Genomic DNA, 56185 nt, shown 5'->3' on the forward strand with positions numbered 1-56185 from the left:
TCTCGCTGCTCGCCAGTTCGGCCGCCATTGCCAAGCCGGGCAACGGGCACGGCAACGCCTACGGTCATGGCAACGGTAACGGCAACCAGAACGATCGGGGCAATCAGGCCAACGGCCGTCATCAGGGCTGGGCGCAGGATCGTGGCAACCAGCACCGCTGGAATCGCGGCGAGCGCATGGGCTACAACGACTGGAACAGTTCGCAGCGCATCGATTATCGCCGCTATCACCTCAAGGCGCCGCCGCGCGGTTACGAATGGCGCCGCCAGAACAACAACTTCATCCTGGGCGCCGTCGCCACCGGGCTGATCGCCTCAATCATCCTCAGCACCGGACGCTGAACGGACCTGCCGGGCGGCCTGTGATGGGCCGCCCGGCACGCCATGACGTCACTGCTAGCACGGCCCCAATCAGGCCGTAGCGAAAGCTTCTGCCGGCAGCGCCATGATCGCTTCGGCCCCGGCCTCGATCTCGCGCCGCAGTGCGCCGGCTTGCGGCAGGAACCGTTCGGCCCAGTGGCGCGCGCACGTTATCTTCGCTTCGTAGAACAGCGTTTCGTCGGTGCCGTCGGTGAGCGTACGCGCGGCCAAGCGGGCCATTTTCAGCCACATCAGCCCCACCGCAACGATCCCCGTCAGGTGCATGTAGGCATAAGCCCCCGCGCCGATATTTTCCGGGTTGGTCATGCCGTTCTGGAGGAACCACATCGTCGCGGCCTTGAGTTCGCCACAGGCCTTGGCGAGCCGTTCGGCAACGAGCGTTTCGGTCGCATCGCCGCCAGCCGCAGCGCATTCGGCATCCACGAGCGCGAACAGCGCCTGCACCGCGCGACCGCCATTCAGCGCCAGCTTGCGGCCGACCAGATCCATCGCCTGCACGCCGTTCGCGCCTTCATAGATCATCGCGATCCGCGCATCGCGCACGAACTGATCCATGCCGTTCTCGATGATATAACCGTGCCCGCCCCAGATCTGCTGCATGTCGGTCGCGGTCTTGTAGCCCAGATCGGTGCCATAGCCCTTGATCACCGGGGTCAGCAGGCTGATCAGGTCGTCGGCGGCTTCCCGCTCATGCTGGGTGCCCGCCTTGTGACTGAGATCGACCTGCAGCGCTCCCCACAGGCACAGCGCGCGCATCCCTTCGGTAAAGCTTTTGGCGTCCATCAGCATCCGCCGCACGTCGGGGTGCACGAACAGGTGGTCGGCCTTTTCCTGCGGCTCGGCCGGCCCGGTCATCGCGCGGCCCTGGCGCCGTTCCAGCGCATAGGCGACACCGTTCTGATAGGCGACTTCGGCTTGCGCCAGTCCCTGGATGCCCACGCCCAGCCGCGCCGCGTTCATCATGATGAACATCGCGGCGAGCCCCTTGTTCTCCTCGCCGACGAGGAAGCCGGTCGCGCCGTCGTAGTTCATCACGCACGTGGCGTTGCCGTGAATGCCCATCTTGTGTTCGATCGACCCGACCGACACCGCGTTGCGGGCGCCGAGCGAACCATCTGCGTTCACCATGATCTTGGGCACGATGAACAGCGAGATGCCCTTGCTCGATTCGGGCGCATCGGGAGTTTTTGCCAGCACGAGATGGATGATGTTCTCGGTCAGGTCGTGGTCGCCTGCCGAAATGAAGATCTTGGTCCCGGTGATGGCATAGGAGCCATCGACAGCGGGCACCGCGCGCGTGCGGATCAGGCCGAGGTCGGTGCCGCAGTGCGGCTCGGTCAGGTTCATCGTGCCGAGCCAGTCGCCTGCCACCAGCTTGGGCAGGTACGTGGTGTGCTGCTCGGGCGATCCCTTGGCAACGATCGCAGAAATCGCGCCATTGGCCAGCCCCGGATACATCGCGAACGCCTGGTTGGCCGAGGCGAGGAATTCCTCCATCACGAAGCCGATCACGTGCGGCAGGCCCTGTCCGCCAAATTCGATCGGCGCCGCCAGCGTGCCCCACGCGCCTTCGCGGTACTGGCGATAGGCATCCTTGAACCCGGTGGGCGTGGTCACCGTTCCATCGGCGTGCCGCGTGCAGCCTTCGGCATCGCCCACCTGGTTGAGCGGTGCGATCACCTCGGACGTGAACCGCCCCGCCTCGTCGATCACGGCGTCGGTCATGTCGGGCGTGGCGTTCTCGAAACCCGGCAGATTGCCATAGCTTTCGAGCGCGAGCAGCTCATTGACGACGAACCGCGCATCGCGCGTGGGTGCCTTGTAAACCGGCATGTAACTATCCTTGCTGACTGAGCGTTTCGCGGGTTTCGGCAGCCTCGCGCCGCACGAGCAGCTTGATGAAGCTGGTCAGTTCGGCGACGGTCGCCGCGATATCCGCCTGTTGCTGGTTGAGATGTTCGACCCGTTCGCGGCACTTTTCGATGGTGACGCGGCGCTGTTCCGCGCGCCCATCGCCCAGGTCGTACAGGTCGATCATGTCCTTGATTTCGCCAAGGCTGAAACCGACGTTCTTGGCGCGCTTGATCCACGCGAGCCGCGCCCGGTCGCGCTTGCTGTAATGCCGGTTCAGCCCGATCCGCGTCGGGGCGATCAGGCCCTCATCCTCGTAAAAGCGCAGCGCGCGGGCGGTGACCCCGAACTCGGCCGACAAGTCGGAGATGGTGTATTGCTCACGCTCCAGCGCATCGGGCCGGTCGAGATGCGCGCTGTGCGTCTGCTGTGCTGAGGTTGCTGGCATGCCGCGACCTTATGTTACCTTTACGTAAAGGTCAAACCTCGATCCGCGCCAACGTGCCATCGGATTCGAGCCTGCGGTAGAAGCAGCTTGCGGCCAGCGTGTGACAGGCAGGGCCCGCCGCATCGACGCGCAGCTCGATCGCATCCTGATCGCAATCCACCCGGATTTCGATGACGCGCAGGACATGGCCCGACGATTCGCCTTTCATCCACAACCGTCCGCGCGACCGCGAGTGAAAATGGGCGAACCCGGTTTCACGCGTTTTCGCCAGCGCTGCTGCGTCCATGTGCGCCAGCATCAGGATGCTCCCTGTAACATGATCGACCGCCACGGCGGTGATCAGCCCGGCGGCGTCATAGCGCGGCATGAACTGGCTGCCCTGCTCGCGCAGCAGGGTCTCGGCCGATGGTTCGGAAATGGTAATGGCCTTTCGTCAAAGCGATTTCGCACAGCAGGTTTGTTGCAGGATAACCACATGCGTCAGTCAAAATCCATCGTCGAGCCACAACACGCTTTCCTCGGGCCCGCGCATCGCAGAAAGAGTGCGCGTGGCTTGAGGGAGCCGCATCTGAACCGCCGCAAGGCGGCGCAACGGCGCCAACGTTCAGGGAAAAATGGGGACTGTGTCCGTTGTGCCGCCCTTGATCCTGTGGATCGGGCGGCGCCGGATCGGTTGGTTGAGGGACCGGCGGGACAGCCGCAAGGCCGTCCAAATCGCGTATAAACGCGAAACGCCCATCATTTCGTCACGAGGACGCCCGGGACCAACGTCTCGGGCGTTTTCGTGCGTGCGCCGTCGTCGCCCATCCGGTGGTCGGCCGGATGCTGCGCAGCATGGTCCAGCGACTCGTCCAGCACCCGCGCAAAGCAGGCGATCCGCACTGGGCCGGCCCCTGCTTTTTTCAGCGCGCGCAGGCAGGCGTCGGTGGTGGCGCCGCTCGTCATGACGTCATCGACCAGCAGCACCTGCGCACCCTTCAGCCGCTCGCGTCGGCCCGCGTTGACCGTGATCGCACCCGCCAGCGCAATGGCCCGGGCGCGGCGGTTGAGGCCGCCCAGCGACGGCGTGCGCTTGCGTCGCACCAGCGCATCGACCGCCAGCTCCTGCGCCAGCGCGGTCGCGATCTGCCGGGCGAGCAAAGCCGACTGGTTGAAGCCCCGCCGCCACAACCGCCAGCGATGGAGCGGCACGGGCACCACCAGCCAGTCACCCTCCAGCGGCGGGATCCGCGCCAGCATCAGCCGGGCGAGCAGCGGCGCCAGCCCGATGCGCCGACCATGCTTGAACGCCAGCACCAGTTGGCGCGACGCGTCGGTGTAGAGCGTGGCGGCCGCGATCCCGGCGTGGCGCGGCGGACTGGCAAGGCACGGCGCGCACACCAGCGCACCTTCTTCCGGTAAGCCGTCACCTTCTGGCCGGTGCCCCAGCGGCCGCTGGCACAGCGCGCACGATGGATCGCCGGGGATGGCAAGCCCGGCCCAGCACGCGGCGCAGAACCCGCCCTGGCGCGCCAGCGGATCGCCGCACAGCGGGCAGCGCGGCGGGAAGATCATGTCGACGATCGGTTCGAGGATGCCCACCCTGCCCATCGCCGCAGTGTTTGAGCGCCATTGGGGGCTTGGCAAGAGGCGCGCCGGGCGGCAGGCGGAACCGATGACCACGGCTCCGACGATATTTTCGCGAAACCGGCGCATTGCCGTGCGCCAGCGCCGCCGATCGCTCCAGATCGGTGCCGGTTGTCCGCAGTATCTGGCCGACGACATGGTCGAGGACACCATCGATCGACTCGGCTTCCTGCGCCACGCCCCGGCCAGTGCCTTGCTCATCGGTGACTGGACCGGAGCGCTGGCCGACGCGCTGGCCGCGCAAGGCTGCGCCGTCACCCGTGCCGACCCGACCGGCTCAGCCGGTGTTGCCGCGATCGACGAGGAACAGCCGCTGCCCGATCAGGGCCACCCGTTCATCGCCAGCTTCGGCACGCTCGACACCGTCAACGACCTGCCCGGCGCGCTGATCCACTTGCGCCAAGCGCTGGCGCCAGGCGGGCTGCTGATCGCCAGCTTTGTCGGTGCGGGCAGCCTGCCGACGCTGCGGGCGGCGATGTTCGCCGCCGATGGCGACCGGCCGGCGCCGCGCATTCACCCCATGGTCGACGTGCGCGCCGGCGGGCAACTGATGCAGCGCGCCGGGTTCGCCGACCCGGTCATCGACAGCCGCAGCCTGGCGGTGCGGTTCGGCTCGCTCGACGCGCTGGTCGCCGATCTCAGAGCGCAAGCCTTGGGCAACGTGCTCGCCCGCCCCGGCCCGCCGCTGGGCAAGGCCGCACTGGAGCGCGCCCGCGCGGCGTTGCTCGACCAGGCGGATACCGATGGCCGGGTTACCGAACGCTTCGAGATATTGACGCTAAGCGGCTGGCGACGATGATTTTTCAGGTCAAAGCTGGCTCGCGGCCAGGGCCGCCTGCGCCGCAGCCAACCTTGCGATCGGCACGCGATAGGGTGAGGCGCTGACGTAATCGAGCCCGGTCGCCTCGCAGAACGCGATGCTCGCCGGGTCGCCGCCGTGTTCGCCGCAAATGCCCAGCTTGAGCGCGGGGCGGGTCGCCCGGCCCCGCTCGGCCGCCATCGTCACCAGCTGGCCCACGCCGTCGATGTCGAGGCTGACGAACGGATCGCGCGGATAGATCCCCTGTTCGACATAGGGGCCCAGGAACCGCGCCGCATCGTCCCTCGAAACGCCCAGAGTAGTCTGCGTCAAATCATTGGTGCCGAACGAGAAGAACATCGCCTCCTCGGCAATTTCGCCCGCCATCAGTGCAGCGCGCGGCAGCTCGATCATCGTACCGACGAGGTATTCCAGCGTGCGGCCCTGTTCGGCGAACACCAGCGCAGCCTGCCGGTCGACCAGCGCCTTCAGGATCTCCAGCTCGCGCTTGGTCGCCACCAGCGGGATCATCACTTCGGGGATCGGCGCATCGCCCGATTTCTCGGCGACGTCGCACGCCGCCTCGAAGATCGCGCGCGCCTGCATCTCGTAGATTTCAGGGAAGGTGATGCCCAGCCGGCAGCCGCGATGGCCCAACATCGGGTTGAATTCGTGCAGTTCCCCCGCCCGGCGCTTGAGATGATCGACGCCCACCCCGGTCGCCTCGGCCAGATCGGCGAACTCGGCGTCGCTGTGCGGCAGGAACTCGTGCAGCGGCGGATCGAGCAGGCGGATGGTCACGGGAAGCCCGGCCATCACTTCGAAAATCGACTGAAAATCGGCGCGCTGCTCGGGCAGCAGCTTGGCCAGCGCGGTGCGGCGGCCGGTTTCATCGTCGGCCAGGATCATCTGGCGCACGGCGCTGATCCGCCCGGCGTCGAAGAACATGTGCTCGGTGCGGCACAGCCCCACGCCCTCGGCGCCGAACTGGCGCGCGACCTGGCAATCGAGCGGCGTTTCGGCGTTGGCGCGCACTTTCATCCGGCGGTGCTTGTCGGCCCATACCATCAAGGTGCCGAAATCGCCGACTAGTTCGGGCTCGACCATCGCCACTTCGCCCGCCATCACTTCGCCGCTCGCGCCGTCGAGCGTGATCAGTTCGCCTTCCTTCAGCGCGCGGTCGCCGATGCGCGCGGTGCGCGTGGTCATGTCGATCGACAACGCCGAAGCGCCCGAAACACATGGCCGGCCCATGCCACGCGCCACCACGGCGGCGTGGCTGGTCATGCCGCCGCGCGCGGTGAGGATGCCCTTGGCCGCGTGCATCCCGTGGATGTCCTCGGGGCTGGTCTCGACCCGGACGAGGATCACGCTTTCGCCCAGGCTGGCGCGGTGTTCGGCGGTATCGGCATCGAACACGATCGCGCCCGCCGCCGCACCGGGCGACGCCGGCAGCCCGCGCGTCAGCACGTCGCGCGGCGCGTTGGGGTCGAGCGTGGGGTGCAGCAACTGATCGAGCGCCATCGGATCGATCCGCGCGATCGCAGTCGCCTCATCGATCAGGCCTTCGTGGACCATGTCGACCGCCATCTTCAGCGCAGCCTTGGCGGTGCGCTTGCCCGACCGGGTCTGCAGCATCCACAGCTTGCCCTGCTCGACGGTGAATTCGATGTCCTGCATGTCGCGGTAATGGCGTTCGAGCAGGTCGAACACGGTCGCCAGTTCGCCATAGGCGCCGGGCATCGCCTCTTCCATCGACAGCGGCTTGGCCCCGGCGCGGGTGCGCGCGGCGGTGGTGAGGTACTGGGGGGTGCGGATGCCCGCGACCACGTCCTCGCCTTGCGCATTGACCAGCCATTCGCCGTAATAGGCGCGCTCGCCGGTCGCCGGATCGCGGGTGAAGGCGACGCCGGTGGCCGAGGTATCGCCCATGTTGCCGAACACCATCGCCTGCACGTTGACCGCGGTGCCCCAGTCTGCGGGGATGTCGTTCAACCGGCGGTAGACTTTGGCGCGGTCGCTTTCCCAGCTGTCGAACACCGCGGCGATCGCGCCCCACAGCTGTTCGTGCACGTCCTGCGGGAACGGCTTGCCCAACTGGTCCTCGACGATCGCCTTGTAGTCCTTGACCAGCGCCTGCCAATGTTCGGCATTCATCTCAATATCGGCGAAAAAGCCGTTGTCTTCCTTGATGATTTCCAGTGCATCCTCGAACCGGTGATGGTCGAGGCCGAGCACCACGTCGGAATACATCTGGATGAACCGGCGGTAGCTGTCCCACGCAAAGCGCGCGTCGCCCGATCCGCTGACAAGGCCTTCGACAGTCGCATCGTTGAGGCCGAGGTTGAGCACGGTGTCCATCATGCCGGGCATCGAGACACGCGCGCCCGAGCGGACCGAGACCAGCAGCGGGTTGGCGGGATCGCCGAAGCTGCGGCCGGTGGCGGCCTCGATATGCTTCAGCCCATCGGCGACGGCAGCGCGCAAAGCATCGTCGAACGTCTTGCCCGCGCCGTTGTAGGCGGTGCAGACTTCGGTGGTGATCGAAAAGCCCGGGGGCACCGGCAGGCCGATCCCGGCCATCTCGGCCAGGTTGGCACCCTTGCCGCCGACGATGGTCTTGTCACGCGACCGGGGGGCATCCTGGCGCAGCCCGCCACCGAAGTTGTAAACGCTCTGGTTCATCTAAGCGCGCGCTTTCCTGACGAAGTTGACAAAGTTTACACATTCACACGCCATGCCGGGGCGCTCCCCAGCGGTGCGGACTCACCCCTCGATGCGGGAAAAATCCGCGACGTTGTGCACTGCAGCACGAAACCGATCAAGCAGCGCAAGCCGCGCGGCGCGTTTTTCAGGCGCGGGATCGTTGATCATGACATGCTCGAAGAATGCATCGATCGGCTCCCGCAGCCCCGCCAGCGCGGCCATCGCCCCGGCAAAGTCCTCCGCCGCGATGGCCGAGGCCGCCGTGGGTGCGGCAGAATCGAGCGCGGCGATCAGCGCGGTTTCGGCCGGTTCGGGCGTGTAGGACAGCGAAATCTTGCCGCTCTCGCCAGCGCCTGACACGACGCCTTCCTTCTTGAGGATGTTGGCGGCGCGCTTGTATCCGGCGAGCAGGTTGGTGCCATCGGCGGTGCCGACGAACGCCTGCAACGCATGGACGCGGGCAAGCAGCCGGACGAGATCGTCCTCGCCACCGAGCGCAAATACGGCGTCGATCAGGTCGTGGCGAACCCCGGCTTCGCGTTGCTGGACTTTGAGGCGGTCGGCGAAGAAAGCCGAAATGCTTTCCTTGGCAGCGCTGAACGACTCCCATTTCTCTGGAGATTCATCGCTTTCTAAAAACGCCATTTCGTCGTCGCTGCCGTGATAAGGATCACGCGGCCTTCCATAGAAAACAAACCAGTCGCTGAGACGCCAGTTGCGCTCATCGTATTTGCTAAATGGCTGGGATGTAATGAGTTGATGGCCCTGCTCGTCACCATCGTACGTAAATACTCGGTTTTCTCGAGATGCCTGATCTAGCGAAAGACCAATCATCCCTGCGGCAGTCTCAGCAACGTCGAAACGTAGCTCGTTTGTCTGGATAAGACGAATTGCGCTCAGACAAGCGCGGCGCAATGCGAACGGGTCTTTCGAACCAGTAGGCTTCTCAGCGATCCCAAAAAACGTTCCTATCGTATCCAGCTTATCCGCCAGACTCACCGCCACCGTCACCGGCGCGGTGGGCACATCATCGCCCTGCCCGACCGGCTTGTAGTGATCGCGGATCGCGTCGGCGACTTCGTCCGGCAGACCTTCGGCGCGGGCGTAGTAGCCGCCCATCAGGCCCTGCAGCTCGGGAAATTCGCCGACCATTTCGGTCACCAGATCGGCCTTGCACAACCGCGCGGCCTGTTCGGCGAGATTGGCCAGTGCCGCACGATCCTCCACATCGACTTGCGATGGGGAGGTGGCAGCCGCGTCAGCGGATGACGGAGGGGCACTTGGTGGAGGCGCCGCTTGTGCGATCTGCCCCTCCACCACGCCTGCGGCGCGGTCCCCCTCCCCATCGCGAGACGATGGGGAGGATCGTGTGACGACGCCTTCTTCCACCAGCCAGCGTGCCAGTTTGGCGACGCGTTCGACTTTGTCGGCCACCGTGCCCAGCTTTTCGTGGAACACGATGTTGCCGAGCTTTTCGGCGTGCTGTGCCAGCGCCTTCTTGCGGTCCTGCTCCCAGAAGAAGCGGGCATCGCTCAATCGCGCGGCGAGCACCTTGCGGTTGCCCGCGACGATCATCGCGCCGCCGTCGTGCGCCTCGATATTGGCGGTGCAGACGAACGCGTTGGCGAGCTTTCCGGCGGCATCGCGGCAGATGAAGTATTTCTGGTTTGTCCGTGCGGTTAGCTGAATAACCTCAGGCGGGACCTCAAGAAATTCCGCGTCGAACCGGCCGAGCAGCGGGACCGGCCATTCGGTCAGCCCGGCGTTTTCGATCACCAGCCCTTCGTCCTCGACCAGCACCAGCCCGGCGGCTTCGGCGGCGGCCTTGGCGCGGGTGCGGACGATGGCTTCGCGTTCGGCATGATCGACGATGACGTGGCAGGCGCGCAGTTTTTCGGCATAGTCGCCCGCGCCGCCAATGGTGATCTCACCGGGGTGGTGGAAGCGGTGGCCCAGAGTTGTGGCGCCTGACACTAGCCCGGCTAACCCTTGCTGAATCTCAATCGCCCCCCGACCGTCTGCATAGACGTGTGCGACATTGAAATCGATCGTCAAAACATCGGTGCCAAGGATTGCTACAATACCGCTGAGCGGTCGAACCCAACGAAGAGAATCGGTCCTTAGGCTTTTCTCACCCCATCGCATCGATTTAGGCCAAGGGAATTGCCAAATGATAAGAGGCAGTCGCTCGGCCAGCACGTCAGCGGTCGCGCGGCCGGGCTTTTCGCTCACCGCGAACCACACGCCGTCGCGCTCGGTCAGCTGGTCCTGCGTCAGGCCGGTCTTGCGCAGGAACCCGGCCAGCGCCTGTTCGGGCGCGGAGGTCTTGGGGCCTTTGACTTCCTCGCTCACCGCTTCGGTCGCCAGCGGCAGGTCGCGGGCGATCAGCGCAAGGCGGCGCGGGGTGGACCATACGGTGATGGCGCCCGGCACAACGCCTGCGGCAGACAACTGCTCACGGAACAGCTTTTCAAGGTCGCGGCGGGCGCCGGCCTGCATCCGCGCGGGGATTTCCTCGCAGCGCAGTTCGAGGAGGAAGTCAGACATGGAATTCCTCCCCAGCCGGACCGGGCCGCTCATCCCTACCCAGCGTCCGCTCATCCTGAGCCTGTCGAAGGACGTCTCCATACCCGGCGTTGCGTACGTGCTTCGACAGGCTCAGCATGAGCGGACGTGGCGTTTGCCGCAGAGCGGGCATCACAGCGTCCACTCCGGAAACTTCGCTTCCCAGCGCGGGGTCTGGTTGTCGATCCACGCCTTGCACGCTCCTTTGGCCAGATCGCGCACGCGGCCCATGTAGCTGGCGCGTTCCTGCACCGAGATCACGCCGCGCGCCTGCAGCAGGTTGAACACGTGGCTGGCCTCGATCGCCTGTTCGTACGCCGGGATGGCCAGTCCGGCGTCGAGGCAGTTCTGGCATTCGGCGGTGGCTTTGCGAAAGCCGTCGAACAGCGTTTCAGTGTCGGCGATCTCGAAGTTCCATTTCGACATCTGCTTCTCGTTTTCGAGAAACACATCGCCGTATGTGACTCCGTGATTGTTGAACGCGAGGTCGTAAACGCTGTCGACGCCCTGGATATACATCGCGAGGCGTTCGAGCCCGTAGGTCAGTTCGCCCGCCACGGGCTTGCAATCGAAGCCGCCCATCTGCTGGAAATAAGTGAACTGGGTGACCTCCATCCCGTCGCACCACACTTCCCAGCCCAGCCCCCAGGCGCCGAGCGTGGGGCTTTCCCAGTCATCCTCGACAAAGCGGATGTCGTGCAGCAGCGGATCCACGCCGATCGCGGCAAGGCTGGCGAGGTACAGTTCCTGCAGGTTGGCGGGGCTGGGTTTGAGGATCACCTGATACTGGTAATAGTGCTGCAGCCGGTTGGGGTTTTCGCCATAGCGGCCGTCGGTCGGGCGGCGGCACGGCTGGACGAACGCGGCGTTCCACGGTTCCGGCCCCAGCGCGCGCAGCGTGGTGGCGGTGTGGAACGTGCCCGCACCCATGCGCATGTCGTACGGCTGCAGGATCAGGCAGCCCTGCTCGCTCCAGAAGGCATGCAGGCGCAGGATCATGTCCTGCAGGCTCAGCACGGGGACTTTACCCTGATGCTGGATGGCGGGGGCAGCGACGATCGACATGGCGCGCGCTTTGGCCGATGGCCCGCGCCAAATCAACTGCCATGCCTGCAATTGCAGCAGGGCAACGGTTCGTCAGGGCAAGGGTTCGTTCATCGCCGTTTATTAAGCGTTGGGGCGGTAAGGGCTGGAGGCATGATGACAACGCGAAACCGGGGCCGGCTGGCCGCACTGCTGCTGGGCCTGGCGCCGCTGCAGGCCCATGCCGACCCGCAGCACCTGCCCACGCCCCTCGCGCCCGCGCTGGTGCCCGAGGTGCCTGCTGCTGCGCCTGCCACCACACCGACGCCCCTTCCCACGCCCGTTCCGATGCACCCGGCGCTGTGGAAAGTGTCCGACGCCGACACCACGATCTACCTGTTCGGCACGATCCACGTGCTGCGGCCGGGGCTGGACTGGCTCAACGGCCCGCTGGCGAAAGCCGTGGATGCCTCGGACGAGCTGGTCACCGAGATCACCGATCCCACCGGCACCGGGACGCAGGCCGCGGTCCTGTCGCGCGCGATGCTGCCCGACAACACCAGCCTGCGGATGCTGATGCCGCCCGAAAAGCGCGGCCCGTATGAAGCGCTGATGACGCGCATCGGGTTGAAGCCCGAGGCGCTCGACCGGTTCAAGCCGTGGTACGCCTCGGTCGTGCTCAGTTCGCTGCCGCTGCTGCGCGCCGGCATGGATCCGCACAGCGGCGCCGAAGCCGCGCTCGACGCGCGCGTGACCGCCGCAAAGCATCCGCACACCGGGCTGGAGACGGTCGACTACCAGCTCGGCCTGTTCGATTCGCTGCCGCAGGATGCGCAACTGGCGCTGCTCGACAGCGTGGTCACCGACTACGACACCGTCGCGCCGCAGATCGACCTGCTGATCGGCGACTGGGGACGCGGCGATGCCGATGGCCTGGCCACCGCGATGAACGCCGACATGGACGATCCCCGGCTGGTCGAAACGCTGCTGAAAGGGCGCAATCGCAACTGGGCGAAGTGGATCGAAGCGCGGCTGGGCAGGCCGGGCACGGTGTTCGTGGCGGTCGGCGCGGGGCATCTGGCGGGATCGGGCAGCGTGCAGGACCAGCTTGCCAAGGCCGGGATCAAGGTTACGCGGGTGCAATGAGCGTGAATGGGGGCAGTTTCCGCAAGATCGGTGTCGCGCTGGCGTTCGCGCTGGGGCTGGCCGGCTGTCATGGTCACAAGAAGGCGGAAGCACCGCAGGCGCGCGTCGCGTTGTGGGAAATCACCGATGCCACCGGGCCGCGCGCGTGGCTGATGGGCACCGTCCACGCCCTGCCCGACAAGACCGTGTGGCTGCGCCCCGAGATCGCCAAAGGCCTTGGCGCTGCCGACCGGCTGGTGCTGGAAATCGGCGAGCCGCTCGACCAGCACGTCGCCGGGATCGCGCTGGCGCGGCTGGCCTATACGCCGGGCATGCCGCCGCCGTCCGAACGGATCGACCCGGCGCACAAGGCCGAACTGCTCGACGTGTACCGGCGGCTGGGTGTCAGCGATGACAACTTCACCAACGAGGAAAACTGGGCGGTCGCGCTCCAGCTGGCCGCGATCGCGGGCGAGAAGGACGGACAGGAACCCGGCAACGGCGTGGAGCCCGCGCTGCGCAAGCTGGCAGGCAAGAAGCCGGTGGTCGGGATGGAGACGATCGACAGCCAGTTCGGCATTTTCGACGCCCTGCCCCCGCGCCAGCAGCAGGTCCTGCTCGAACAGGTCGCGGTCGAGGCGGCGAGCAAGGACGACGAGGATCGCGACATGCTCAAGCTGTGGCTGAAGGGCGACGAGGACGGCATCGCGCGCGAATCGCAGCGCGGCTTCCTCGCCGATCCGGGTCTGCACGCGGCGCTGCTCTCGGGGCGCAACCATGACTGGGCGCGCCAGATCGACGCGATGCTGCGCAGCGGCGCGCGGCCGTTCGTGGCGGTGGGCGCCGCGCACGTCGCCGGGAACGACGGCCTGCCCGCGCTGCTCGCCGAACGCGGCTGGACGGTGCGGCGAATTCCGTGATGCGGGGCGCTCGCGTTGGCCGATGGCCAGGATGGACGCAGCAGAGCCAGTTTCGTCATCCTGAACTTGTTTCAGGATCCATCGTGCAGCGCGCCAGACGCTGGCAGGATAGCGCCACCTGGGCCCGAGTGCGGACACGCCATCGGCCAAGCCTCGCGGAGAAATCGATCCCGAAACACGTTCGGGATGACGTGAAATGGTAATGGGCGGGACATGAGGCCCAGCCGGGCACAGCCCTTGCGCGCTTGCCTTTCCCGCCCGATCCGCTAAGGGCCGCCGCTTCCCCCGTCATGGTCATCCCTGGAGGCGTTGCGGGCGAAATGTGTTTCACCAGCGAATTCGGAAAGTATCAGACATGAGCGATCAGCTTACCCTGACGGCCGAGACGCGTGATCGGGGCGGCAAGGGAGCCTCCCGTGCACTGCGTCGTGAAGGCCGTGTCCCCGCCGTCGTCTATGGCGGCAAGCAGGAACCCATCAGCATCCACGTCGAGGAAAAGGAACTGCGTCGCCAGCTGGGCACCGGTCACTTCACCAACTCGATCGTGATGGTCGAGATCGGCGGCAAGCCGATCCGCTGCCTGCCCAAGGACGTTGCGTTCCACCCGGTAAGCGAACGCCCGCTGCACGTCGATTTTCTGCGCGTTGCCGCCAACGCCAAGGTCGAAGTCTCGGTCCCCGTGCTCTTCGTCAACGAGGAAGGTTCGCCCGGTCTCAAGAAGGGCGGCGTACTCAACATCGTCCGTCACGAGCTGGAACTGATCTGCGAAGCCGACAAGATCCCCGATGACATCCAAATCGACGTCACCGGCACCGACATCGGCGATTCGATCCATATCTCGGCGGTCAAGCTGCCCGTGGGCAGCGAAAGCGCGATCACCGATCGCGACTTCACCATTGCGACCATCGTCGCTCCTTCCGCGCTGAAGAGCGAAGAAGGCGACGCCGCGACGGCCGAATAAATCCCGCATAGGGCCCTCTCCCCTCGAGGGGAGAGGGTAGGGAGAGGGGCCGAGCAAGGGCAGGCCGCGCGTGTGGCCCCCTCTCCCCTGAAGGGGCGAGGGAGACATGCCGATGCAGCTCTGGGTCGGCCTCGGCAATCCGGGCGCGCAATATGCGCTGAATCGCCACAACGTGGGGTTCATGGTCGCGGATACGTTGGCCGATGTGCACGGCTTCGGCCCGGTGCAGAAGAAATTCTCCGGCTGGACGCAGGACGGCCGCATCGCTGGCGAACGCGTAATCCTGCTCAAACCCGCCACCTTCATGAACGAAAGCGGCCGCAGCGTGGGCGAGGCGCTGCGCTTCTACAAGCTCGGCACTGATGCGCTGACCGTGTTCCACGACGAACTCGACCTCGCGCCGTTCAAGGTCAAGGTCAAGCAGGGCGGCGGCACCGCCGGCCACAACGGCCTGCGCTCGATCGACCAGCACATGGGCCCCGATTTCCGCCGCGTACGGCTCGGCATCGGCCATCCCGGCCACAAGGACCGCGTGACGGGCTACGTGCTGGGCAACTACGCCAAGGCGGAAATGGACGACCTGGCGGACATGCTGGGCGCGGTTTCGGCAGAGGCGGAATGGCTGGCCAAGGGTGATGACGCGCGGTTCATGAACGACGTGGCGATGCGGTTGGCGGATTGAGCCGATCGGCTGCGCGCCGCCTTTGACTAGCTCAGGCTGAGCGGGTGTTGTCGTTGTCGCCTGTTAAAACCCGGACACCACCCAACCCCGCTCAGCCTGAGCTTGTCGAAGGCCGGCCACCAACGCTAAACCCTTCTCGATGGCCTTCTTCGCTTATCTGCTGCGCTGCAGTGACGGCAGCTATTACGCCGGTCACACCGACGATCTGGAACTGCGCTTCGCCCAACACCAATGCGGTGCCTTAGGCGGATATACCGCAAAACGCAGGCCGGTCATGCTCGTGTGGACAGATAGCTTCACGACCCGAGACGATGCCTTTGCCGTTGAGCGAAAGCTTAAGGGCTGGAGCCGCGCCAAGAAGGACGCGCTGATCGCCGACAACTGGGAGCTGATCTCGCAGTTGGCGCGCGGGCGCACAGGCAGAAACGACGCAGGCACGGATGGCGGGCGGCCTTCGACAAGCTCAGGCTGAGCGGGTGTTGTGATTGCAGCTTTTCTCAACCGCCAATGTTCCCCAAACCCGCTCAGCCTGAGCGCGTCGAAGGCTGCGCACCACCCCTAGCTTTCCCCGCCCCATCCCCCTATGCGCGCCCGACCACCTCTCGGAGCATACAATGGGTTTCAAATGCGGGATCGTCGGGCTGCCCAATGTCGGCAAGTCCACGCTGTTCAATGCGCTGACCGAGACACAGTCGGCGCAGGCGGCGAACTATCCATTCTGCACGATCGAGCCCAATGTCGGCAACGTCGGCGTGCCCGATCTGCGGCTCGACGAGCTGGCGCGGATCGCGGGCAGCCAGAAGATCATCCCCACGCAGCTCGGCTTTGTCGATATCGCGGGCCTCGTGCGCGGGGCGTCGAAGGGCGAAGGCCTGGGCAACCAGTTCCTCGGCAACATTCGCGAGGTGGACGCGATCATCCACGTGCTGCGCTGCTTCGAGAACGACGACATCCAGCATGTCGAGAACAAGGTCGATCCGGTATCCGATGCCGACACTGTCGAAACCGAGCTGATGCTGTCGGACCTTGAAAGCCTGGAAAAGCGCGTGCCCGCCGCGCAGAAAAAGGCCGCGCAAGGCGACAAGGAGCAGAAGATCATTGCCTCCGTGCTGGGCCAGGCGCTCGACCTCCTGCGTGAGGGCAAGCCCGCACGGCTGACCAAGCCGAAGGACGAGGAAGAGGAGCGCGTGTTCAAACAGGCGCAGCTGCTCACCGCCAAGCCGGTGCTGTACGTCTGCAATGTCGAGGAAGACGCGGCCGCCAACGGCAACGCCTTTTCCGCGCGGGTGTTCGAAAAGGCCAAGGCCGAAGGCGCCAATGCGGTGATCGTGTCCGCCGCGATCGAAAGCGAGCTGGTCGGCATGGATCCCGACGAACGCATGGTGTTCCTCGAAGAAATGGGCCTGCACGAAACCGGCCTCGCCCGCATCATCCGCTCGGGCTACGATCTGCTGCATCTGCTGACGTTTTTCACCGTCGGCCCCAAGGAAGCGCGCGCGTGGACGGTGCATCTGGGCGCCAAGGCCCCCGACGCGGCGGGCGAGATCCATTCCGACATGCAGCGCGGCTTCATCCGCGCCGAGACAATCGCCTACGACGACTTCATTGCGCTGGGCGGCGAGAACGGCGCGAAAGACGCGGGCAAGTTGCGGCAGGAAGGCAAGGAATACGTGGTGCAGGACGGCGACGTGATGCACTTCAAGTTCAACGTCTGACAACAAGGCCTGGCGCATGCAGTATTTCGAGGATCTGGAACCGGGCACGGTGCAACGCTTCGGCGCGTATCACGTCACCCGTGAAGAGGTGGTCGAATTTGCCGGCCGGTTCGATCCGCAGCCGTTCCACTTGTCCGACGAAGCCGCCGCCACGACCCATTTCGGCCGCCTGTCCGCCAGCGGCTGGCACACCTGCGCGATGGTCATGAGCATGGTGGTCGAAAACCTCAAAGCCCACGATCAGGCCGGGCTGGGATCGCCGGGCGTCGATGAACTGCGCTGGCACAAGCCGGTCTATCCCGGCGACACGCTGCGCTGCGAAACGCAGCTGCTCGACAAGCGCCGCAGTGCTTCACGCCCGGACATGGGCAGCTTCCGCTCGACGATGCAGGTGTTCAACCAGGACGATCAGCTGGTGATGAGCTTCACCTCGATCGGCCTGATCCGGGTGCGTGGCGGCGCTGCCAGCTGAGCTAGACCGCCCGGCACTGCACCAGCCCCTTGGCCTGATACACCACCTGATCGTAGGGATCGGTGATCACCAGCTGGCCCGGAAACTGCGCATCGCTGCCCGCCTTGCCGCCGCCGCTGTCGACCCGCGTGAGGGTGAGCGCGTATTGCTTGCCGACATAGCGCGACCAGCTGTGCTCGGGCATGCGCGTGCTGCCGGGATCGGAGGCCAGGATCACCAACACGTCCTTGAGCTTGATCGCGGCGCGCTTGTCCTGCGTCATCGCCACCGCGCCCATCCCACCGCCGTCGGCCACGAACGCGCAGCCGGTGCCGTGGAGCTGGCCCTGCTCGATATCGGGATAGAGGATCGGCTGCGGCGCGAGCGGCTGCGGCGGCGGTTTGACATTGTTGGCGGCGTTGACCGCGGCGATGTCACGCGCATCGCGCGCCGCCTGCTGCGCCTTGTCATAGTCGCCGCCATGGCACGCGCCGGTGAGCAGCAGCAGGCCCAACGCCAACGCCCGCCGCAACCGGATCCGCTGCTGGTCGTCGCGCATCATTTTCTCCCGAACAGCTTTTCGATGTCGCCGTGCGCCAGTTTGACCCATGTCGGTCGCCCGTGGTTGCACTGGCCCGATCGCGGGGTGACTTCCATTTCGCGCAGCAGCGCGTTCATTTCGGCGACCGACAGCACGCGGCCCGCGCGGACCGAGCCGTGGCAGGCCATCGTCGCCAGCACGAGGTCAAGCCGTTCGCCCAAGAGCAGAGCATCGCCGTTGCGCGCCAGATCGTCGGCCACGTCGCGCAGCAGCGCCTGCGGATCGCCCTTGGCCAGCGCGGCGGGCATGGCGCGCACCAGCATCGCGACGGGTCCGAACCGTTCGAGCACCAGCCCGAACCCGGCCAGCGTGGTGGCGGCATCTTCCAGCCGGTCGCAATCGGGTTCTTCCAGTTCGACCACTTCGGGGATCAGCAGCGCCTGGCTGGCAGAGGTGCCCTCCCCCGCCCCGGCGGCGCGCAGGCGTTCGAGGACGAGGCGCTCGTGCGCGGCATGCTGGTCGACGATGATCAGGCCGTCTTCGGCTTCGGCGACGATGTAGGTGCTAGCCACCTGCCCGCGCGCCACGCCGAGCGGGTAAGTCGCCGAAGCCGGCTCATGCGCCGCCTCCGCGCGGGCCGTGGGCGGCGCCATGATCGCCTGTTCGTAGCCGCGCCACGCCCGGCCCGCTTCGCTGACCCCGGCGCTGCCTGCAGGGGACGCCGATGGCCAGCCCGCACCGCCGAAAATACTGGCCTGCGTTGGCGCAAGGTCGCGCGCGATCTCCGCGATCGGTTCCGCCTGCCACGCCGCCATCGCGGATTGCGAGGGCGCCTGCGCCGCACGCTGATCGCCGGTCGACAGCGCATGGCGCAAGCCGCTAACCACCATGCCGCGCACCAACGCCGGGTCGCGGAAGCGCACTTCGGTCTTGGCCGGGTGGACGTTGACGTCGACCTCGCTGCCCGGAAGATCGAGGAACAGCGCCAGCACTGCGTGGCGATCGCGCGCCAGCATGTCGGAATAGGCACCGCGCACCGCGCCGACGAGCAGGCGGTCCTTCACCGGGCGGCCGTTGACGAACAGGTACTGGTGATCGGCGACGCCGCGATTGTAGGTCGGCAGGCCCGCCACCCCGGTCAGCCGGATGTCGCCGCGCTGGAGATCGACCGCCACGTTGTTGCCCGCCAGTTCGCGCGCGATCAGCAGCGCCACCCGCGTTTCGAGCGCATCACCCGGCTGCACCGCCAGCGCGCGGCGGCCATCATGCTCGACGGTAAACCCGACGTCGGGCCGTGCCATTGCCAGCCGGCGCACGGTATCTATGCACGCTCCCCACTCCGCACGGGCGGAGCGCAGGAACTTGCGGCGCGCGGGCACGTGCGCGAACAGGTGTTCCACCCGCACGCGCGTTCCCGGCGGCAGCGCGGCGGGGCCGTCGGCGGTGACCGCGCCGTGATCGACCACCCTGCGCCAGCCTTCGGCGGCCCCCTGCGGCCGGCTCTCGATCGCAACGCGCGCGACGCTGGCGATCGACGGCAGTGCTTCACCCCGGAAGCCGAGCGTGGCGACGTTTTCCAGCGCGCCGTCCTCGCCCACCAGACTTTCGGGCAGCTTGGAGGTGGCGTGGCGTTGGAGCGCGAGCGCGATCTCTGCCGGCGCCATCCCGCAGCCGTCGTCGGTCACCTCGATCAGCGCCAGACCGCCTTCCGACAATCGCACGACGACGTTGCGCGCACCGGCATCGATCGCGTTTTCGACCAGTTCCTTCAGCGCGCTCGCCGGGCGTTCGACCACTTCGCCCGCGGCGATGCGGTTGACCAGGTTTTCGGGAAGGCGGCGGATGATCGGCATGCGATTCAACTGGTAGCGACGAACCAGCGTCTTTTCGAGGCGGCCGGAAAACAAAGCCGTCGATTGGCGGTAAAAAACATGGGTTTTGCCCGCAGCTTCCGCTAATAGGCCGCCTTCCCGGGCGCACCCGCGAGGGCGCAGCTGCGCGTCTCACGCGTGCTACGCCCTTGTAAAACATACGGATTACCTGATGGCATCGATCTTTTCCCGATTCTTCAAGTTCGGTTCCCAGAATATTGCGATCGATCTCGGCACGGCCAACACGCTGGTCTACGTGCAGGATCGCGGCATTGTGCTGAACGAACCCTCGGTCGTCGCCATCGAAACGATCAACGGCGTCAAGCGGGTCAAGGCCGTGGGCGACGACGCGAAGATGATGATGGGCAAGACCCCCGACAGCATCGAGGCGATCCGCCCCTTGCGCGACGGCGTGATCGCCGACATCGAAGTGGCCGAGGCGATGATCAAGCACTTCATCCAGAAGGTGCACGGCAAGAAAAGCCTGCTGCGCTATCCCGAGATCGTGATCTGCGTGCCGTCGGGCTCGACCTCGGTCGAACGCCGCGCCATCCGCGATGCCGCCTCCAACGCCGGCGCCAGCCAGGTGTACCTGATCCTCGAACCGATGGCCGCCGCGATCGGCGCCGACATGCCGGTGACCGAGCCGGTCGGATCGATGGTGGTCGACATCGGCGGCGGCACCACCGAAGTCGCGGTACTCAGCTTGCGCGGTCTGGCTTACACCACGTCGGTGCGCGTCGGCGGTGACAAGATGGACGAAGCGATCGTGTCGTACGTGCGCCGCCACCACAACCTGCTGATCGGTGAATCGACGGCGGAGCGGATCAAGAAGGACTTCGGCATCGCCCGCATTCCCGCCGACGGGATCGGCGAGACGATCCACATCAAGGGTCGCGATCTGGTCAACGGCGTGCCCAAGGAAATCACTATCACGCAGGCCAACATCGCCGAAGCGCTGTCCGAACCGATCGGCCAGATCGTGGAAGGCGTGCGCATCGCACTGGAAAACACCGCGCCCGAACTGGCAGCCGACATCGTCGACCAGGGCATCGTGCTCACCGGCGGCGGCGCGCTGATCCGCGGACTGGACGAACATCTGCGCGATGAAACCGGCCTGCCGGTCAGTGTTGCCGAAGACGCGCTGTCGTGCGTGGCGCTCGGCACCGGGCGGGCGATGGAAGATCCGATCTATCGCGGCGTGTTGATGACGGCGTAAGGCGGCGTTCATCGGACACCGGTTAGCCGCCCGACATTCCCGTCTGCCGGGTAATCGACCTGACGGAAGCGCGGGGCTGGAAGGGGTATAGGAACAATGGCGCGGTCGCAGGACCGGCGCCCGGGCTTTTCGCGCAGGGCGCAATACGGCATCTTCACCGGCTATGTGGTCGCCTTCGCGGGCGTGCTGGCCGGGCTCGCCGTGCTCGCCATATCGCTGTTCAATCCCGGAGCCTTTTCCTTTGCGCGCAACGCCGCGAACGAGGTTGCGCGTCCGCTCGGCCAGGCCGGTGCCTCGTCGCGCCAGGGCGGCCAGGGCCTGTTCTCGGCGATCGGGGCCTATTTCGACGCCGGCCGCCAGAACGCCCAGCTCCATCGCGAGGTCGACAAGGCGCGCGCCAATGCCGCGACGATGCACGCGCTGCAGGATGAAAACCGCCGGCTGAAAGCCCTGCTCGGGATCATCGATCCGCAGCAACGCCCGGTGGCGGCGGCGCGGCTGATCGGCTCGACCGCCAGCAGCACCCGGCGCTTCGCGATCCTTTCGGTCGGCTGGCGCAGCGGCGTGCGGAATGGCGAACCGGTGCGGTCCGAAACCGGCCTGATCGGGCGCGTGACCGAAACCGGACCCGACACTGCGCGAGTCCTGCTGGTGACCGATGCTGACAATGTCGTGCCGGTGCGCCGGGCGAGTGATGGGCTGGCCGCGTTCATCCAGGGCGGCGGCAACGGCCAGGTCACGATCCGCCTGCTCAATCTGGGCGTCAATCCGGTCAGGAAGGGCGACGTGTTCGTGACATCGGGCTCGGGCGGGCTCTATCCGCCCGGCATCCCGGTGGCGGTCGCGACCCAGCCGATGCGCGACGGCGCCATCGCGCAACTCGCCAGCGATCCGGCGGCGGCCGAATTCGTGATCGTCGATCCGGTGTTCCAGCAGGCCGCCACGCAGGCGATGGTCGAGGCGGACAAGCCCGTGCCCCCGGTGCAGGCACCGCCGCGGAAAAAGAAGAAGTGAGCCGCCTGCGCCTGCCCGCGCGCGCCGAGGACCGCTTTCGCAGCCGGATCAACCGCGCGCCCTCCCCGGTGCTGGCCGTTGCGGTGCCGTGGGCTTCGATCATGCTGCTGTCGATGATCAGCTTTTCGCCGATCGTCGCGTCCGCGCCGGTGCTGCCACCGCTGGCGTTCATGCTGCTGATCGCGTGGCGCATGTTGCGCCCCGGCCTGCTGCCGGTCTGGGCGGGGTTGCCGCTGGGCGCGTTCGACGATCTTTACAGCGGCCAGCCGTTCGGCAGTGGCATCGTGCTGTGGTCGCTGGCGATGCTGGCCATGGACGTGATCGACGTGCGGTTCCTGTGGCGCGGGTTCCTGCAGGACTGGCTGGCGGCCGCCGCGCTGTTTGCGGGTTATCTGCTGCTCGGCGCGCTGATTGCCGGCATGGCGACCGGCCACCCCGACCCGATCGGCACGCTGCCGCAAGTGGCGCTCAGCATCGTGCTGTTCCCCGCGATCAACGCCTTGGTCGCGCTGCTCGACCGGTTGCGGCTGCTGCCGCTGAAGACCGTGGGCGCATGAAGCGGATCGGGCTCCCGTTCGCCAGCGACAAGCGCAAGGTGCCCAAGCTGCCGACGACTTCGATCGCGCTCAACAACCGCTTCGACCGGCGCTCGTTCGTGCTGGGCGCGGCGCAGGGCGGTGTCGGCCTGCTGCTCGCGACCCGGCTCGGCTATCTCGCGGTTGCCGAAAACGCCAAGTACCGCGCCGCGTCCGAAAGCAACCGGGTCAACCTCACGCTGATCCCGCCGCGCCGGGGCTGGGTGATCGATCGCACGGGCGCGCCGCTGGCCGCCAACCGCGCCGATTTTCGCGTGGACATCATTCCCGATCGCCTGGTCGACCGCGACCGCACGCTGAAAACGCTGCAGGAACTGCTCGCGCTGCCCGACGACAAAGTCCGCGACATTTCCGACAAGCTCGACAAGGCGCGCGGGTTCCAGCCGGTCGAAGTCGCCGCCAGCATGGACTGGGATCACTTCGCGGCGGTCAGCGTGCGCTTGCCGGACTTGCCCGGGGTCATCCCCCAGCGCGGCTTTTCGCGCGATTATCCGACCGGAGCCGCGGTCGGCCACCTCGTCGGCTACGTCGGCCCGGCGTCGGCCGAGGATTACGAGCGCGAGCGCAACCCGCTGCTGATCACGCCGGGCTTCAAGATCGGCAAGGACGGGCTCGAAAAGCAGTTCGAAGCCCGCCTGCGCGGCATTCCCGGTGCCCGACGGGTCGAGGCGACTGCCAGCGGCCGCGTGGTCCGCGACCTCGGCACGCGCGAGGATGTGCCGGGCCAGCCGATCCAGCTGACCATCAACGGCGCGCTGCAGGATTATGCCGCGCGTCGCATCGGGCTGGAATCCGGGTCGGTGGTGGTGATGGATTGCGCCACCGGCGATGTCCTGGCCATGGCCTCGATGCCCAGCTTCGATCCCAACAGCTTTGCCGACGGCATCGGCCGCATCGAATGGAAGATGCTGTCCGAAGACGATCACGTGCCGTTGCGTAACAAAGTGCTGCGCGGCCTCTACCCGCCCGGATCGACCGTAAAGCCGATGGTCGCGCTGTCGTTTCTCGAAGGCGGGCTCGACCCGAAGGAGTCGGTCAATTGCGCCGGCGGGCTGCGCGTGGGCAACCGCGTGTTCCACTGCTGGAACCACCACGGCCACGGCTCGACCGACATGCTGAAAGGCATCTACCAGAGCTGCGACGTCTATTTCTACCACTTCGCCCAGCGCATGGGCATGGACGGCATCGCGGCGATGGCGCGGCGCCTGGGGTTGGGCCAGGAATTTCCACTCCCCGTCGCCGGCCAGTCGTATGGCACGGTCCCCGATCCGGCGTGGAAGAAGCGCAAGTATCATCAGGACTGGGCGATCTACGATACGGTGAACGCCACCATCGGCCAGGGCTATGTGCAGGTAAACCCGCTGCAGCAGGCGGTGATGGCCTCGCGGCTGGCCAGCGGCAACATCCTGATGCCGCGCCTGCTGCTCGATCGCCACGCGCCCGCGCCCAAGCCGCTGGGCATCGCGCAGGACCACCTCGACCTGATCCACGCCGCGATGAACGAAGTGGTCAACGGGCGCGGCACCGCCGGCAAGGCGCGCCTGCCCATCCCCGGCGTGCAGATGGCGGGCAAGACCGGCACCGCGCAAGTGGTCGGCCTCAACGTGGGCAACGGCAAGGGCGGCCAGTGGAAGCACCGCGACCATGGGCACTTCATCTGCTTTGCCCCGTTCGACAAGCCGCGCTATGCCTGCGCCGTGGCGATCGAGCATGGCGGCGGATCGGGCTCGGCCTATCCGGTCGCGCGTGACGTCATGACGTTCCTGTTCGACCAGGCCAAGGCGATGGAAGTGCTCGAAGGCTACGAAAAGCAGTGGGGCGGCAACGTGACCCAGCGCATGGCCGCCAAATATGCCTCCTACGAAGCACAGTTCGGCGCCACCGCGCCCAAGCCAGCGGACGATGCCCAACTGGCCGAAACCGTCGCTGCGGACAACACGCCCGCCACTGAACCCACCGCAGCGGTGACCGACGCCGCCCCCCCCGCGCCCGAGCCGGTCGCCGCGCCCCCGCCCACGCCCGATCCGTCGCCGACGCCAGCGCCCCCGGCTGCGGCCTCCGCCCCGGTGGCCGCCACCGTACCGCAGGTCCACTGACGCATGCAGCGCGCCTACATTCCCGCCGCGATCGCCGCGCAGCCGTGGAAGCTGATCCTGCCGCTGTTCGCGCTCGTGCTGTTCGGCGCGACCGTGCTCTATTCCGCCGCCGGAGGATCGCTGCGCCCCTGGGCGGGGATGCATGTCGCGCGGTTCATCATCTTCCTGGTCATGGCGATGCTGATCGCGCGGGCGCCGAAGGACTGGTTCCGCCGGGTCGCGCTGCCCGGCTATGCCGGGTTGTGCGTGCTGCTGGTGCTGGTCGAACTGCTCGGCGCGATCGGCGGTGGCAGCCGCCGCTGGCTCGACTTGGGATTCATGACGCTGCAGCCGTCCGAACTGATGAAGCCCGGCATCGTGCTGGTGCTTGCGTGGTTCTACGACCTGCTGCCGCCGGGTGAATCGCAAGGCTGGCGCGCGATCGTGCCGGCGGGCGTGATGCTGGGCATTCCGGCGGCGCTGGTGATGCTGCAGCCCGATCTCGGCACCGCGCTGGCGATCAGCTTCGGCGCGGTGGTGATGATGTTCCTGGCGGGACTGCCGTTGCGGCTGTTCATCGGCGCGGGCGCAGCGGGCGCGGTGATCGCACCGATCGCGTTCTTCACCCTGCTCCACGATTACCAGCGCAAGCGCGTGCTGGTGTTCATGGACCCCGAAAGCGATCCGCTCGGCTCGGGCTATCACATCACCCAGTCCAAGATCGCGATCGGATCGGGTGGGTTCTTCGGCAAGGGGTTCGGCAACGGATCGCAGAGCCACCTCGATTACCTGCCCGAATCGCACACCGATTTCGTGTTCGCCACGATGGCCGAGGAATGGGGCATGGTCGGCGGGTTGTTCGTGCTGCTGGTGTTCGGCCTGATCCTGCGCTGGGGCCTGCAGGTCTCGCGCCGCGCGCCCGACCGGTTCTCGATGCTGCTGGCGGCAGGCATGACCACCACGATCTTTTTCTACGTCTGCATCAATCTGATGATGGTCATGGGACTGGCCCCTGTGGTGGGCATCCCGCTGCCGTTCATGAGCCACGGCGGCTCCTCGATGATGACCAACATGATCTGCATCGGCACGATCATGGCGGTCGACCGGTGGGGCAAGCAGGGTGGCGGAAGTTTGTTGTAGGGCCCGCCAAAAGAGGGCTTGGCAGCCACGCAGCAATCGCTATAGGGGCGCTTCCGCGACGGAACGGACGCATAGCTCAGTTGGTAGAGCAGCTGACTCTTAATCAGCGGGTCCTTGGTTCGAGCCCAAGTGCGTCCACCATTTTTCACATTGAGATCTGCCGCTGGGCGACGAAGCTTGCCTTTCGGTAGCGGCTGATCGACGCGCGCTGCGAACCGGCCCAAATCCGAACCCGAACGCGGACACTTCGGGTCAAGCCTGGTCGATGACCCTGAACACGGCGCCAGCCCCTGCATCACGGACGAGGTCCACGCGGCCCCCATCCCAATGATAATCGAGATGCCGCCGCTGGATCGGCGCTGAGGCACAGTCCGGGTAGAACAGCGCCGCGCATTCGCCGCCTGCATGCCGGACACTGGGATAAACGACGCCGTTTGCGCCTGCTGCCCTGAGGCCGGCACCCAGCGGTTGGCTTGCCCGGTAACTGTCGCGATCGAGAGCGCTCCGGGCGGCGCCGGCGTGGCCCCGCAGGTCCTGCAAACCAGCCGCGACCGTGAGCACGATTTCGCGAAACTGCGAAGTCCACCCGGGTGCCTCCGCGGTGCGCGCCATGAACCGTGCATGGTGATGAATGGTCTCGAACAGCGCGGTCTCGAAGGTGTTCCCGGCATAGAGAACGCCATATGTTCCATCGGTGAACCGGCTGGGACGGTCGGTGCTGCAATGGGTAAACGGCGACATCAGGTAGGACGCCCCGTTGCCGCCCACCCGCCGATCGACCGGGACAAGATCGAGGTTACCGATCGTTGCCATGATGCGGGGGTTGGTTTTCTGCTCTCCGGCGATCAGCAGCGGCCAGTCAGCGGGATCGGCAATGTCCTCGAACAGATCGATCGGCGGAAAGACGCTGCGGATGATCCTGACAGCCCCTGTCCATTCGACATTTGCAACCGAAAGATCGGCCAGTGCCGTCACCAGCCACCGCGTGTCGCATCGAGGTACCGGCGCACGCGCATGATATCGGTGAGTTCACCCCCGAGCATGACATCGAGCGCGATTGCCCCGGCAAACGCGGCATTGGCGGCGCGGATCCAGTCGTAGCCGCGCGGCGCCTCGTGGAATATGATCCGCAGGGCCTTGTGAACGCCCATCAGGTTCGACAATCGCGCGCAGCCATCGCGGGATATGCGCCCGGCCCCTTCGGCCTTCCAGCGGCGGTAGGTGCGTACCGGCATGTCGAGCAGCACCGCCGCCTGATCATCGGTCACGCCCCATTTGCCGAACAAACCGAGCGCCGCACGAAACATCGCCGCGCCCTCGTCCTGGGTTATGGGGTCGGCGCGGAACGCCTGAGGGGCGGTATCGACGGGTTGCAGAGCCAGCATGGCAAACCTCCATATGGCATCAAATAGTCAATGTGCGGCCATTTGGCAACAGGCGATACGAACCCGTCCAACGCCTTGGGTCAGCGGGACGGCGATTGATGAAATGCAGGATGCGCTCGACGATGCCGACCGGACATCGGGCGTTGCGCGCAATCTGGGCGACCGGTCAGGCCGCGACGGCGATCTCGACCAGAGTCTCCCCGAATTCGACAAGCTGGTTGGCGGCGAAATGGATTGCAGCAATGTGACCCGCACGGTCGCTCAATATTTCGGTCTTGCGGCCCAGCACATCGATCGTGCCGATCAGGCCGCCGTGGTCCACCAAGTCCCCCACCGCCAATGATGCCAGGAACAGGCCAAGGTGTGGCGCTTTAACGCTCACCAGTGCGGGGGCCAATCCAGCCACGGCGGCGGCATGCGGCGCAGCCGTTGTTTGTCGCATCGGATTGTCCCCGCCCCCCGGACGCGCCATGAACACCGTCATGGCATCGCTCCGCACATACAGGTGCTTGAGCGGCGAATGGACAAACTGCATCAGCAGCGCGCGGATTTCGTGAACCGGATCGTCCATCGTCAGGTCTCCCCCGCGATCGGAGTTTTGGCGAACATATCCTGTTCGAGCCAGCGCGTGTGGATCTGGTTGGCCCTGAACCGGGGATCGCGCAGGATCTTGCGGTGCAGCGGGATGGTGGTCGGCACGCCTTCGACGACGAACTCGTCGAGCGCAGCGGCAAGCTTGTCGATCGCGGCGTCGCGCGTGGCGGCGTGGACGATCAACTTGCCGATCATGCTGTCGTAGAACGGCGGGATCACCGCGCCTTCGCTGATGTGCGAATCGAGCCGGATGCCCTCGCCTTCGGGCGGACGCCAGCGGGTGACCGTGCCCGGGACCGGCACGAAGTCGCGGGTGCTGTCCTCGGCGTTGATGCGACATTCCATGGCGTGGCCGGTCAGGACAACATCCGCCTGCCGCAACGACAAGCCCTGCCCGCCGGCAATGCGCAACTGTTCCTGCACAAGGTCGCGGCCGGTCACCATCTCGGTCACCGGGTGTTCGACCTGGATGCGGGCGTTGACCTCGATGAAGTAGACCTCCTGCCGCGCGACATCATAAAGGAACTCGGCCGTGCCGGCGTTGCGGTAGGACACGCTTTGGGCAAGGCTGACCGCCGCGCCGTGCAATTGCGTGCGCAGCGCCGCCGGCATCGCGACGCATGGCGCTTCCTCGATCACCTTCTGGTAGCGCCGCTGGACCGAGCAATCGCGTTCGCCGAAGTGGACGACTTCGCCCTGCCCGTCGCCCATCAGCTGGACTTCGACGTGGCGCGCCTCGGGAACGAACCGTTCCATGAACAATGTGCCGTCGTTGAAGGCAGCTTGCGCTTCGGCACTGGCGCGATGGAAACCGGCCTCGATTTCATCAGGACCGCGCACGATCACCATGCCGCGCCCGCCGCCACCGGCTGCGGCCTTGAGCAGAACCGGGTAGCCGAGCTGGTCCGCGATGCGCCGGGCATCGGCGGCGCTGGCTATCTCGCCGCTGCCGGGCACGAGCGGCACACCGGCTGCCGCCGCCATTTCGCGCGCGCGCAGCTTGTCGCCCAGCGCCTCGATCATGTCGGGCTTGGGGCCGACGAAGATGATGCCATGCTCCTCGCACAGCCGCGCCAGTTCCGCGCGTTCGGAAAGGAAGCCGTAGCCCGGATGCAGCGCGTCGCAGCCGCTCGCCTTGGCGGCCTGCACCACCAGCATGGCGTCGAGATAGCTTCTGGCCGCCGGTCCCGGACCGAGCACCAGCGCCCGGTCGGCCAGCCGCGCCGCCGCGCTCCCCCGATCGGCGTCCGACACGCCGATGACTGTCTCGAGGTCGAGCGCTTGCGCGGCACGCACCACGCGGAGCGCAATTTCGCCGCGATTGGCGATGAACAGGCGGGAAAGTGCCATGGTCAGACTGCCCCGCCGACGATCGGCGCGATGACGAACAGCGGCTGGTCGGCGGAGACCAGATCGCCGTCGCTGGCGAGCACTTGCACGACCTTGCCGGCGGTTCCGGCGCGGACGGCGGTGAACAGTTTCATCACCTCAACCAGACACAGTTCGCTATCGGCGGTGACATCGCCGCCCACCTCGACATACGGCGGCGAACCCGGCTTGGGCGAACGATAGAACGTGCCGAGATACGGCGCAGCGACCACGGTTGCGCCGTCCGGCCACGCCTGCGCCGCAGCAGCAACCGGCTCGGGTACCGGGGGTAGCGCGGCGGCAGCGGGGGTCGTGGGTGACGACAGCGCGACCTCGACTTGCGACCCGATACCCAGCCCTGCCGCCGTGGTGTCCTGCGAGAGATAGATTTCCAGATCGCCGGCACGCACCTGCAATTCGCGCAAGCCCGATCGCTCGAACTCGGCGATGAGCTGCTCCAGCTCGCCGAATTGGTCCGGTCCGGTCATCGCGCGTGGCATCCCGACCGACGGCATCGTCCAGATGTCGCCTGCGGTGCCTCGGTCCACGATGATCGCCAAGTCGGCATGTTACACTTCTTTCTTCCGTAAAGCAGGCTCGACGCCCCATGGAACATCTGCACCCGCCCGGTCATCAGCGCGCCAGATAGCCGCCATCGACCGGATAATAGCCACCCGTGGCGAACGAGGCGGCAGGCGAGGCCAGGAACGTCACCATCGCAGCAATTTCGTCGGGGCGGGCAATGCGGCCGAGCGGATGGCGCGCCCCCACTTCGGCGCGCTGTTCGGGGGTGCGATCGGCGAACATTGCGGTATCGACATAGCCCGGCCCCACCGCGTTGACGCGGATGCCATCGGCGGCGTGATCGAGCGCCGCCGCCTTGGTCAGCCCGACCACGCCGTGCTTGGCTGTGACGTAGGCGCTGCCGCATTCGACCGCGACCGAGCCCATCACCGACGCGATGTTGACGATCGATCTACCGTCGCTTTTGTCGCCACCACTGGCGATCATCGCGCGAATTTCCGCGCGCATCGAAAAGAACACGCCGTCGAGATTGACGCCGAGCACATGGCGCCAGCTTGCCGTGGCCAGATCGGCAACGTGCGAGCGATCCTTGTTGCCCACCCCGGCATTGTTGACCGCGATGTCGAGCCGCCCGAACCGCTCGACCGCAAACGCCACCATCGCGTCGCACTGGTCCTCGGCCGAAACATCGGCGGCAAAGGCTTCGGCGGAGGCGCCGATGTCGCGGGCGACGCGCAACGCGCCGTCGAGCATCAGGTCGGTCAGCACCACTTGCGCACCGGCGGCGGCGAGCGCGCGGGCGCAAGCCTCGCCGATCCCCGACGCCGCGCCGGTGACGAGCGCGACTTTGCCGGCGAAACCGCTCATGCCAGCTCGTCGAAGAATGTGCGCAACGCCGCGTTTACCTGGGCGGCATGACTGATGTTGACGGCATGGGGGCCGTCCTCGATCAGGGTGACGCCGCGCGGATCGGGGACTTCGCGCGCGACGCGCTCGGCCAGGGCATGCGACGTGCCGAAATCGGCCAGGCCGTGGATGGTGCACACCGGCACCGTGACCTCGTGCAGCCGGTCATATAGCGCGTCGATCGCGAACAGCGGGGCGACGGCGGTTTCTAGCTGATCGGGGGTGAACGTCTTCCAGTAGGCGTACCAATACGCCGGATCGATGCCCGGCCCGAGGATCAGGTCGGTGAGGAACGTCAGCTTGTCCGCGTCCGCGCCATCGGCCTTCCACCCGTCGATGAATGCGCGGAACGGTTCGGCGCCCTCCAGCGTGCCGGCCTGCGTCGCCAGCTGGACGATGCCGGTGAAACGTTCGGGCGCGAGGATCGCCGCGCGCATCCCCAGCAGCCCCCCCTGGCTCATGCCGACATGGATGCATTTGTGGATGCCCAGCGCATCCATCAAGGCGATCAGGTCGCGGCCTGAATCCCAGTAGGTGAACGGCGCGTTCCACCCGGTTCCACCGTGTGCGCGCTCATCCCAGGTTATGCAGCGGTAAGCACCCGCGAATTCCGCGACCTGGGCATCGAACATGGTGTGATCCATGAACAGTCCGTGGCTGAAGATGACTGGCGTGCCACCCCCGCCGCTGTCTTCATAGCTGACCGTCGGCCCGGTCGGCAGCGTGACGTGCGCCAAGGCCATCAAACCTTGCCCGCCTTATAGGCCGCCGCCATCGCCGCCTGCGCCGCCGCAGTGATTTCCGCCCCTTCATAGCCGGTGCCCATCACCGCATCGAAACTGCGGCGCAACGGTGCGCGGGTGCCGTTGAAATAAGGGATGACCTCTTCGGCGAACAGGCGCTGGCTGTTGAGTTGCGCGGGGTGCTGCGCCCAGTCCACGCCCATCAGCATGTAGGTGCCGAACCCGCCGGACTTGGCGATCAGCCGCTCGATCTGTGCGCGGGCCATCGCGGGCGTGCCGATCACCGCCGCGCCGCTCTCGTTCAGGATATCGACCGCGCGGTCGCTGTCGGACCAGTCCATCGCGTCCGCGGGATTGATGTGCGCGCGGTAGTCTTCCAGCATGCACATGCCGTACCGCACCTCGTCGCGCGCCTTTTCGAACGTTTCGGCGATGTGCATCGGCCCCATCAGCCGCCACGAAGATCGATCGAGCACGTGGCCGGCCTTCTTCGCTTCCGCTTGCGCAATGTCCCAATGTTCCAGCAGTTGCTCGATCCCGACGGGATGGGTGGCTGCAACCGAAAGCATGCCCATGCCGTATTTGCCCGCGATCAGCGGACCCGACGGCGAAATGACCGAAACCGTCGCCATGTCGAAATCCGAATAAGGCAGCAGTTGCAGCGAGGCGTCCTTCAGTTCGAACCAGTCGGTCTTTTGGGTGACGGTCTCGCCCTTGAACAGCGGGATCATGACGTCGAGCGCTTCGTGCAGGCGGCGGCGATTGTCCTTGGGGTGCTGCCCGATCATCGTGGCATCCTGCACCAGCTGCCCGGGCGCGACGCCGAACATCATCCGGCCACGCGTCATGTAATCGAGCTGGACGATGCGCTCGGCCACCTGGAACGGATGGTGATAGGGCACGGTGATCGCCCCGGTGCCCAGCTTGATGTGCTTGGTATGCTGGGCCGCCGCCGCGATGAACAGTTCCGGGCAGGCGATGGTTTCCACCCCGCCCGAATGGTGCTCACCGATCCAGGCTTCGTCATACCCCAGCCGGTCGAGGTTGATGACGGTCTGCATATCCTGTTCGAACGCGACGATCGGGTTGAGGTCCGGCTTGTGGTAAGGCCCCATGAAGATCCCGAACTTCATCGGATCGTTCGTGAATTTCATCAGACTCTCCCAAGCCATAAAAACCGATGCATTGTCGGAAAATGTGAGGATGAAATTCCTCACCCGCTTTGTCAAGCTGGCAGTGCGCGAAGATTTCCCGTCATCCGTTCACCTTCCTGTTGACATTGTAACGCTGTTTACTAACTTGCCGGAAAAATGCGCCAGGAGAGAGACTGCATGACCGCGATGACCGCCCAATGGTTGAATGACAACGCCGAGAAGCACATTCCCAACCCGGATATCCGCAAATGGAACCAGAGCTGGTATTTCAATTTCTACGACCGCAAAACCCGCACGGGCGGGTTCATCCGCGTGGGCGTGCTGGAAAACCTGGGTGAGACCAACGGCTTCACCGTGTTCTTCCGCGATGGCAAGCCGCTGTTCACCCGCGTCAACATGAACCTGCCGCTGACGATGGACCGCCCCGATCCCGGGATGACCGTGGCGGGCACCACGATCCAGGTGATCGAACCGATGCAGAAATGCCGGGTGAGCGTCGATACCGACGATTTCAAGGCCGATCTGGTGTGGGACCTGATCCACCCAATGGGTGACAGCATCGCGCTGTCCAACAACGGGCCCGACGACGCGATCGCGCGCGAACTGGCCTACATCCACCCCGAGGGGTTCTGCAACGTCAGCGGCACGATCACGCTGGGCAATGGCGAGACGATCGCCATCGCCGACAAGGGCTTTCGCGACATGAGCGCGGGCCCGCGCAACTGGGGCGGCGTGCACCATTACCGGCTCGCCTGGCCGATCTTCGACAACGGCATGGCCTGCGTTGCGGTCCACGGCATCACCGATCATGGCGACAGTTATCAGAAGATCCTCCACGACGGCACGCGCTGGCACACGATCATGTCGATGGATGAAACCGTGGTGTTTCAGGACGATGGCATGACGGTGAGGGACGTGCGCTGGAAGGTGACCGACGAGGATGGCCGGCTGTGGGATTTCACCGGCAAGCCGCTGTTCCGCTGGATGTTCCCGTTCGACACGTTCATCTTCACCGAACAGATGATGGAATTCACGCTGGCCGACGGCACCATCGGGTACGGCATGGTCGAATGCGGCTTCAACTTTCCCTGGAAAGGGAACGGAAACTAGCGCGGGAGATCGCGGCAATGAGCGACAACGCAAACCGCGTGTCCGCGATGCTGGCCAGCTGGCAGCGGCGCGATGTGGCAACGATCGTCGAATTCTTCACCGAAGACGCGATCTACACCAACGTGCCGATCGACCCGCCCAATGTCGGCCACCAGCAGATCGGGGAATTCCTGACGTGGTTTTTCGGCGCGGTCGGCGATCTGGAATTTACCGTGCTGCGCCAGATCGAAGGGCCCGACGGCACGGTGATGAACGAGCGGATCGACCGGCTCGACTTTGCCGGAAAGGTCGTCGAACTGCCGATCATGGGCGTGTTCGAATTTCGCGGCGACCGAATTTGCGCATGGCGCGACTATTTCGACATGGCGCTGCTCGATGCGCTGGGCACGGATGTTTCGGTGCCACGATAGCGGGCGCCACAACCAGTTTGATAACGACAACACGTTGCAGCAAGCAACGACGAGGGGAATGATCTGATGGCTGTTCTGGGAATTGCGGCACCCCGCAAATGGGACCGCGACAATATGGAACCCCGCGTGCGCGAAATTCTCGACCGCACGGTGCGCGATCGGCCCAACGGGCCTTACCGCGCCAAGACCGCCGATCAGGTCGCGACGATCCTGCAGAACTATTTCGCGGTGACCGAAGGACTGACGCAAGTCGCGATCAGCGATGTCGTGCGCATGGCGGGCGGCGCTTCGAAGGAGCAGTTTGCGTTCAGGCTGCGCCACGCCGGCGATGCCGAGGGAACCCGGCTGATCCTGCGCATGGATCCGCTGGAGGGCATCACCCAGACTTGCCGGGGGCGCGAATCGCAGTTGCACATGGCGATGAAAGGCGTGGTGCCCATCGCCGGCATCCGCAGTTTCGATGCCGATGGCGATGTGCTGGGCCAGCCTGGCATGATCATGGAGTTCGTGTCGGGCGTGACCCAGCCGACCGAGGTCGACAAAGTCGGCGTCACCGGCATCGGCTCGCGCTTCGATGACTGGGTGCCCAAGCTCGCGCCGCAGTTCATCGATGCCTACATCAAGGTCCACGGCTTCGATTTCAGCAAGGCCGACCTCTCGTACTTCAACGTGCCGCGCCCCGGCACGACCGACGCCGCGCTGTGGCAGGTCAACTGGTGGTCGCAGCTGGGCTGGAACGCGCTGCTCGAACCGGTGCCGATCATCACGCTGGCCGAACGCTGGCTGCGCGAAAACGCGCCGGTCTGCGAAAAACCGGTGATCGTCCACGGCGACTTGCGCATGGGCAACTTCATGTTCGAGGAGCCGAGCGGCCGGTTCACCGCGATCCTCGACTGGGAACTGGGCCACATCGGCGATTACCACGAGGATATCGCGTGGGTGATCCAGAAACTGTTCGGGGTGTGGCGCGAAGATGGCGTGTTCCTCGTCTGCGGCCTGATGCCGCGCGACGAATTTCTGGGCCTCTATCAGGCGCAATCGGGCAACGTGATCGACCCGGTAAAGCTGCGCTATTACGAGATCCTCAATGCCTACAAATGCGCGGTGATGGACCTTTCGCAGGCCATCCGCGCGGCAACCGAAAGCAACAACCATCAGGATCTGGTGCTGACCATGCTGGCCTCGGCCGGGGCGGTGTTCCTCGCCCAGATCGTCCTTTTGCTGCGCGAGGCCTGAACCATGCTGCCCAACATCGACGTCCGCCTCGCCAACTGCATCAAGGCGCTCGAGCAAGTGGTGATCCCCTCGCTCCCCCCCGGCGAACGCATGGCGCGCGAACAGGCCTTGCTGGTGATCGGGCACCTCAAGATGATCGGCGGCCAGTGGAAACACGCGCTGCGCTTCGAAACCGCCTCGCTCGATGCGATGGCCGATCTGGCGCGCGCGATTGCCGTCAGCGATCCCGGCTTCAACGGCGAACTGACGACGGCGCTGGCCGCGACCGAGACGATCGACCGGCGCGATATCGACGCGGTGGAAGCCGCCGTCGGCCGGGTGGGCACGGCGATCGACCACGCCATCCTCGGCGAAGAAGGCACGCAGCCGCTATCGCCCGCCGCGATCGACGCGATCCTGGCTTATGGCGAGCGACAGGCCTTCCGCGAACGCACGTGGTTCAAGCTGTGCGGCCTCGATCCCGATGCCGGGGAATTGCCGGCGATCGAAGCAGTGGTTTAGGGGCGCCACTACAGGCGGCGAAATCCCCCCATGCCCGCTCATCCTGAGCTTGTCGAAGGATGCACGCCAACGATTGGTCCGGGCGCTGGTTTTGCTTGAGGCCAGCCGAAACGCTGCGCAATATCACCGGCGTTGCCGGGGGTTGAGGCAATCTCGGTGTGCATCCTTCGACAAGCTCAGGATGAACGGGGCTTGGGAGTGGGCGAGGTTTGCATGCGGCCCATTGCAATCGTTCACTTGGACCCCGAAGGATCGTAGATGTCAAAATGGAGGGTCAGTCCATCACCACGACCGGAATCTCGCGCGTCGTCCTCGTCTGGTAAACCGCCTGTTCCGGCTGTTCGGCGGTGACCATGGCCCACCACGCCTCGCGCTCGGCCCCCGTGACCGTGCGCGCCACTGCGTCGCGGCCGTCGGCGCCGACCTGGATGTGGCACTTCGGCTCGTCGACCAGGTTGAGGTACCACACCGGATGCTCGATGGTGCCGCCGCGTGAGCCGACGATCGCGATCTGGTCGCCCAGCGTGTAATATTGCAGCGCGGTGGTCAGCGTGCGCCCGCTCTTGCGACCCTTGTAGGTCAGCAGCAGGCACTTCACCGGGCCGCCGGGGACGCCGATCACGATCGGGTCCCACATGTGCGCGGCAACCGGATCGGTCAGGTATTGCAGACGGTGCGCTTCCAGTTCGGCCGCCACGCCATCGGGCAAGGCCTGCAGTTCATCGGTCTTGGTCGCCGGATCGATGTATTTGACTGGCTCGCCTTCGCCCGTGCCGCTCATCCCGTGTCTCCGCTTTCGGTTGTGGGGCCTGATGCAGTCGCTTGCCCAAGCCTTCGCTATCACCTAGAACCCGACTGATATTCGGAAAACCGAGTCTGGTCCAGTGGTCTTTGCCGGCGCGGCCAGTGTTGTGGAGGATGCCCCATGCCCGTCAACCGTCTGCGTTTCGGTGCCTTCATCGCCCCGTTCCACCAGCTCGACGAAAATCCGTCGGTGATGCTCGAATGCGATCTCAAGCTGGTCCAGCTGATGGACGATCTGGGCTATGACGAAGCCTGGTTCGGTGAGCACCATTCGGGCGGCTGGGAAATCAGCGCCAGCCCCGAAGTGATGATCGCGGTGGCCGCCGAACGCACGCGCAACATCCGCCTCGGCACCGGCGTGTCCTCGTTGCCCTATCACCACCCGTTCATCCTGGCCGACCGCATCCGCCAGCTCGACCATCTGACGCGCGGGCGCACGATGCTGGGCGTCGGCCCCGGCTCGCTGCCGTCCGACGCCTATATGCAGGGCATCCCCACCGCCAAAGTGCGCGACCGGATGGAGGAGGCGGTGGAGGTTATCGTCCGGCTGCTCGATGGCGAGACGGTGACCAAGGAAACCGAGTGGTTCACGCTCAACAACGCGCGCCTGCAACTGCTGCCGTACAACGAACAGGGCGTCGAGATTTCGGTGGCCAACCAGGTTTCGCCCACCGGTGCGCGCACCGCCGGGCGGCTGGGGCTCAACCTGCTGTCGATCGGCGCGACCTCGGGCGGCGGGTTCAACGCGCTCGCCTCGGCCTGGCAGATTTGCGAGGATATGGCGCGCGACCACGGCCAGACGGTGGATCGCAGCGGCTGGCGGCTGGTCGGCCCGATGCACATCGCCGAAACCCGCGAAAAGGCACGCGAGGAAGTGAAGTGGGGTTTCTACCGCTGGATCGACTATTTCACCAACGTCGCCGCGCTGCCGCTCGCCCCGCCGCCGGGGGTCGATCCGCTCGACGCGATCATCGATTCAGGGTTCGCGGTGGTCGGCACGCCCGACGATGCCATCGCCCAGATCAAGCGGTTGCAGGAACAATCGGGCGGGTTCGGCTGCTTCCTCAACATGACGACATCGTGGGCGGACTGGGGCGCGACGCACAATTCGGTAGAGCTGATCGCGCGCCACGTGATGCCCGCAGTCAACCAGCTCAACGTCAACCGCTGCGCGTCAGAGGACTGGTTGCGCCACAACAGCAAGACCTTCCGCAGCGAATTGCAGGCCGCCGTCGGTGCGAAAGTGGCGCAGCACGCCGCCGAAAAGGGCACCGCCAACCTCCAGCAGGAACTGATCGCCGCGCTGGTGCCCGGAAAGCCCTGATCCGGCATGATTGCGATCGGCGCCTTCACGCTGAATGTCGCGGCCAGCGGTGTCGCCACGGTGGTGTTCTCGCGCCCGCCGGTCAACGCCGTGTCGCTTTCGGTTTATGAGGATATCGGGCGGCTGGTGAGCACGATCCATGCCGATGCCGCGATCCGCGTGGTGGTGCTGACCGCACCGGATCACGCGCGCGCATGGTGCGGCGGCGCCGATCTTAACGACTTCGTGGGCATGAACCCCGAACGGCGCAAGGACCGCTATCGCTTCATCAACGAACAGATGCCGGGCTTCTACCACCTCGACCGCCCGGTGATCGCGGCGATGAACGGCCACGCGGTGGGCATCGGCATGATCTGGGCCGGATTGTGCGACATGCGCGTCGCGGCGGAGGATGCCGCCCTCGCCTGCCCGGAAATTGACTTTGGCCTTGTCTGCGGCGGCGCCGGGCTGTTCGCCATGCTCAACCTGCCCGAGGCGAAGGTCCGCGAAATCCTGTACACGGGCCGCAAATTCACCGCGCGCGAACTCGAACCCACCGGCTTCTTCAACTATGTCATGCCCAAGGCCGAGGTTCTGCCCAAGGCTTTGGAACTGGCCGGACTGATCGCGGCCAAGAGCCTGCCGGCAGTGCGCGCGCGCAAGATCGCGTCAAACGCCTTGGAAGGCCGCAGCTGGATGCAGGCCTACCTCGATGCGCAGGCGCTGTCGGCCGAGCTGGCGGCCGGTCGCGATGGCGGCGAAGGCGTGCGCGCGTTTCTGGAGAACCGCCGGCCCGATCTGGCCGATCACTGAACGCAGAACACCGAAAGGAAACGGGCCATGGCCGGATACATGATCGCGCTGGTCAACAACCGCAACACCGACTGGCTGGCGGACTACATGGCGAACGTGCCCGCCATCATCGCCAGTTTCGGCGGCAGCTACCTCGGGGCATCAACCGCGCTGGAACAGGCCGAAGGCACGATGCCCCTGCCCGACCAAGCCGCGATCTTCCGCTTTCCCAGCGTGGCCGCGATCCGGCAGTTCCTCGCCTGCGACGCTTATGCGCCTTACGCGGCCGCGCGGCAGGCAGCGGCGGCGACCGAGATTTTGATGTTCGAGTCAGAGTAACGCGAATCTGCTCCCCCGCGAAGGCGGGGGCCTCGGGCCCGCAAGTGACACTCCGCCTGAGGCCCGCGCCTTCGCGGGGGCGCAACTGTTCGGGTCACACCGCCGTCCGTCCCCCATCGACCGCGTGGATCGCGCCGTGGACGTAGCGGGCATCGTCCGAGGCCAGGAACGCCACCATCGTCGCGACTTCTTCGGGCAGGCCATAGCGGCGCGCGGGGTTGGCGGCGGAGATCGCATCGTGCACCGCGCCGTTGTCGCCCGGTTGCAACCCCTGTTCGATCGAGCGCATCATCCGGCTCTCGATCGGGCCGGGGTTAACGCAATTGACGCGGATGCCGTGGGCGGCCCATTCGTCGGCGGCAGTCCGGGTCAGCCCTATCACCGCGTGCTTGCTGGCGATATAGGCGCACAGCCCGCCGGTTCCGCGCAGGCCCGCCGTGCTCGAGGTATTGATGATCGCCCCGCCGCCGCCCGCGAGCATCACCGGAATCACATATTTCATGCCGAGGAACACGCCCGTGACATTGACCGCGATCACGCGCTGGAAATCCGCCAGCGGGAAGTCGGGCAGCGGATGGGCCGGCCCTTCGATCCCGGCGTTGTTGAAGAACACGTCGATCCGCCCGGCCGCCGCCTTCGCGGCTTCGACATAGCCGCGCACTGCCGCCTCGTCGGTCACATCGGCGACCACGGTTGCCAGCAGCGCGTCGCCAAGGTCGTCCTTCAGCGCATCGAGTGATGACTGGTCGCGATCGACGCCGATGATGCGGGCTCCGCGCGCCGCCATCAGCCGCGCCGTGGCCGCGCCGATCGCGCCCCCCGCGCCGGTGATGAGCGCGACTTTTCCTTCGAGCCGGTTGCTATCGAGCATCGCTGGTCTCCAGTTCGCGCACGAGCACGGCGCGCCCGGTGAATTTGCCTTGTTTCAGATCAACCAGCGCCTGGTTGGCGGAATCGTGCGGACAACAGGTAACCGGCGTGGGATCAAGCTTGCCGGCGTTGGCAAGCGCCAGCACCGCGCGCAAGTCCGCTGGCGATCCGGTAAGGTTGCCCATGACCGAGATCGAGCGGAAGATCATGCCCGCCAGCGACAGCGTCAGGTCGCCGCCCGCTACGCCCACCAGCACCAGCTTGCCGCCCTTGGCCAGCACATCCAGCGCGGCGCGGGCGGTGCTGTCACGATTGACGCAATCGAACGCGGCGGCCACCGGCCCGCATGCCGCGATGATGCGTGCCGCCAGATCGTCGCCCGACCCGTCGATCACTTGCGTGGCGCCCGCCGCCAGCGCGGCCGTACGCTTGGCCGCGTCGATGTCGACGACCACGATGTTGTCGTGGTCGAAGGCCTTCAGCATCGCGATCATCATCAGCCCGATCCCGCCCGCGCCGATGATCAGCACCGGCTTGCCCGGTGCGAGCGGAGCCACCTTGCTCACTGCCGCATAGCAGGTGAGCCCCGAACAGGCGTACGTCGCCGCCAGAGCGGGATCGACGGTGCCCGGATCGAACAGATAGCGCGCGTGCGGCACCAGCACATGGCTGCCGAACCCGCCATCGCGCACCGTCCCGATCCCGCGCGGGGCGAGGCACATGTTGTCACGCTCGCTGTTGCATTCGGCGCATTCGCCGCAGCCGAGCCACGGGTAGATCACGCGCGTATCACCGATCGCAACACCGGTGGCGTCAGGACCCAGCGCCACCACGCGGCCGACGATTTCATGCCCCGGCGCGCGCGGCAAGGTGATGCCGCGCTCGGTCAGCTTCATCACCTGCCCGCCGCCCATGTTGTATTCGCCCTTCCAGAAATGGAGGTCCGAATGGCACACGCCGCAATGGCTGACCTCGACCAGCACCTCGCTGCCGGTGGGCACCGGGGTGGGCATGCCGATCTTTTCGAGCGGCGCATTCGCCGCGACAACCATCCAGCCTTCCACGTGTCTCTCCCGGTTTTGGGTATTGGCGCCGTTTACGTCAGCGCGCGGTGCAATGCGGCAGTGCTGGTGCTCACCAGCGCCTGCGCCGCGGCGCTGGTCGTGACGAGGTTGAAGCCGTGATAGGCGCCCGGCCAGACATGCAGTTCGGTCGGGACACCGGCATCGATCAGGCGACCGGCGAAGGCCAAAATCTCGTTGGCGAACAGGTCGATGGCGCCGGTGCCGATGTACACCGGCGGCAGCCCTGCCAGGTTGATGGCACGCGTTGGCACGGCATAAGCGGGCGCCGCCGCACGATCGACCCCGCGCAAGTACGCCCCCCAGCCATAGGCGTTGGCCGGACCGGTCCAGACATGGCGGCCGTTGTGCGGATGGTCGGCAGTGGCATCGTCCAGCATCGGATAGATCAGCTGGATCAGCCGCAACGCGATCCGGCCTTCATCGTGCAGCCGCAACGCCAGCCCCATGGCGAGCCCCCCGCCCGCGCTCGCGCCGCGCAGCATCAGCCGTTGCAGATCAACGCCCTCGCGCGCGGCCAGCCACAGCATGGCGGCGTGGCAATCGTCGTGCGCGGCGGGAAACGGATGCTCGGGCGCATGGCGGTATCCCACCGACAGGACCGTGCAGCCGACCGCGCGCGCGACGCCGCGCATATCGGCATCCTCGCGCAGCATCGAGCCCGAGACATAGCCGCCGCCGTGTATGTTGAGCAGCGCCGCGCGGGAGTTTGCGCCATGTTGCGGCGTGTAAAGCAGCCCCGGAATGGCATGACCCTCACCTGAGGGGATCGAAACTTCCTCGACCAGCAATCCATCGTCGAGCCCGAGCGGCACGGCCTCGCCCTGCAGCAGTTCGCGGATGGCGGGCAACGTCGCGTCCGACAGGCCGCCCAGATCGGGCAGGTCCGCCAGCACCGCGACCAGTTCGGGATCGACATGGGCCATCAGCGGGCCTTCCCGACGTGAAACCCGCGATAGCCGTGTTCGGCCACTTCGCGGCACTTGGCCTGATAGGTGTCGACCCCGCCGAGGTAGGGCATGAACACGCGCGGTTTGCCCGGCACATTGGCGCCGATGTACCAGCTGTTGGCCTGGGTGAAGAGCGTGCCTTCGGCCAGACTCGCGACATGTTCGACCCACGCCGACTGCGCGTCCTCGTCCGCCTCGATCGTGGTCACGCCGTTGCCGCGCATCCATTCGATGCAGTTGCCGATCCATTCGATGTCGTGTTCGATCGACAGCACCATGTTGCTGAACACCGACGGGCTGCCCGGTCCGGTAACGATGAACAGGTTGGGAAAGCCGGCCACCGCCAAGCCCAGATAGGTCCTGGGGCCATCGGCCCAGGCATCGCGCAGCAACCGGCCATCGCGCCCGCGAATGGCGATGGCGTTGAGCGAGCCGGTGATCGCATCATAGCCGGTCGCGCAGACCAGCGCGTCGAGCGGATATTCGCCCGTGCTGGTGACCATCGCCGATACGGTCATGTGGCTGAACGGCTCGGATCGCAGATCGACCAACGCAACGTTTTCCCGATTGAACGTCGCGTAATAATCGGTGTCGATGCACAATCGCTTGGTGCCGATGGGATAGTCCATCGGCATGATCTTACGCCGCGTCGCCGGGTCCTTGACGATTTCGGCAATCTTGGTGCGGACGAAATCGGCGATCTCGCGGTTCGTCTCGGGGTTCTCCAGCACATCGGTGAAGGCGTACATGAAGTTGTTGCCGCCCTTGATCCAGCGCCGCTCCAGTTCCTCTACCCGCCATTGCGGATCGGCCTCGTCCCACGTGCCGCTGCCGAAATCGTGGAGCACGCCGACGCGCGTGTTGCGTGCCTGGACCCGTCGTTCGGGATACGTCGCCTTCCAGTCGGCGATATAGTCCTCGGGGAACTGGAAGTTGCGCGCCGGCACGCTGTAGTGCGGCGTGCGCTGGAACACGGTCAGGTGGCTCGCCTGCCGGGCAATGCACGGAATCGCCTGGATGCCCGACGATCCGGTGCCAATCACCCCCACCCGCTGGCCGGTAAAATCGACGCCCCCCTGCGGCCATTGTCCGGTGTGGTAGATCGGCCCGGCAAAGTCGCCGATGCCCTTGATGTCGGGCAGCTTCGTGTTCGAAAGGCAACCGGTCGCCATCACGCAATACGATCCGGTCAGGCTGTCGCCCGCATCCGTCGTCACCGTCCAGCGCGCGTGGTCGGCATCGAATGTTGCACCCATGACCCGCGTGTCGAACCGGATGTCGCGCCGCAAGTCGAGCCGGTCCGCCACGTGCCGGATATAGCCGAGGATTTCCTCCTGCGGGGCAAACCGTTCCGACCAGTGCCATTCGCGCTGCACGTCCGCGTCGAACGAGTAGGAATATTCGAGGCTGTGCACGTCGCAGCGCGCGCCGGGATAGCGGTTCCAGTACCACGTGCCGCCCACATCCGAACCCGCCTCGATCACCACCGCCGAAAGCCCGGCCGCGCGCGCGCGGTGCAGCATGTAGACGCCGGCAAACCCCGCGCCGACGATGATCACGTCGAAATTTCCGCCGCTCATGGTCGCATCATTCCCCGGCAATGTTCATCCACACGGTTTTGTTGAGCAAGTATTCGTCAAGGTGCCACGGTCCGCCCTTGACCCCGTAACCGCTTTGCCGCGCGCCGGTCATGGTCACGCCGGGATCGGTGACGGCGTAGCAGTTGGTCCAGGTCATCCCCGCGCGCAGCGACCGCGCCACGCGGTGCGCGCGCCCCAGGTTCTGCGTCCAGATGCCACTGCCCAAGCCGTAGGTGGTGTCGTTGGCCATCGCCACGACCTCCGCCTCGCTGTCGAACGGGATCGCCGCGATCACCGGGCCGAAGATTTCCTCGCGCGCGACGCGCATGCTGTTGTCGACATCGGCGAGCACCGTCGGCGAAACGAAAAACCCGTCCGCCAGATCGCCACCGAGCCGTTCCCCGCCCGACACGATCCGCGCGCCATCGGCCCGGGCGATATCGAAATACCCGGTCACTTTCTCAAGCTGCATCGACGACGCCAGCGGTCCCAGCTGCGTTTGCGGATCGAGGCTTGGTCCGACTTTGAGCGACCGCCCGACCTCGGCCACCTTCTCCACGAAATCCGCATAGATCGACCGTTCGACGAACAGCCGCGTGCCCGCGTAGCAGACCTGCCCGGAGTTGTTGAAACAGGCCATCGCCGCGCCGCGCGCCGCCAGTTCCAGATCGGCGTCGGCAAACACGATGTCGGGTGATTTGCCGCCCAGTTCCACCGCGACGCGCTTCATGTTGGTGGCCGAAGCCTCGATGATCTTGCGCCCGGTCAGGGTCGATCCGGTAAACGCGATCTTGTCGACGTCGCGGTGCGCGGCAAGTGCCGCCCCGGCGGTCGGCCCCGGCCCGGGTACGACATTGATGACGCCCTTGGGCACACCTGCCTCGTGCAGGATTTCGGCCATCATCAGCGTCGACAGCGGCGCTTCCTCGGCGGGCTTGAGCACCAGCGTGCAGCCGGTCGCCAGCACCGGACAAATGCTCCACAACTGGGTGATCAGCGGGCCATTCCACGGGATGATCGCGCCGACCACGCCCAGCGGCAGCTTGAGCGAATAACTGAGGTAGTCGCCCGGCGCGGAATTGGACAGCACATCGCCGCGGATGCTTAGCGCCTGCGCGGCATAATAGCGAAACGTCTGCTGGATCCACCGGCGGAACGACAAGGTGCGCGCCAGCGGTGCGCCCATATCCATCGATTCCAGCCGGGCCAGATCCTCGAACCGCCGGTCGATTGCTGCAGCAACATCGAGCATCAGCGCCTGCCGATCGAACGGCTTCCACGACTGCCACTCGCTGTCGAACGCCCGCCGCGCCGCCGCGACCGCATCGTCGATATCGGCGGCATCGCCGCGTGCCACCCGCGTCAGCACATGGCCTGTCGACGGATCGATGCTTTCAAAGCTGTCGCCACTGCGCGCTGGCCGCCATTGGCCATCGATGAACAGCGGTTTGACGGTTCCGTCGAGGAAGGGATGAGCAGTCATAATCGAATTTCCTTCGGATTTTTCGACTTAAGCAAACCCCGGGCTTGTATCAAAGCGGAATCTGCGGTGTGGTCGCGGACGATGAACAAAACCAGTGATCACGGCCCGACTTATCCGCTCGACGGCATCACGGTGCTCGACCTGTCGCAGATCTACAACGGGCCTTATGCCACGTTCCTGATGGCGCTGGCGGGCGCCCGGGTGATCAAGGTGGAGCCGCCCGGCGGCGAACCGTTGCGCCGCCGGGGCGCGGTCGGCGGGGCAGCGCTGCCGTTCGCCATGCTCAACGGCTGCAAGGAATCGCTCGTCCTCGATCTCAAGACCCCGCAAGGCAAGGCGGCGCTGCTCGATCTGGCGCACAGTTCCGACGTACTGGTCGAAAACTTCGCACCCGGCACGATGGACCGGTTGGGGCTTGGCGATGCGGCGCTGCAGGCGCTCAATCCCCGGCTGATCTATGCCTCGAGTTCGGGCTACGGCCGCGACGGGCCTTATGCCGCGTATCCGGCGATGGACCTGACCGTGCAGGCGATGTCGGGCGCCATGCATGTCACCGGCTTTCCCGATCGTCCGCCGGTGAAAGCCGGACCCGCGATTGCCGATTTCTTCACCGGCATCCATTTTTACGGTGCGATCATGACCGCGTTGTTCGAGCGTGAGCGGACCGGCGTGGCGCGGCGGCTGGAAGTGGCGATGCAGGATTCGGTCTATGCCTCGCTCAGTTCCAACCTCGGCATGCACTGGTTTGCGCAAGGCGCGGACGTGCCGTCGCGCACCGGCAACCGCCACGGCGGGCTCGCCGAATGTCCCTACAACGTCTATCCTACCAGCGATGGCTATGTTTCGGTGATGTGCGTCGGCGATGGTCACTGGCGCACGCTGGCGGCGGTGATGGGCCGCCCCGAACTGGCCGACGATCCGCGCTATGCCACATTGAAGCACCGCGTCACGCAGATGGATGCGATCGACGCGCTGGTCGAAGCGTGGACGCTGCCGCAAACCACCGTGCAGGTGTTCGAAACGCTGATGGCCGCGCATCTGCCGAGCGCTCCGGTGCGCAATCTCGATCAGGTGATGGCCGACCCCAACATGCATGCGCGCGGCGCGTTGCAGCACATCGATCATCCCGAATTCGGGCCGCTGGTGGTGATGCACTCGCCGCTGCGGTATGACGGCGTGCCGCTGCGCCCGCTCGAGCCAAGCCGCCCGCTGGGCGCAGATACCGCGCGGGTGCTGGAGGAGCGCACCACGCTGTCGGCGGCCGACAGGTCTGTCGTTCTCGCCCGCAACGTCACCTGACACGGTCGCGCACCCGTATGAGAGCATCCGTGATGGCTTGACCCAAACCGGCTCATCCCGAGCGACTTCGAGGGATGCCGAGCCAGGATCACAGGGAGCGCAACGTGTCTCGACTTCGCTCGACATGGGCGGGTTTGGGTGAGCCAATCCAATGCCATCGCGCTTCAATCCATGCGATACCCGCCATCGACGTTGAGCGTCTGCCCGGTGATGTAGCTGGCATCCGGCCCCAACAGGAACGCGATCGCTGCGCCCAATTCGCTTGTCGCCCCGCGTCGCCCCATCGGGATTATCGCGTGATTGTAGGTCGCCTTGAAGTCATCGAAGGCGATGCCGGCGGCGGCCGCCTTGCGCCCGATGGTGCCGTCGAGCATGTCGCTGTCGATCGATCCCGGGCACACGCAGTTCACGCGGATGCCCTCGCGCGCGACTTCCGCCGCGAGTTGCTGGGTCAGCCCGATCACGCCAAACTTGCTGGCGCAGTACCCGCCGTAATTGGGCAGGCCGAACCGCCCGGCGAGCGATGACACATTGACGATCGCCCCGCCGCGCCCATGCGCCAGCATCGCCCCGACCGCCGCCTTGCAGCAGCGGTAGACCCCATTGAGGTTGATATCGATGGTCGCGTGCCACAACGCGTCGTCCATCGTGGCGATCGGCGCGGACCCCGCCGCGCTGGCCACCCCGGCGTTGTTCACGAGCCCGGTCAGCGGTCCGATCTCGCGTTCTGCGGCGGCGACGCATGCTTCGACAGCGGCGCTATCGGTCACGTCGCAGTCGAGCGCCACGGCCTTGCGCCCCATCGCGCGGATTTCCTCGGCGAGCGATTCCACGCCGCGCCAGCCGGCCGCGCGTTCGTGCCCGGGCAAGTCTTCCGGCGCACGGCGGATCGCGCTGACCACCACATCTCCGCCGTCCTGGGCAATGCGCCGGGCGGTGGCCGCGCCGATCCCGCGCATCCGCCCCGCGCCGGTGATCCACACGACCTGCCCCGCCAGCTTGCCCGTTGCCTCACCAGTCCCGGTCAACGAACACCCTTTCCTTGCCTGCGAGGAAGGTCGATCTTGTCCAGTCGATGAACCGGCGTTCGTCGGCCACCGCTGCGGCTTTCGCCGCGTCGGCCTCGGGCCCGGTTCGGGGCGAGAGCCGGTCGAACCAGGCTTCGGCATGCCCCATATAGTCGCCCTCGGGCGCACCGAAGATCGCGGCCAGCTCTGCCGTCAGCGGGCTGGGCGTACGGTGGACCTGAGTGTACGCCAGCGCACCGCGCGCCGCCGCATGGCTGCGCACCAGCGGTCCATGACGAGTCAGCCACCAGCCTCGCGCGTCGGCATCGGTCAGTTGCGGAAGCGGCCGCAACGCGAAGTGCACCTTGACCACGCCCGTGCGCGCGCCCGCGACCACGCGCTGCGGTCCCGTTAACACTTGCGGATATTCGTGCGCCAGCCACAACGGCGAGCCGCCCGGTTCGGTCAGGTCCGCCAGCGCTTCGGCCAGCCGGGCCAGCCGTTGCCGCGCGTCCGCCGATGCCAGCACCGACCGCAGCGCATCTTCCGACGACCACCACGTTTCCGCCACACCGTCTGCCGCCGACTCCATCGCGCCGCGATCGGCCTGCGCCGCGGCTTCGATCGCGGCGGTGGTATCGCCGCGCCAGGTTTGCACATGGCGCACGATGGCGCAGTGGGTCTGTTCGGCAGCGAACGCCGGGCCCATGACATCGCGCCACTGCCGGTCGAAATCGGCCGCCGAAACATCCGCTCGGCGCTTCAGCAGATGCACCAGCCGGATCATCGCGCCCGTCCCACTTGGCGCCTACTTGCCGCCCAGCTTGAACACCCACAGCCGGATCCCGCCATTGGCCGATTCCAGTTCGGGCGCCAGTGTCGAGACGAGGATGTCGACCGAATTGCCGCCGCCGGTGGTGACCGCGACATACTGTTCGCCATCGATGGCGAAGGTGATCGGGGTCGCGCTCGGCATCTGGTCGAGCCGCGCCTCCCACAGCACCGCGCCGGTGGTGGAATCATACGCCTTGAAGCTGCGATCGCGACCGCCGCCGAACACGACGTTGCCCGCCGTCGCCAGCGCGGCGGACGAGGTCGGCGCGCGCTGGCGGGTGTTCCAGCGCTGCGTCTTGCCGGCAACGTCGATCGCCATCATCCCGCCGATCTTGCCCGGATTGTTGCGCGGCACGTCCACGCCATAGCGGATGTCGAACGCCTCGCCCTTCATCCACATGTAGTTCATGCAATCGTTGAAGTAGGGCATGAACAACGTGCCGCTGCGCGGGTCGAAACTCGTCGGCGGCCAACTGCGCGCGCCGGTGGCGTAAGGGCACAGCTTCAACAGCACGTTGGCCTTGGGCTCCAGCGCGGGATCGGTGGTCTTGCGCCCGGTTGTCGGATCGATTTTCGTCACCAGCGTCTGCAGGCCCGAATCGTACGAGCCGATGTACTTGCCCGTGCGCGCATCGAGCATGTCGATGATGCCCAGCTTGCCCATGGTCATCACCGCGCGCTGGTGGCCGGTCTTGCCCGGCAGGTCGATGATCTGGCGTTCGAACACCCAGTCCATGTCCCACACATCGCGCTGCATGTGCTGGTAATGCCAGTTGAGCTTGCCGGTATCGGGGTTCAGCGCCAGCGTGCTGTCGGTATACAGCGCATCGTTCTTGCCCGTGCCCGGCGCCATCAGCGGCGCGATGTGATAGGTCTGGCCGGTGCCGAACAGCACGTTGTTGTTGACCGCATCATACGTGCCGGCCGCCCACACCGAAGCACCATTGCGCTCTTCCACCGGGGCGCCGTTCCAGGTGTCGCTGCCGGGCTCGCCCGGTTTGGGAATCGTGTAGAAACGCCATGCTTCCGCCCCGGTCGCGGCATCGAGGCCCACGATGAAGCAGTGACCCGGCTCCTCTGCCCCGGCGCAACCGGTGATGCCCTGGATGACCTTGCCTCGCACCACGATCGGCCCGCCGTTGATCCGCAGCGTCGCTCGCGGCTTTTCGATGTAGTGGTCCCACACCAGCTTGCCGCTGTGCATGTCGATCGCCAGCATGTGGTTGTCGATCGTGGGCACATACAGGTTCTGGCCATAGATCGCGATGGCGCGTGGCTGGGTGGCCGGGGCACCGAACATCGGGATCGTCACCGGGCGATCGTACTCCCACAGCAGATCGCCGTTCCTGACGTCGAACGCCTGCACATTGCCGTTGGAATTCACGAACAGCACGCCGTCGTGGACCAGCGGGGTGATCCCGTTCGATCCGTTGGTGAGCGCCGCCGACCATGCCAGCGTCAGCTTGCCGACATTGCCGGCATTGATCTTGGTCAGCGGACTGAAGCCGTAGCCATCGTCCGTCCGCCGCCATTGCAGCCAGTCGCCGTCGGGCGGATTGCGCAGCATGGCCTCGGTCACGGGCGAAAGACCGGCGAGCCTGCCAGCGCGAGCCTGCATCACCGCTTTCCACGTGTCGTCGTGATTGACGACCTGGTCGAGATTGCCGTCGGGCTTGGGCGCATCGGCTTCGCTGTGAAGCACGGGAGCGGAAGCCGCCGTGGTGCTGCCGTCGGTCGGAATACCGTTGGCCGCCGCGATGTGCGCGGCGATCGCCTGCGAAACGTCGGGCGTCAGACTGCCCGGCGCGGTCGGCGGCATGGTCTTGCGGATTTTCTGCAACAGCGCGTCATAGCCCGCCTCGCGCCACCGGGCAGCGAATGTCGCGCTCTTGAGCGAAGGCCCCATCGCCCCGCTCATGTCTGCGCCGTGGCAACCCGCGCAGCTGGCTTCATACAGCGACGCGGCGCTTGGCTTGTCCTGGCTGGCGAGCGGCCCGGCCCAGGCCGCACCGATGGCCATGGCCGCGATCACAACCGGCGCGCCCAACGACTTGCGCATGAACTTCGTCATCGTCGCGATGTCCCTCTCCCAAGAGCTTACAGGACGTGCCCGAAGCGGTCGATGCGGTCAATCGGCGATGGGACTTTTCCCGACGAATAGTCGAATCACACCACATAGCTTCGCAGGTGACGGACGGATAACGCCGGCCCGCGCGACAACGACATCGCAAGCGTCAGCGCAACCCGATCCGGTTCGCCGCCGCGATGCGACGCGCAATCGCGGTATAGGCCGCGGGCTTAAGACTACCCGCCTTGCCCAACGGCATCGTCGCGCGGATTCTTGCCAGCAGCGCGGCATATCCGGCGGCCTGCCAACGCGGCGCAAACGCTGCACCGGTCAGCGCCGGCCCCATGCCGCCATTCATCGCCACTCCGTGGCACGACGCGCAATTCGCTGCATAAAGCGACGCACTATCGGATTTTGACGGCGCGCCCAGCAGGGCAGTCGATGCAACCAGCAAGACGATGGGGGCAAAGCTGCCGAGCGCGAGGCGGACGTGGGTTTTCATGGCGGGATTGGTTCCTTCGACGCCGCACGCTAATGGCTTGGCTGCGTTGGACGCAATCTGAATCTGGCCGTTCGATCAAATGCGAAGACCGTCCGAACCGCATTCCAACGAAGTGCGATCGACGTATTTTCGGATAATTGCAACTTGCAGGTCCCGGATCGACTTCCTACTACGTTCGCATGAGCAACATAGACCCGAGCAAGTCGCTACTATCGCAAGGCAATTTTGCGTTACCTCCATACATGATCGGCCGCGACTTGATTGTGCCATACTGCGATGTCTCACCGGTTGTGGCGGCCGGATAATGCCCACCCAACTCGGACAGACCCAACTCGGACAGACTGTCGCCCCCGTCATTCCCGACACCGAACGGACCGACCTGTCGGACTGGGACCGGTTGCTCGATACGATCGTCCACCGCCCGCGCCGGGTCAGCGAGCGCAAGCAGGATCGCAGCAAGCGGACGCATCAGCAAATTCTCAACGCCGCACTGCGAGTGTTCTCGCGCGACGGAATTTCCCGGTCGCGCATTGCCGACATCGCCGCAGAGGCGGGCATTTCCACGTCCAACCTCTATGAATATTACAAGAGCAAGGAAGACCTGGCCTACGATGTGCCCAATATGCACCTCGGCTCGTTCTTCGAGGAATTCCGGCTTGCGGTAGCCGACAAGACCGGCGCGCGCGAACGCCTGCTGCTCTACCTGTCGATGTCGGCCGACTATGCCCGCGAACACGCCGAGTGGGCGCGCCTGCTCTACCTTGAAATCTGGCCGAGCGTGTTCGTCAGCGAATCCGAACTGCGCCACAGCATGGATGATTTCACGCGCGTCGTCATGTTCCTGGTGCGCCAGGGGGTCGAAGAGGGCGTGTGGTCGGCAGGCCAGAGCGCGTACGAAACCGCCGCCATGCTGGTGGGCAGCGTCAACCAGGTGATCATCACGTGGCTGCTCTACCGCCGCCCGCGCAACCTGACCAAGGCCGGCACCGAAATGACCGAACGCCTGCTGACGATGCTCGAAAATGAAGGTCGCGACAAGGCCGCCCCGCGCAAGCGCAAGGCTGCACGCTGACCACGCCCTAACGCCGCAGGCTGACGCTGAGCTCCGCCGTCCTGATCTCCACAACGGGCGAGCGCGCGAGTTCCATCAACTTGCGCACTTGCTCAAGCTCGGGGGTGGCCAGCAGCGGGTAGTCGCGCTTGACCGGGCCGGCGGCGCGCATCTTGTCGATATCGGCTTGCGGCAGGAACGCACGATAGATGAGTTCGTCCTCGTCGTCGGTGCCGTACTGCTGCTTCAGCGTCGCGATGTCGGTATCCTCGGGCGGATGGGCGAGCACGTCGCGCGCGCGCGGCGCGGCCATGATACGATCCATCACGTCGGCATCCACCGGCGCGACGGTCTTGCCATAAAACCCGGCGGTGTACTGGATGACCTCGTCGGGCACGGTGCCGTAACGCTGGCCGGTCACGACATTGAGCACGGCCTGGATACCGACCAGCTGGCTGAACGGCGTGGCCATCCCCGGATAGCCGAGATCGCGCCGTACCGCCGCCACTTCGTCAAGCACTTCGGGCAGCTTGTCCATCATCTTGTGCTGCGCCAGCTGGGCCTTGAACGTGCCCATCATGCCGCCGGGGATCTGGTGCTGGATCGAAAATTCGTCGTATTCGGCGTACTGGTCGACCAGATAGCCCGCTGCCTTGCCCACCGCGCGGAAATGGTCGGCAATCGGCTCGAACAGCGCTTCATCCAGCCCGTGCGTGTGCCCGCGCAACAGCACGTTGCGCGCCATGATCTCGGTCGACGGCACCGACGGTCCGTTGGCCATGGGCCGGCTGGCGGTGTGCACGACCGAAACGCCAAGGTCGATCGCATCGAGATAGGCCTTGGTCGACATGCCGAGCAGGTTGTTCGAATGGAATTCCAGCGGCTTGCCGTTGGCCGCCGTCACCAGCGCCGGGACGAGCAGTTGGAGGCGGTCCTTCTCCAGCACGCCGGCGGTATCATAGAGCAGGATCGAATCGACGTGCGGACTGTCGGCCAGTGCTTTGGCATTGGCGACGAAGAACTCATCCGTGTGGACCGGCGACAGCGCGAACATGATCGCGCCCGCCACTTGCGCGTTGGCTTCCTTGGCGACTTTGGCCAGCCGCAGCATGTTGTCGATCCCGAACAGGACGTCGTAGATCCAGAACGAGCGCACGCCGTGCGCGCACAGCCGCCGCACCCACAAGTCCATCAGCGCGGGCGGGGTGATCCCGAAGGTGACGTTGGCATTGGCGCGCAGCCCCGCGCGCACCGGCGTGCGCGGCATCGAGGCGACCAGCAGGTCGAGCCCTTCCCAGTAGTTTTCCTGGCAGAACCGGGTCAGCACGTCGAGCATGCCGCCGCCGGTCAGGTCGATCGTGGTGAACCCGGTGCGGTCGATCAGCGGGGACACCGGCAACGCCATGCCCGCGCGCATCCGCAAGCCCCACAGGCTTTGCTGCCCGTCGCGCATCGTCTCGTCGAGGAACTCAATATGCGCCATGGTGCGGCCTCACTCGGCTTCGATATAAAATAGCATCTGCCCGCCTTCGACCAGTTCGCCATCCTGCGCGACGATCCGGCGGACCGTGCCCGCGACAGGGGCCGTGACCGAGGTGAACAGCTTCATCACCTCGAGCAGGCACAGCTCGCTGCCCGCAGCCACCTGCTGGCCGAGTTCGACGAACGGCGCGGCGCCCGGCTTGGGCGAGCGATAGAACGTGCCGATGTTCGGTGCCGCCACTGCCGTCCATGCGGGATCGACGGGAGCGGTGTCCGGGCTTGCAGCAATCGTGGGCGCGGGCGTTGGCGCGGCGTGGGGTTCCGCCGCCCCGACCTGCGCCGTTCGCGGCGCGGCGGACACGTCTGCCGAAAGAACCGCCGCCCGATTGTGCGAAAACAGGATGCTCGTGCCGGGGTATTCGACGCGCAGCTCTTTCCAGCCGCCGGCATCGAACAGCCGCGTCAGCGCCAGCAGGTCGTGCGCCAGTTGCTCACTCATCGACCGGAACGCCCATCGCCTGGATCAGCCGGTCGCGCACCGAGCGGCGCAGGATCTTGTTCGCCCCGCTCTTGGGCAACTCGTCCCAGACATGCACCTGCCTGGGCCGCTTGACGCCGGACAGTCTGTCGCGGGCAAACGCCTCGATCGCGGCGGCATCGAGGCCCGGCGGACCGGCCACGACCGCGACGACCCGGTCGCCCCACTTCTCGTCGGGCAGGCCGACCACGGCGGCTTCGCTGACTCCGGGATATTCCATCAGCACGTCTTCGACTTCGCGCGGATAGACGTTGTAGCCGCCCGAGATCAGCATGTCGTTCTTGCGGTCGACGATGTAGAAAAACCCGTCCTCGTCCATCACCCCGATGTCGCCGGTGTGGAGCCAGCCGTTGCGAAACACCTTGGCGGTTTCCTCGGGCTTGTCCCAGTAAAAGGCCATGGTCTGCGGGCCGCGACAGACGATTTCGCCGCGCTCGCCCGGCGGCAGCGGCTGGTCGTCGTCATCGAAGACCGCCACTTCGACCACCGAGAACGGACGCCCGCACGATCCGATGCGGTCATGGTGTTCGGGGCGCAGATACGTGATCGCCATCGGACTTTCGGCCTGGCCGTAGCACTGGGCGAACACGCGCCCGAAGCGCTTTTCGGCACGGCCCATGACATTGGGCGAAATCGACGAGGCGCCGTACGAAATGATGCGGAACGCGGTCTTCGCGGTGTCGATCGCCGGATCGTCGAGCACCATGGCCAGCATCGTCGGCACGAGGAACGTGTAGGCCGCCTGCGTCGCCTCGGCCAGCGCGAGGTAGCCGGCGGTATCGAACTTGGTCATGATCACCGAATGCACGCCGCGGATCAGCGACGGCAGGAAATAGGCCCCGCCGGCATGCGCGACCGGCGCGCCGTGCAGGAAGATCTCGCCTTCGGCCAGTTCGGGGATGAGGTCCGAGAGGAACACCGAGGTTTCGACCAGATCGGTGCGCGTGGTCAGCGTCACCGCCTTGGATTTGCCCGTGGTGCCCCCGGTAAAGCCCAGCCGCAACGGCGCATCGAGATCACGATCCACCGCGCACGGCGCATCGCGGCCGGTGGCGATCATGTCGAGCAGTTCGTCGAACAGGATCGGCATTTCGACCGCGATGCCTTCGACGGAATCATGGATCACCGCGCGGCAGCCGCTGTAGCCGATCTTGTAGACATGCGTTTCAAGCGTTTCGCGCACGTTGAGCTGGACGCGGACGAGGCCGGCCTTGAACACCGCGTAATAGGCGATGAGGCAGTCGATCGAGTTGGGCAGCAGCACGCCGACCCGATCGCCCGGGCGCAAGCCTTTCGCGATGAGGGCATGGCCGAGCCGGTCGGTCGCCTGGTCGAACTCGCGGAAGCTGAGCGTGCGGCCGCCCTCGGTCAGGCAAGGCGCGTCCTTGAACTGGAGCGCGGCGCGGCGAATGATGGAACCGATCTGCACCGTGCGTGATCCTTCTAGGCGGCCGAGCGCGCCGCGCCGCTGTGCGGCTGTGCCATGGCTTCGAGCGTCAGCGCCAGCACGCGTTCGCGGTGGAAATCCGGATCGCCGAATGCCGCGCCCACGACCTTCGCCCGACGCAGGAAGCGGTGTAGCCCCAGTTCCCAGGTAAAGCCCATGCCGCCATGGACCTGGATCGAATCCTGGCAGCACCGCGCCGCGACATCGTTGCAATAGGCTTTGGCCAGCGAGGCGGCGCGGGTGGATTCCGCATCGCCCTTCGCCACGGCCGCCAGCCCGTAATACGCCGCCGCCCGCGCGGCTTCGACCAGCGTGTACATGTCGGCGCACTTGTGCTTGATCGCCTGGAACGATCCGATCGGGACATCGAACTGCACCCGTTCGCGCGCATAGTCGGCCGCGCGGCTCATCATCGCACCGGCAATCCCCAGCGCCAGCAAGGCATGGAGCGCGGCGGCGACGTCGAACAGGCGCGCCGCCGCCAGTTGCGGCGCAAATCCGCCGAGCAATGCGTCGGGCGCCAGCGCCACATCGCGCAAGTCGACACGGTGATGCCCGCAGGACGGATCGAGGCTTTCCTGCACCGTCAGCGTCACGCCGGGGGCGGTGCGCTCGACCATCGCCAGATCGACGCGGCTGCCATCGCCGTGCCGGACGGGGAGCAACAGCCACTCGCACCGATCGGCGTGGGCGACCAGCATCTTGGTGCCGTTGAGCCGACCCGCAGCCACGGTGGTCGCCATCGCGTGCGGATCGTATCCGGCGGCAGGCTCGAGCCAGGCCACCGCAACGCGCAACTCCCCGCGCGCGATCGCTGGAAGCCAGCGCGCCTGCTGCGCCAGCGTGCCGTGGCGAACAATGACCTCGCTGGCGGCCAGCGTATCGACGATTGACAGCGGCGCCAGCCGCTCTCCCAGTTCCTGCGCGATCGGGGTCAGGTCGGTCAGCGACAGGTCCAATCCGCCGTAAGCTTCGGGCACCAGCAGCCCGAACAGGCCAAGCTCGGCCATCGCCGCCCAACCGGCGCAGTCGTCCGCGCCGCGCGCTTCGTGCCCGTCGAACGGCAGCGCATCGGCCAGCGCACGCGCCACGACATCGTGGAGTTCGATTTGCT

General features: G+C 66.0%; 55 protein-coding genes and 1 tRNA gene (1 of these 56 cut by a window edge). 25 read left to right on the forward strand and 31 right to left on the reverse strand.

The window, feature by feature from the left end; genetic code table 11:
• Nucleotides 1–341, forward strand: a 341-nt coding sequence (locus tag NL2_RS15830) for an RcnB family protein (RefSeq protein ID WP_157083211.1), incomplete at its 5' end; no start/stop codon positions are given.
• 69 nt (nt 342–410) lie between these two features.
• Here the strand turns inward: NL2_RS15830 and NL2_RS15835 are convergent.
• From NL2_RS15835 to NL2_RS15850, 4 genes are all read right to left on the reverse strand, one after another.
• Nucleotides 411–2213: an acyl-CoA dehydrogenase C-terminal domain-containing protein gene (locus NL2_RS15835; RefSeq protein ID WP_068076670.1), complete on the reverse strand. Its 1803-nt coding sequence runs from the start codon at nt 2211–2213 to the stop codon at nt 411–413.
• Nucleotides 2214–2217: 4 nt separating this feature from the next.
• Complete coding sequence (locus NL2_RS15840) at nt 2218–2679, reverse strand: MerR family transcriptional regulator (protein WP_068076671.1); 462 nt, start codon at nt 2677–2679, stop codon at nt 2218–2220.
• Nucleotides 2680–2710: 31 nt separating this feature from the next.
• Nucleotides 2711–3073 (reverse strand): phosphoribosyl-AMP cyclohydrolase, encoded by a 363-nt coding sequence (gene hisI, locus NL2_RS15845; protein ID WP_439646903.1) that lies wholly within the window; start codon nt 3071–3073, stop codon nt 2711–2713.
• A gap of 344 nt (nt 3074–3417) precedes the next feature.
• Nucleotides 3418–4269 (reverse strand): ComF family protein, encoded by an 852-nt coding sequence (locus NL2_RS15850; protein WP_084356140.1) that lies wholly within the window; start codon nt 4267–4269, stop codon nt 3418–3420.
• Between the two features lie 64 nt (nt 4270–4333).
• Here NL2_RS15850 and NL2_RS15855 point away from each other — a divergent pair, with 64 nt between their 5' ends.
• Entirely contained in the window at nt 4334–5104 is a 771-nt protein-coding gene (locus tag NL2_RS15855; RefSeq protein WP_068076673.1) for a methyltransferase domain-containing protein, read from the forward strand.
• Nucleotides 5105–5113: 9 nt separating this feature from the next.
• Here NL2_RS15855 and ppdK read toward each other — a convergent pair whose 3' ends face one another.
• The 3 genes from ppdK to NL2_RS15870 form a co-directional block, all read right to left on the reverse strand.
• Nucleotides 5114–7789 carry a pyruvate, phosphate dikinase gene (gene ppdK / locus NL2_RS15860; protein ID WP_068076674.1) on the reverse strand — a complete coding sequence of 892 codons (2676 nt, stop codon included), beginning with the start codon at nt 7787–7789 and terminating at the stop codon, nt 5114–5116.
• 81 nt (nt 7790–7870) lie between these two features.
• Nucleotides 7871–10357, reverse strand: coding sequence for a glycine--tRNA ligase subunit beta (gene glyS / locus NL2_RS15865; protein ID WP_068076675.1), 2487 nt, complete (start codon nt 10355–10357; stop codon nt 7871–7873).
• A 150-nt stretch (nt 10358–10507) separates the two neighbouring features.
• Nucleotides 10508–11440, reverse strand: coding sequence for a glycine--tRNA ligase subunit alpha (locus tag NL2_RS15870; RefSeq protein WP_068076676.1), 933 nt, complete (start codon nt 11438–11440; stop codon nt 10508–10510).
• Nucleotides 11441–11575: 135 nt separating this feature from the next.
• Here NL2_RS15870 and NL2_RS15875 point away from each other — a divergent pair, with 135 nt between their 5' ends.
• From NL2_RS15875 to NL2_RS15905, 7 genes are all read left to right on the forward strand, one after another.
• Nucleotides 11576–12544, forward strand: a complete 969-nt coding sequence (locus tag NL2_RS15875) for a TraB/GumN family protein (protein ID WP_245647722.1) — start codon at nt 11576–11578, stop codon at nt 12542–12544.
• Nucleotides 12541–13443 carry a TraB/GumN family protein gene (locus NL2_RS15880; RefSeq protein ID WP_068076677.1) on the forward strand — a complete coding sequence of 301 codons (903 nt, stop codon included), beginning with the start codon at nt 12541–12543 and terminating at the stop codon, nt 13441–13443. Before NL2_RS15875 ends, NL2_RS15880 begins: the two co-directional genes overlap by 4 nt.
• A 355-nt stretch (nt 13444–13798) precedes the next feature.
• Nucleotides 13799–14404, forward strand: a complete 606-nt coding sequence (locus tag NL2_RS15885) for a 50S ribosomal protein L25/general stress protein Ctc (protein ID WP_068076678.1) — start codon at nt 13799–13801, stop codon at nt 14402–14404.
• 112 nt (nt 14405–14516) lie between these two features.
• Nucleotides 14517–15086 carry an aminoacyl-tRNA hydrolase gene (pth, locus tag NL2_RS15890; protein ID WP_174522624.1) on the forward strand — a complete coding sequence of 190 codons (570 nt, stop codon included), beginning with the start codon at nt 14517–14519 and terminating at the stop codon, nt 15084–15086.
• Between the two features lie 139 nt (nt 15087–15225).
• On the forward strand, nt 15226–15558 hold the full coding sequence (locus tag NL2_RS15895; RefSeq protein ID WP_068076680.1) for a GIY-YIG nuclease family protein: 333 nt from the start codon (nt 15226–15228) through the stop codon (nt 15556–15558).
• 142 nt (nt 15559–15700) lie between these two features.
• Nucleotides 15701–16801 carry a redox-regulated ATPase YchF gene (gene ychF / locus NL2_RS15900; RefSeq protein WP_068076681.1) on the forward strand — a complete coding sequence of 367 codons (1101 nt, stop codon included), beginning with the start codon at nt 15701–15703 and terminating at the stop codon, nt 16799–16801.
• Between the two features lie 16 nt (nt 16802–16817).
• Nucleotides 16818–17273 carry a MaoC family dehydratase gene (locus NL2_RS15905; protein WP_068076682.1) on the forward strand — a complete coding sequence of 152 codons (456 nt, stop codon included), beginning with the start codon at nt 16818–16820 and terminating at the stop codon, nt 17271–17273.
• Between the two features lies 1 nt (nt 17274).
• Here NL2_RS15905 and NL2_RS15910 read toward each other — a convergent pair whose 3' ends face one another.
• Both NL2_RS15910 and mutL read right to left on the reverse strand, forming a co-directional pair.
• Nucleotides 17275–17811, reverse strand: coding sequence for a hypothetical protein (locus NL2_RS15910; protein ID WP_157083212.1), 537 nt, complete (start codon nt 17809–17811; stop codon nt 17275–17277).
• Entirely contained in the window at nt 17811–19646 is a 1836-nt protein-coding gene (gene mutL / locus NL2_RS15915; protein ID WP_068076743.1) for a DNA mismatch repair endonuclease MutL, read from the reverse strand. The genes NL2_RS15910 and mutL overlap by 1 nt, the downstream gene beginning before the upstream one ends.
• A gap of 190 nt (nt 19647–19836) precedes the next feature.
• Between mutL and NL2_RS15920 the strand changes: the two genes are divergently transcribed.
• From NL2_RS15920 to NL2_RS15945, 6 genes are all read left to right on the forward strand, one after another.
• Nucleotides 19837–20883 (forward strand): rod shape-determining protein, encoded by a 1047-nt coding sequence (locus tag NL2_RS15920; protein WP_068076684.1) that lies wholly within the window; start codon nt 19837–19839, stop codon nt 20881–20883.
• A gap of 96 nt (nt 20884–20979) precedes the next feature.
• Nucleotides 20980–21897, forward strand: coding sequence for a rod shape-determining protein MreC (gene mreC / locus NL2_RS15925; protein WP_068076685.1), 918 nt, complete (start codon nt 20980–20982; stop codon nt 21895–21897).
• Nucleotides 21894–22454, forward strand: coding sequence for a rod shape-determining protein MreD (locus tag NL2_RS15930; RefSeq protein WP_068076686.1), 561 nt, complete (start codon nt 21894–21896; stop codon nt 22452–22454). The genes mreC and NL2_RS15930 overlap by 4 nt, the downstream gene beginning before the upstream one ends.
• Nucleotides 22451–24589 (forward strand): penicillin-binding protein 2, encoded by a 2139-nt coding sequence (gene mrdA, locus NL2_RS15935; protein WP_068076687.1) that lies wholly within the window; start codon nt 22451–22453, stop codon nt 24587–24589. The genes NL2_RS15930 and mrdA overlap by 4 nt, the downstream gene beginning before the upstream one ends.
• A 3-nt stretch (nt 24590–24592) precedes the next feature.
• Nucleotides 24593–25708: a rod shape-determining protein RodA gene (gene rodA, locus NL2_RS15940; protein WP_068076688.1), complete on the forward strand. Its 1116-nt coding sequence runs from the start codon at nt 24593–24595 to the stop codon at nt 25706–25708.
• Nucleotides 25709–25773: 65 nt separating this feature from the next.
• A tRNA-Lys gene (locus tag NL2_RS15945) sits at nt 25774–25849 on the forward strand.
• Nucleotides 25850–25960: 111 nt separating this feature from the next.
• Here the strand turns inward: NL2_RS15945 and NL2_RS15950 are convergent.
• The 8 genes from NL2_RS15950 to NL2_RS15985 all read right to left on the reverse strand — a co-directional run bounded on the left by NL2_RS15950 (nt 25961) and on the right by NL2_RS15985 (nt 32383).
• On the reverse strand, nt 25961–26683 hold the full coding sequence (locus NL2_RS15950) for an RES family NAD+ phosphorylase (RefSeq protein ID WP_068076689.1): 723 nt from the start codon (nt 26681–26683) through the stop codon (nt 25961–25963).
• Nucleotides 26680–27093 carry an antitoxin Xre-like helix-turn-helix domain-containing protein gene (locus NL2_RS15955; protein WP_068076690.1) on the reverse strand — a complete coding sequence of 138 codons (414 nt, stop codon included), beginning with the start codon at nt 27091–27093 and terminating at the stop codon, nt 26680–26682. Before NL2_RS15955 ends, NL2_RS15950 begins: the two co-directional genes overlap by 4 nt.
• A 166-nt stretch (nt 27094–27259) precedes the next feature.
• A complete protein-coding gene (locus tag NL2_RS15960) occupies nt 27260–27664 on the reverse strand; it encodes a biotin/lipoyl attachment domain-containing protein (RefSeq protein WP_068076691.1) in 405 nt (134 codons plus the stop codon).
• Nucleotides 27665–27666: 2 nt separating this feature from the next.
• Entirely contained in the window at nt 27667–29037 is a 1371-nt protein-coding gene (locus tag NL2_RS15965) for an acetyl-CoA carboxylase biotin carboxylase subunit (protein WP_068076692.1), read from the reverse strand.
• A gap of 2 nt (nt 29038–29039) precedes the next feature.
• A complete protein-coding gene (locus NL2_RS15970) occupies nt 29040–29603 on the reverse strand; it encodes an acetyl-CoA carboxylase biotin carboxyl carrier protein (protein ID WP_245647723.1) in 564 nt (187 codons plus the stop codon).
• 85 nt (nt 29604–29688) lie between these two features.
• On the reverse strand, nt 29689–30447 hold the full coding sequence (locus tag NL2_RS15975) for an SDR family NAD(P)-dependent oxidoreductase (RefSeq protein ID WP_068076693.1): 759 nt from the start codon (nt 30445–30447) through the stop codon (nt 29689–29691).
• Nucleotides 30444–31229, reverse strand: coding sequence for an alpha/beta fold hydrolase (locus NL2_RS15980; RefSeq protein WP_068076694.1), 786 nt, complete (start codon nt 31227–31229; stop codon nt 30444–30446). Before NL2_RS15980 ends, NL2_RS15975 begins: the two co-directional genes overlap by 4 nt.
• Nucleotides 31229–32383 (reverse strand): LLM class flavin-dependent oxidoreductase, encoded by a 1155-nt coding sequence (locus NL2_RS15985; protein WP_084356141.1) that lies wholly within the window; start codon nt 32381–32383, stop codon nt 31229–31231. Before NL2_RS15985 ends, NL2_RS15980 begins: the two co-directional genes overlap by 1 nt.
• 49 nt (nt 32384–32432) lie before the next feature.
• On the opposite strand from NL2_RS15985, the gene NL2_RS21755 reads away from it, so the two are divergent.
• The 5 genes from NL2_RS21755 (at nt 32433) to NL2_RS16005 (ending at nt 35640) form a co-directional block, all read left to right on the forward strand.
• Nucleotides 32433–32564, forward strand: coding sequence for a hypothetical protein (locus NL2_RS21755; RefSeq protein ID WP_281191031.1), 132 nt, complete (start codon nt 32433–32435; stop codon nt 32562–32564).
• Nucleotides 32561–33493, forward strand: a complete 933-nt coding sequence (locus tag NL2_RS15990) for a DUF7064 domain-containing protein (protein WP_084356142.1) — start codon at nt 32561–32563, stop codon at nt 33491–33493. Before NL2_RS21755 ends, NL2_RS15990 begins: the two co-directional genes overlap by 4 nt.
• 17 nt (nt 33494–33510) lie before the next feature.
• Nucleotides 33511–33903: a nuclear transport factor 2 family protein gene (locus tag NL2_RS15995; protein ID WP_068076695.1), complete on the forward strand. Its 393-nt coding sequence runs from the start codon at nt 33511–33513 to the stop codon at nt 33901–33903.
• A 66-nt stretch (nt 33904–33969) separates the two neighbouring features.
• On the forward strand, nt 33970–35139 hold the full coding sequence (locus tag NL2_RS16000) for a phosphotransferase family protein (RefSeq protein WP_068076696.1): 1170 nt from the start codon (nt 33970–33972) through the stop codon (nt 35137–35139).
• A 3-nt stretch (nt 35140–35142) separates the two neighbouring features.
• Nucleotides 35143–35640: a hypothetical protein gene (locus NL2_RS16005; RefSeq protein ID WP_068076697.1), complete on the forward strand. Its 498-nt coding sequence runs from the start codon at nt 35143–35145 to the stop codon at nt 35638–35640.
• Between the two features lie 274 nt (nt 35641–35914).
• Here the strand turns inward: NL2_RS16005 and NL2_RS16010 are convergent, their stop codons facing one another.
• On the reverse strand, nt 35915–36421 hold the full coding sequence (locus NL2_RS16010; RefSeq protein ID WP_068076698.1) for a nitroreductase family deazaflavin-dependent oxidoreductase: 507 nt from the start codon (nt 36419–36421) through the stop codon (nt 35915–35917).
• Between the two features lie 144 nt (nt 36422–36565).
• Here NL2_RS16010 and NL2_RS16015 point away from each other — a divergent pair, with 144 nt between their 5' ends.
• From NL2_RS16015 to NL2_RS16025, 3 genes are read left to right on the forward strand one after another with little or no spacing between them, the layout of a single operon-like run.
• Nucleotides 36566–37768 (forward strand): LLM class flavin-dependent oxidoreductase, encoded by a 1203-nt coding sequence (locus tag NL2_RS16015; protein ID WP_068076699.1) that lies wholly within the window; start codon nt 36566–36568, stop codon nt 37766–37768.
• 6 nt (nt 37769–37774) lie between these two features.
• Nucleotides 37775–38560, forward strand: a complete 786-nt coding sequence (locus tag NL2_RS16020) for an enoyl-CoA hydratase/isomerase family protein (RefSeq protein ID WP_068076700.1) — start codon at nt 37775–37777, stop codon at nt 38558–38560.
• A gap of 27 nt (nt 38561–38587) precedes the next feature.
• Nucleotides 38588–38878, forward strand: a complete 291-nt coding sequence (locus NL2_RS16025; protein WP_068076701.1) for a DUF1330 domain-containing protein — start codon at nt 38588–38590, stop codon at nt 38876–38878.
• A gap of 94 nt (nt 38879–38972) precedes the next feature.
• On the opposite strand, the gene NL2_RS16030 is transcribed toward NL2_RS16025, so the two are convergent.
• Genes NL2_RS16030 through NL2_RS16050 form a run of 5 tightly spaced genes read right to left on the reverse strand, consistent with a single transcriptional unit; the run spans nt 38973 to nt 44843 of the window.
• Complete coding sequence (locus NL2_RS16030; protein WP_068076702.1) at nt 38973–39749, reverse strand: SDR family NAD(P)-dependent oxidoreductase; 777 nt, start codon at nt 39747–39749, stop codon at nt 38973–38975.
• Nucleotides 39739–40812: an alcohol dehydrogenase gene (locus NL2_RS16035; RefSeq protein WP_218006118.1), complete on the reverse strand. Its 1074-nt coding sequence runs from the start codon at nt 40810–40812 to the stop codon at nt 39739–39741. Before NL2_RS16035 ends, NL2_RS16030 begins: the two co-directional genes overlap by 11 nt.
• 32 nt (nt 40813–40844) lie before the next feature.
• Nucleotides 40845–41756 carry an alpha/beta hydrolase gene (locus tag NL2_RS16040; RefSeq protein ID WP_068076703.1) on the reverse strand — a complete coding sequence of 304 codons (912 nt, stop codon included), beginning with the start codon at nt 41754–41756 and terminating at the stop codon, nt 40845–40847.
• Nucleotides 41756–43360, reverse strand: coding sequence for a flavin-containing monooxygenase (locus NL2_RS16045; protein ID WP_068076704.1), 1605 nt, complete (start codon nt 43358–43360; stop codon nt 41756–41758). Before NL2_RS16045 ends, NL2_RS16040 begins: the two co-directional genes overlap by 1 nt.
• Before the next feature lie 7 nt (nt 43361–43367).
• Nucleotides 43368–44843: an aldehyde dehydrogenase family protein gene (locus NL2_RS16050; RefSeq protein WP_068076705.1), complete on the reverse strand. Its 1476-nt coding sequence runs from the start codon at nt 44841–44843 to the stop codon at nt 43368–43370.
• Nucleotides 44844–44924: 81 nt separating this feature from the next.
• On the opposite strand from NL2_RS16050, the gene NL2_RS16055 reads away from it, so the two are divergent.
• Complete coding sequence (locus NL2_RS16055; RefSeq protein ID WP_068076706.1) at nt 44925–46142, forward strand: CaiB/BaiF CoA transferase family protein; 1218 nt, start codon at nt 44925–44927, stop codon at nt 46140–46142.
• A gap of 164 nt (nt 46143–46306) precedes the next feature.
• Here the strand turns inward: NL2_RS16055 and NL2_RS16060 are convergent, their stop codons facing one another.
• The 4 genes from NL2_RS16060 to NL2_RS16075 all read right to left on the reverse strand — a co-directional run bounded on the left by NL2_RS16060 (nt 46307) and on the right by NL2_RS16075 (nt 50553).
• On the reverse strand, nt 46307–47170 hold the full coding sequence (locus tag NL2_RS16060; protein ID WP_068076707.1) for an SDR family NAD(P)-dependent oxidoreductase: 864 nt from the start codon (nt 47168–47170) through the stop codon (nt 46307–46309).
• Nucleotides 47154–47936: an EthD domain-containing protein gene (locus tag NL2_RS16065; RefSeq protein ID WP_068076708.1), complete on the reverse strand. Its 783-nt coding sequence runs from the start codon at nt 47934–47936 to the stop codon at nt 47154–47156. The genes NL2_RS16060 and NL2_RS16065 overlap by 17 nt, the downstream gene beginning before the upstream one ends.
• 21 nt (nt 47937–47957) lie before the next feature.
• Nucleotides 47958–50054, reverse strand: a complete 2097-nt coding sequence (locus NL2_RS16070; protein WP_068076709.1) for an outer membrane protein assembly factor BamB family protein — start codon at nt 50052–50054, stop codon at nt 47958–47960.
• Between the two features lie 163 nt (nt 50055–50217).
• Nucleotides 50218–50553, reverse strand: a complete 336-nt coding sequence (locus NL2_RS16075) for a c-type cytochrome (protein WP_068076710.1) — start codon at nt 50551–50553, stop codon at nt 50218–50220.
• A 304-nt stretch (nt 50554–50857) separates the two neighbouring features.
• On the opposite strand from NL2_RS16075, the gene NL2_RS16080 reads away from it, so the two are divergent.
• A complete protein-coding gene (locus NL2_RS16080; RefSeq protein WP_068076711.1) occupies nt 50858–51625 on the forward strand; it encodes a TetR/AcrR family transcriptional regulator in 768 nt (255 codons plus the stop codon).
• 7 nt (nt 51626–51632) lie between these two features.
• Here the strand turns inward: NL2_RS16080 and NL2_RS16085 are convergent, their stop codons facing one another.
• The 4 genes in view from NL2_RS16085 to NL2_RS16100 are tightly spaced (at most 14 nt apart) and all read right to left on the reverse strand, a layout consistent with a single transcriptional unit that may run on beyond the window.
• On the reverse strand, nt 51633–53087 hold the full coding sequence (locus tag NL2_RS16085) for a pyruvate carboxylase (RefSeq protein WP_068076712.1): 1455 nt from the start codon (nt 53085–53087) through the stop codon (nt 51633–51635).
• 9 nt (nt 53088–53096) lie between these two features.
• On the reverse strand, nt 53097–53585 hold the full coding sequence (locus NL2_RS16090) for an acetyl-CoA carboxylase biotin carboxyl carrier protein (RefSeq protein ID WP_068076713.1): 489 nt from the start codon (nt 53583–53585) through the stop codon (nt 53097–53099).
• Nucleotides 53578–55053 (reverse strand): class I adenylate-forming enzyme family protein, encoded by a 1476-nt coding sequence (locus NL2_RS16095; RefSeq protein ID WP_068076714.1) that lies wholly within the window; start codon nt 55051–55053, stop codon nt 53578–53580. Before NL2_RS16095 ends, NL2_RS16090 begins: the two co-directional genes overlap by 8 nt.
• A 14-nt stretch (nt 55054–55067) precedes the next feature.
• Nucleotides 55068–56185 carry the 3' portion of an acyl-CoA dehydrogenase family protein gene (locus tag NL2_RS16100; protein ID WP_068076715.1) on the reverse strand. It continues 22 nt past the right edge of the window, so the window shows 1118 of its 1140 coding nt (coding positions 23–1140); its start codon lies off the right edge, out of view — the gene reads right to left on this strand; the stop codon is at nt 55068–55070.

This window comes from Novosphingobium lentum NBRC 107847 (assembly GCF_001590965.1).
GTDB lineage: Bacteria > Pseudomonadota > Alphaproteobacteria > Sphingomonadales > Sphingomonadaceae > Novosphingobium > Novosphingobium lentum.

Coding starts and splice junctions, on each gene's coding strand:
- NL2_RS21755 (WP_281191031.1), top strand. CDS start 32,433: ATGAAATTCCTCACCCGCTTTGTCAAGCTGGCAGTGCGCGAAGATTTC.
- NL2_RS15920 (WP_068076684.1), top strand. CDS start 19,837: ATGGCATCGATCTTTTCCCGATTCTTCAAGTTCGGTTCCCAGAATATT.
- ppdK (WP_068076674.1), bottom strand. CDS start 7,789: ATGAACCAGAGCGTTTACAACTTCGGTGGCGGGCTGCGCCAGGATGCC.
- rodA (WP_068076688.1), top strand. CDS start 24,593: ATGCAGCGCGCCTACATTCCCGCCGCGATCGCCGCGCAGCCGTGGAAG.
- NL2_RS15855 (WP_068076673.1), top strand. CDS start 4,334: ATGACCACGGCTCCGACGATATTTTCGCGAAACCGGCGCATTGCCGTG.
- NL2_RS15895 (WP_068076680.1), top strand. CDS start 15,226: ATGGCCTTCTTCGCTTATCTGCTGCGCTGCAGTGACGGCAGCTATTAC.
- mrdA (WP_068076687.1), top strand. CDS start 22,451: ATGAAGCGGATCGGGCTCCCGTTCGCCAGCGACAAGCGCAAGGTGCCC.
- NL2_RS16020 (WP_068076700.1), top strand. CDS start 37,775: ATGATTGCGATCGGCGCCTTCACGCTGAATGTCGCGGCCAGCGGTGTC.
- NL2_RS15910 (WP_157083212.1), bottom strand. CDS start 17,811: ATGCGCGACGACCAGCAGCGGATCCGGTTGCGGCGGGCGTTGGCGTTG.
- NL2_RS16090 (WP_068076713.1), bottom strand. CDS start 53,585: ATGAGTGAGCAACTGGCGCACGACCTGCTGGCGCTGACGCGGCTGTTC.
- NL2_RS16025 (WP_068076701.1), top strand. CDS start 38,588: ATGGCCGGATACATGATCGCGCTGGTCAACAACCGCAACACCGACTGG.
- glyS (WP_068076675.1), bottom strand. CDS start 10,357: ATGTCTGACTTCCTCCTCGAACTGCGCTGCGAGGAAATCCCCGCGCGG.
- NL2_RS16015 (WP_068076699.1), top strand. CDS start 36,566: ATGCCCGTCAACCGTCTGCGTTTCGGTGCCTTCATCGCCCCGTTCCAC.
- NL2_RS16075 (WP_068076710.1), bottom strand. CDS start 50,553: ATGAAAACCCACGTCCGCCTCGCGCTCGGCAGCTTTGCCCCCATCGTC.
- NL2_RS16050 (WP_068076705.1), bottom strand. CDS start 44,843: ATGACTGCTCATCCCTTCCTCGACGGAACCGTCAAACCGCTGTTCATC.
- NL2_RS15850 (WP_084356140.1), bottom strand. CDS start 4,269: ATGGGCAGGGTGGGCATCCTCGAACCGATCGTCGACATGATCTTCCCG.
- NL2_RS16005 (WP_068076697.1), top strand. CDS start 35,143: ATGCTGCCCAACATCGACGTCCGCCTCGCCAACTGCATCAAGGCGCTC.
- NL2_RS16045 (WP_068076704.1), bottom strand. CDS start 43,360: ATGAGCGGCGGAAATTTCGACGTGATCATCGTCGGCGCGGGGTTTGCC.
- NL2_RS16000 (WP_068076696.1), top strand. CDS start 33,970: ATGGCTGTTCTGGGAATTGCGGCACCCCGCAAATGGGACCGCGACAAT.
- pth (WP_174522624.1), top strand. CDS start 14,517: ATGCAGCTCTGGGTCGGCCTCGGCAATCCGGGCGCGCAATATGCGCTG.
- NL2_RS16010 (WP_068076698.1), bottom strand. CDS start 36,421: ATGAGCGGCACGGGCGAAGGCGAGCCAGTCAAATACATCGATCCGGCG.
- NL2_RS15965 (WP_068076692.1), bottom strand. CDS start 29,037: ATGGCACTTTCCCGCCTGTTCATCGCCAATCGCGGCGAAATTGCGCTC.
- NL2_RS16040 (WP_068076703.1), bottom strand. CDS start 41,756: ATGGCCCATGTCGATCCCGAACTGGTCGCGGTGCTGGCGGACCTGCCC.
- NL2_RS16055 (WP_068076706.1), top strand. CDS start 44,925: ATGAACAAAACCAGTGATCACGGCCCGACTTATCCGCTCGACGGCATC.
- mreC (WP_068076685.1), top strand. CDS start 20,980: ATGGCGCGGTCGCAGGACCGGCGCCCGGGCTTTTCGCGCAGGGCGCAA.
- NL2_RS15955 (WP_068076690.1), bottom strand. CDS start 27,093: ATGCTGGCTCTGCAACCCGTCGATACCGCCCCTCAGGCGTTCCGCGCC.
- NL2_RS16085 (WP_068076712.1), bottom strand. CDS start 53,087: ATGGCGCATATTGAGTTCCTCGACGAGACGATGCGCGACGGGCAGCAA.
- NL2_RS15995 (WP_068076695.1), top strand. CDS start 33,511: ATGAGCGACAACGCAAACCGCGTGTCCGCGATGCTGGCCAGCTGGCAG.
- NL2_RS15875 (WP_245647722.1), top strand. CDS start 11,576: ATGACAACGCGAAACCGGGGCCGGCTGGCCGCACTGCTGCTGGGCCTG.
- NL2_RS15980 (WP_068076694.1), bottom strand. CDS start 31,229: ATGGCCTTGGCGCACGTCACGCTGCCGACCGGGCCGACGGTCAGCTAT.
- mutL (WP_068076743.1), bottom strand. CDS start 19,646: ATGCCGATCATCCGCCGCCTTCCCGAAAACCTGGTCAACCGCATCGCC.
- NL2_RS15885 (WP_068076678.1), top strand. CDS start 13,799: ATGAGCGATCAGCTTACCCTGACGGCCGAGACGCGTGATCGGGGCGGC.
- NL2_RS15870 (WP_068076676.1), bottom strand. CDS start 11,440: ATGTCGATCGTCGCTGCCCCCGCCATCCAGCATCAGGGTAAAGTCCCC.
- NL2_RS16070 (WP_068076709.1), bottom strand. CDS start 50,054: ATGACGAAGTTCATGCGCAAGTCGTTGGGCGCGCCGGTTGTGATCGCG.
- NL2_RS16065 (WP_068076708.1), bottom strand. CDS start 47,936: ATGATCCGGCTGGTGCATCTGCTGAAGCGCCGAGCGGATGTTTCGGCG.
- ychF (WP_068076681.1), top strand. CDS start 15,701: ATGGGTTTCAAATGCGGGATCGTCGGGCTGCCCAATGTCGGCAAGTCC.
- NL2_RS15905 (WP_068076682.1), top strand. CDS start 16,818: ATGCAGTATTTCGAGGATCTGGAACCGGGCACGGTGCAACGCTTCGGC.
- NL2_RS15840 (WP_068076671.1), bottom strand. CDS start 2,679: ATGCCAGCAACCTCAGCACAGCAGACGCACAGCGCGCATCTCGACCGG.
- NL2_RS15835 (WP_068076670.1), bottom strand. CDS start 2,213: ATGCCGGTTTACAAGGCACCCACGCGCGATGCGCGGTTCGTCGTCAAT.
- NL2_RS16030 (WP_068076702.1), bottom strand. CDS start 39,749: ATGCTCGATAGCAACCGGCTCGAAGGAAAAGTCGCGCTCATCACCGGC.
- NL2_RS15880 (WP_068076677.1), top strand. CDS start 12,541: ATGAGCGTGAATGGGGGCAGTTTCCGCAAGATCGGTGTCGCGCTGGCG.
- NL2_RS15985 (WP_084356141.1), bottom strand. CDS start 32,383: ATGAAATTCACGAACGATCCGATGAAGTTCGGGATCTTCATGGGGCCT.
- NL2_RS15975 (WP_068076693.1), bottom strand. CDS start 30,447: ATGAGCGGTTTCGCCGGCAAAGTCGCGCTCGTCACCGGCGCGGCGTCG.
- NL2_RS16080 (WP_068076711.1), top strand. CDS start 50,858: ATGCCCACCCAACTCGGACAGACCCAACTCGGACAGACTGTCGCCCCC.
- NL2_RS15990 (WP_084356142.1), top strand. CDS start 32,561: ATGACCGCGATGACCGCCCAATGGTTGAATGACAACGCCGAGAAGCAC.
- NL2_RS15960 (WP_068076691.1), bottom strand. CDS start 27,664: ATGGACGATCCGGTTCACGAAATCCGCGCGCTGCTGATGCAGTTTGTC.